The organism is Sphingomonas silueang (assembly GCF_040049155.1).
Lineage (GTDB): Bacteria > Pseudomonadota > Alphaproteobacteria > Sphingomonadales > Sphingomonadaceae > Sphingomonas > Sphingomonas silueang.
This window is the reverse complement of the sequence record NZ_JBDZDK010000002.1, coordinates 225,611-282,912: the sequence shown is the minus strand read 5'-3', so window position 1 is coordinate 282,912 and position 57,302 is coordinate 225,611. Positions and strand designations below refer to the sequence as shown.

Below are 57,302 nucleotides of genomic sequence, written 5' to 3'. Positions count from 1 at the left end.
AGCGGCGAACGGTGCGTCAATGACGGTGACACCGGCCTCCACCACCCATGGCTTGGTGGTGAGGTCGGTGCAGGCCGGCAAGTCGCCGATCAAGCCGAGTTTCGCCAGCAGCAGCGTGCCCGAACATTGCGCGGCGATCAGCTGTCGCGTCGGATAGAGGCGCAGTTGCGCGAGTGTCGCGGGGTCGGCAGCGATCTCGCGTGTGCGATAGCCGCTGCCGATCAGGACAGCGTCCGCCTCCTCGACGAATTCGAGCGGCCGTTGGCGGTGGACGATGACGCCGTTCAGCGACGTCACCGTCTCGGTGGGCGCGGTGATGTGTGCGGTCCAGCCGTGCGACCGGAGCCGGTTGAGGATCGCGGCGGTGACGAAGGAGTCGAGTTCGTTGAAGCCATCGAAGGTGAGGACCGCGACCTGCATCAGCCGTGCACCGAACCGCTGAACAGGGTCCGCGTCGCGCCGGCGACCCAGACCTGTCTGGTGTCGTCCTGCGAGACGTGGATGCGCCCGCTCCGCCCCAGCCGGGTGCCTTGCGCGGCGACGTAGCTGCCGCTCGCGCGGCCGCTGGCGAACAGCCACTGAGCGACCGACGCGTTGAGGCTGCCGGTGACGGGGTCCTCGATCAGCCCGCCATGCGCGTCGGTGAAGAGGGCACGCAGTTCGAACTGCACGTCGCCGCCGGCGGCGTGCGGCCCGACGATGCCGATGTCGATATGCTCGGGGTGATGCCGCGCCGGTTCGACCGCCAGCACCGCCTCGGCCGATTCCAGCAGGACCGCGATCCAGCCGGGGCCATTGTCCGCCCAAGCAGCATCGACGATCGCCGCGCGGTCAATCCGCAGCAACTCCGCGACTTGGGCGATCTCGGCCTCGGTCGGGGTGCCGCCGCGCAGCAGCGGTGGGGCGGCAAAGGCAAGCTGATCGCCATCGCGGCGGATCGTCACCAGTCCGATGCCACACTCCTGCACGATCAGGCCCTCCTGCCTGGGCTGACCACCGGCTTCCAACCACGCATGCGCGCTGCCCAGCGTCGGGTGGCCGGCGAAGGGCAGTTCATGGGCCATGGTGAAGATCCGGACCCGATAGTCGGCCGCCGGGTCGGTCGGCGGCAGCAGGAAGGTCGTCTCCGAAAAGTTCAGCCAGCCTGCGATCGCCTGCATCTCCCGCGACGATAGACCCTCGGCGTCGGCGATGACCGCCAGCGGATTGCCGGTCAGCGGATCGGTGCCGAACACGACGACGAGGCGGAAGGGGCGGGTCACGGTCTCGGTTCTCCTGCGAATGGTGACGCGTGCTACCCTCCGGAGGCTGGTGCGAACAGGCACGGACCGGTACGATCGTGCCGAACTGTATTGGTGAAAATAGCAGCATGATGGGGATACAAGCCGACGAGACCCGCATCGGAATGGTGGTGCGCACGATCCGCGACCGCATGGAGGCGCGGGCGTTGACGCCGGGGGCGCGGCTCCCGTCGGTCCGCGCAATGGCGGAGGCGAGCAACGTCGCGCGTTCGACGGTGGTCGACGCCTATGACCGGCTCGCTGCAGAGGGGGTGATCCGCTCGCGTCCTGGGTCGGGCTTCCATGTCGCCGCGCCGCTCGCGCCGCTGGCGCTCGACCGGCTCGGCGCCACGCAGAAACGCGAGGTCGATCCGTTGTGGACGCTGCGACAGTCGCTGGGCGAGCAACGGTTTGACCTGATGCCGGGATGCGGCTGGCTGCCGGATGACTGGCTGCCGGATGACTGGCTGGCGAGCGACGCGCTGCGCAAGGCGATGCGCGGCGCCGCGCGTGCGAGCGGCGCGGGGGTGCTGGCCGGCTATGCCTCGCCACGCGGCTCGCTGCCGCTTCGCGTGCTGCTAGCGCGACGGATGGCGGATAAGGGATCGAGGCTGGTCCCGACCAGATCCTGCTGACCGACGGCGGCACCCATGCGCTCGATCTCGTTTGTCGCTTCCTGTTGCAACCGGGCGACGCCGTGCTGGTCGACGATCCCTGCTACTTCAACTTTCTCGCTCTGCTGCGGGCACACCGGGCCGAGGTGATCGGCGTGCAGATGACGCCAACGGGGCCCGATGTCGCCGCTTTCGCCGAGGCAGCCGCGGTGCATCGCCCCGCCTGGCGGCGTTCGATGGGCTCGACCGAACGATCCGGATCGGCAGCTTCCCCAAGTCGCTGTCGGCAGCGGTGCGCTGCGGGCACATCGCCGCGCGGCCCGACTGGATCGAGGCGCTCGCCGACCTGCGCATCGCCACCTCGATGATGGGCAGCCCGTTGGCGGCCAGCCTCCTCCATGCGGTGCTGACCGACGGCAGCTATCGCCGCCATGTCGAGGGGACTGTTTACCTTGGCAGCATTATGGATGCTTGTTTCTCGCTGAGGGTTGATGCGAGGGGGATGGGATGCGTTGTCCGGCGTGTGAGGGAAGCGATCTGATCAAGCGGGGCCGCAAGTCTGGACGTCAGCGCTATGTGTGCCGGGCATGCGGTCGATACTGCACCGACAGCCAGCCCCGCTTCAGTGCCGAAACCAGGGCGCTGGCAATCGAGATGTACATGAACAGCATGGGCATCCGGGCGATCGGTCGGGTGCCGGGAGCCTCGCCGGCAGCGGTGCTGAAGCGGATCCGCAAGGAACATGCGGCGCTGCAGGCGAAGCTGGCGCATGCCGCTCCGCTCGACACCGGGGAGACCGACGTCATCGAGATGGACGAGATCTATACCTACGTCCAGAAAAACGGCAGCGGGCGGTAGTCTGGACCGCGTACAGCCGCCGGCATCGGCGCGTCGTCGCCTATCATGTCGGCGATAGCGGCGTCAGAAGCGCGACCGCCATCTACACCTCGGCCAGGGCCGCCGTCGGCCAGATCGGCGCGATCTTCACCGACGCCAACTCCTGTTACCACCTCGCCTTCGAGCGGATCGGCGCGCCCGAACCGCACCGGCAGACGAAGGCGCAGACGCATCTGATCGAATCGTCCAACGCCTCCTTCCGCGACATGCTCGCCCGCTTCAACCGCAGGACCAAATGCGCTTCCAAGACCCGGCAGATGCTCGAAATCACCCTCGACATCTTCCTCGCCAGAAAACACCTGTTGAGTCCAAGGTGAACACTCCCACACGCGGGGGAGCCGTCTTGTATTCACCCGGCCCAAACCGCAGCGTGGGCCCATCCCCGCACAAGCGGGGGAGCCGGATTGTCCATGTAGACGCGCAGGCGCGCGCCGGGTCCATCCCCGCACAAGCGGGGGAGCCGAGGAGACCGCCGATCTGGCCAAGCATGACGGGGGGGCATCCCCGCACAAGCGGGGGAGCCTCCAACGTCAACACCATGCGGCCGTGTGACAACGGTCCATCCCCGCACACGCGGGGGAGCCACGGGTCACGGAAACACCGAAGATAAATCCGGGGGTCCATCCCCGCACACGCGGGGGAGCCAAGTCGTGGCCGCTCGGGTTCACCAACTTTAAGGGTCCATCCCCGCACACGCGGGGGAGCCTCGATCGTCATGCACGGATAGTGGGCGATCGGGGGTCCATCCCCGCACACGCGGGGGAGCCCACCAGCACCGCCAATCGGACCGAGCCGGTCAGGGTCCATCCCCGCACACGCGGGGGAGCCGCAATGTCGAGGCGGTGATCATCGACTTCCGCGGGTCCATCCCCGCACACGCGGGGGAGCCTGACGTTGTGGTGGGGCCAAATCTTCTCGGTGGGGTCCATCCCCGCACACGCGGGGGAGCCGTGCCGGGCAGGCCGTTGGTCGCCAGCACGGCGGGTCCATCCCCGCACACGCGGGGGAGCCCCGGTGATCTCGCCTGCGATCGACCGCACCTCGGGTCCATCCCCGCACACGCGGGGGAGCCTGTCCCGAACCACGTCCTACTGGCATCGGCTATGGTCCATCCCCGCACACGCGGGGGAGCCTTCTGGCGGTCATCGACAGCCCGGGCGGCGCGGGGTCCATCCCCGCACACGCGGGGGAGCCTACTGGCGGCCCATGCGTCGGACAGCGGCCCAAGGTCCATCCCCGCACACGCGGGGGAGCCCCCGACGATCGTACAGGGACATGATTGCTTGCGGGTCCATCCCCGCACACGCGGGGGAGCCGGTACTGGTTTTCACGTTCCTGCGGCATTTCAGGGTCCCTCCCCGCACACGCGGGGGAGCCCCGACCCCGGTCGCGCCCACCTGACCGGCGCGGGGTCCATCCCCGCACACGCGGGGGAGCCGATCGCCGTCAACGCGGCGAACGGTGCGTCCAGGGTCCATCCCCGCACACGCGGGGGAGCCTCCTGTGGATCGGTCGCCGATCAGCTCTCAAAGGGTCCATCCCCGCACACGCGGGGGAGCCGAGCTGCTCGGCCTCACGCGCCTTGCGGCGGCGGGTCCATCCCCGCACACGCGGGGGAGCCACGCGGTCGAGCGGATTGATGAGGCTGCGGAGGGGTCCATCCCCGCACACGCGGGGGAGCCGACGAGTGCGGTTTCGTGGTCGATCGCCGAGCGGGTCCATCCCCGCACACGCGGGGGAGCCTTGCTGTTCCCCAGCCTTCGCCCTTGTTCGCAGGGTCCATCCCCGCACACGCGGGGGAGCCCTCAAGGTCCAGGCTGAGAAGAACCCCGGCCCGGGTCCATCCCCGCACACGCGGGGGAGCCATCCGGGCGATGGCGTCGAAGAACAGCGGGTTGGGTCCATCCCCGCACACGCGGGGGAGCCGTTATCAAGGCACGCGACAAGCTGCGCAAGCGGGGTCCATCCCCGCACACGCGGGGGAGCCCACCGGATTATGTCGTGGGACGAGGCGCTTGGGGGTCCATCCCCGCACACGCGGGGGAGCCCGAAGATCACGCCGCGCGACGCGCTCCAATTGGGGTCCATCCCCGCACACGCGGGGGAGCCGGCTTCTCGACCTTGTTGATCATCGGCATGTACGGTCCATCCCCGCACACGCGGGGGAGCCGCCGATAGACCTCGACGCCGCCGGCGTTGATCGGGTCCATCCCCGCACACGCGGGGGAGCCGCGATCAGAACCCCGATCGCCGCCGCCTCGATGGGTCCATCCCCGCACACGCGGGGGAGCCCGCGACGACGTCGACGCGCCGCGTATCTCGACGGGTCCATCCCCGCACACGCGGGGGAGCCTTGGCGATACGTTTGGCGCACCTCCTGCAAAAGGGTCCATCCCCGCACACGCGGGGGAGCCATCCGCCCGGCCGATCGCGCGTCGATGATCCGGGGTCCATCCCCGCACACGCGGGGGAGCCCGGGTCGCCGCCCGCCGGTTGCGTCACGACGAAGGTCCATCCCCGCACACGCGGGGGAGCCGTTGGCGCTCGACTTCCGCCAGCCGGCAGGGCGGGTCCATCCCCGCACACGCGGGGGAGCCGGAGCGGGGCGTCCCGATCGGATCGGCCGTAGGGGTCCATCCCCGCACACGCGGGGGAGCCCTTGCCGCGCGCCTTTGTGCGCTGATCGATACCGGTCCATCCCCGCACACGCGGGGGAGCCCGCGACGGTCGCACGGGCGAGGAAGCGTCTGGGGGTCCATCCCCGCACACGCGGGGGAGCCCGTAGCGTGACGCACGGCCCGAGCGGGGCGCAGGGTCCATCCCCGCACACGCGGGGGAGCCACCGTGGCCGGACGTGAGGCGATGGGCATGGAGGGTCCATCCCCGCACACGCGGGGGAGCCCGTCGTAATTATCCGAGCCGATAACCTGCCACGGGTCCATCCCCGCACACGCGGGGGAGCCCAGCCCGACTACCGTGGTCATCAGGGCCAGCAGGGTCCATCCCCGCACACGCGGGGGAGCCTTCACCGCATCCCAGATCGCTTTGCGCGCCTGGGGTCCATCCCCGCACACGCGGGGGAGCCGGCGTCCGCCTCGGCTTGGGCCATTGCGAGCCGGGTCCATCCCCGCACACGCGGGGGAGCCCCGAGGTGGGTGCCCGATCGATTACCTGACCGGGGTCCATCCCCGCACACGCGGGGGAGCCGCGGTGCCGCGGAGGTCGTGGAAGTGGAGGCCGGGTCCATCCCCGCACACGCGGGGGAGCCGATTGCAGCGCTTCCTTCTCCGCCGATGTGAGGGGTCCATCCCCGCACACGCGGGGGAGCCAGACCTTGTCAGCCAGCGGCGGGGAGACGTAATGGTCCATCCCCGCACACGCGGGGGAGCCGCCGCGCTCGGACATGCCGACCTCCATCGCGTGGGTCCATCCCCGCACACGCGGGGGAGCCGCCGTCGAGAACGCCCGGCGCGGGCCGGTGGAGGGTCCATCCCCGCACACGCGGGGGAGCCCGGCGATACTCCTGCATCTCGGCCTCGATTCGGGGTCCATCCCCGCACACGCGGGGGAGCCCCCTTCAGGTCCGGCCGGCCGTTCTTGACGACGGGTCCATCCCCGCACACGCGGGGGAGCCTCGCGCAGCACCTCATCGGACCGCCGGTGGTAGGGTCCATCCCCGCACACGCGGGGGAGCCCTCGCCCACCGCTCGCTAAGGATGCCCGGCATGGGTCCATCCCCGCACACGCGGGGGAGCCCGCCGCCGCGCGCGTCGGGTAATCCTCGACCAGGGTCCATCCCCGCACACGCGGGGGAGCCAGCGACGCCGACCGTCGCCACGCGATCAATGAGGGTCCATCCCCGCACACGCGGGGGAGCCTAGAATAGGAGCCATGTCCGTGCCGCTAGGGAGGGTCCATCCCCGCACACGCGGGGGAGCCTCGCCGTGTCCGGATAGGTCATCATGTCGATTGGGTCCATCCCCGCACACGCGGGGGAGCCATGAGCGGCGGCACCGTGCCTTGGTGGCATCTGGGTCCATCCCCGCACACGCGGGGGAGCCTGCGAGCAGCCGCGGATCGCGTGGCTGTTCCAGGGTCCATCCCCGCACACGCGGGGGAGCCTCGAACGCACGGACGGTGTCGGCGGCGGGCAGGGGTCCATCCCCGCACACGCGGGGGAGCCCGGAGGGTGCCTCCGGCGCGCGGGCTTGCAATGGGTCCATCCCCGCACACGCGGGGGAGCCCGTGACCGCTTTTCGCCGTTGCCTTGTGGCAACGGTCCATCCCCGCACACGCGGGGGAGCCTGGGACGACTTGGGGACAGGGAGCGGCGCGCGGGGTCCATCCCCGCACACGCGGGGGAGCCTTGACCTGTGCCTCAATGTCGACGCGGCGCATGGGTCCATCCCCGCACACGCGGGGGAGCCTTCTCGGCCGCCGCGTTGAATTCTGCGGGCGACGGTCCATCCCCGCACACGCGGGGGAGCCCAGCGCGTCGGACAGGTGCCCGCCGAGCACTCGGGTCCATCCCCGCACACGCGGGGGAGCCCCGCCGCGCAGCAGCCGTCGGAGGAATACTGGGGGTCCATCCCCGCACACGCGGGGGAGCCCCGCCGCGCAGCAGCCGTCGGAGGAATACTGGGGGTCCATCCCCGCACACGCGGGGGAGCCGTGCTTGATTGGTGCGAATGTCACCAATCGTTGGGTCCATCCCCGCACACGCGGGGGAGCCAGCGCGATCCACCGTACAGCTTCTAAGGGAAATGGTCCATCCCCGCACACGCGGGGGAGCCCCACGAATGCCGCCGGGGGTGATGCCGGAACTGGGTCCATCCCCGCACACGCGGGGGAGCCGCCGCAGCGGCTGACGCGAAGAACATCGCCCGGGGTCCATCCCCGCACACGCGGGGGAGCCACGTCGCTGACGATGCTGTCGTACACGCGGCAGGGTCCATCCCCGCACACGCGGGGGAGCCTCTCCCATGCAACTATCTGCAACCATTCACGATGTCAAAGACCGTCCCGCAATTCCGCCCGCCGCTATCCCGGCCGGGGCGGTACGTCGCGCCCGGAAAGTGCGCGGCGGACGAGCAGGATGCCGTCGTGCGCCACCACGTCCTTGGGCGGTTCGCCCAGCACGGCGAGGCCCAATCCGCCCGCCGACGCCGGTTCGGCCCAGCACATCACGATGCTGCCGCGGCGCAGGCGGGCGTGCCATTCCTCGACGACGGTCCAGATGCGGCCGCGCACGCCCGCGCTCATGCGCGGCTGGGCATAGACGCCGGGGGCCAGTTCCAGCATCGCCGAGCCGAGGAAGCCGCGATAGCGGTCCTCCACGTCGCGGGTGATGACGACGGTCAGCGGCATCAGGCGGAACCCGCCGCCGCGCCGTCGCCGCCCGCCGCCGTCTCGCCCGGCAGCAGCAGCGTCTTGATCCGCTCGATCATGCCGGGGATGACGCCGCGCTGGCGAAAGAGCAGCGCGGCACGCTTGCGCACCAGCCGCTCGATCGGGGCGGCACCGCGCCCGCGCGCCTCGCGCACCGCACCGAACGCGATGTCGAGCAGCACGTCGTGGCGATAGAGGTCGGCGATGTCGAGCACGAAGCTCTGGCCGGAATCCTCATGCACGAAGCCCAGTTGCGGGATCGCGCCCGTCGCCGCCACCGCGACCGCCGCCGCTGCGGTCATCGCCGATCCGGCGTGGTTGATCGCCTGGTTGGCGAGGTCGCCCGCCTCCGGATTTTCGCGATCGTAGCGGCGGCCGTTCCAGCCGATGCCATGGCGTTCGGCGGCGAGAACGTAGGCGCGCTTGATCCGCGCGCCTTCCTGTCCGCGGAGTACCGCGATGTCGCGGGTACGCACGATCTCGCCGAAGCGCATGGCGTACATCGCGCGGGCGGTCTCCATGCGCAGCTTGGGGTCGGCCCATCGCCGGACCTGCGCGCGGGCCAGCGCCGAACTGTCGGGCATCAGCGGCGGCGCGGTATAGAAGCGCACCGCCCCGTCGCCGATCGCGGCCAGCGCACAGCCGTGGCGGGCGAGCAGGCGCAGCGCGTCGTGGGTGACGCTCGACCCCGGCCCCAGCAGGACGATCGAAATGGCGTGATAGGGGATCTGATAGTCGCCCGCGCCCAGTGCCCCGCCGCCCGCCGTCACGAAGCGCAGGCAGCCGTCCTCCACCTCCAGCCGCCCGCGATCGAGCCAGACCAGCCCCTGCCGGTCGGCATGGGGGATGCGCGCCCGCTCCAGCCCGAGGCGGCCCGACAGCATCTATCCGGCGCGCCCCGGCGGGCCGAGCAGCAGCATGCCGTAGCCGAAGCCGCTGTGTCGCCCGACCCCCTTGGCCAGCAATGCGGCGAAGGCGGCGGGATCGGTGACGGTCAGCGTGCCTGCCAGCACCGCATCGGGGCCTTCGACCCGGTGCGTGCGCCGGGCCTCGCCTTCCTTGCGGTGCGTGCTGCGTCGGGTGCGGCTACGCTGGAACAGCCGCATCCCCGCGCGCTCCAGCGCCGCCGCCGGGGCGAGGCGCTGCCCCAGCCATGCGACATAGACGCTCTCACGGTCGACGTTCCGCCAGTCCTCGCCCGCGGCGACCGCCCGTTCGCAGGCGGCGACATAGGCGTCCATTTCGCCCGCGTCGGGCTGCCATGCTCCGGGGCTGGCCGCGCGCTGTTCGCGGATGCGCCTGCCGAAGCGGACCACGGGACGCACCCGCACCTCGAAGCCGTAGCGCGCGCCTTCGCGCCATGCCTCGGGCATCGCGCGCACGGCGGGCGCGCTGCTGAACACATGCGCGAGCAGGTCGTCGGTGGCGGGCAGGGCGGCGGCATCGGTCAGCGCGGCGGGATCGGCGAGATAGCCGAGCAGGTGCGGCCCGGCGGCATGGTCGGGCAGATAGCGGAACGGGCGCGGCGCGGCATCGCCGAACCGCGCGAGCAGCGCGGCATGCAGCGCATAGCCGCCGTCGTCGTCATCGATCCGCCGTGCGACCGCGAAGGTCGCCAGCGCGCGCGGATCGACGCCGATGCGCAGCAGGTGGAGGCTCACGCCGCCGCCTCCGGCCAGCCGAGCCGTCCGTGCATCACCCGGCGCAATCCGGCATGGACTCCGGCGGGCCAGCGGCGTTCGTCGGTCTGTTCGTCTTCCTGCGGCTGGGCAACGGGCGTCGCGGTGCCGATGCCCTCACCAACGGGCCATTGTGCACGCAGGTCGGGGCGGGCCGGGGGCGGTTGCTTGAGCAGCGCTAGTCCGGCGCCCAGCGCCTCGGGGATCGTTGCCGCCTCGACGAAATCGACGAACAACCGGCGCGACGGTACGAACGGCTTGCGCCCGATGAACAGCGGACGTTCGGGGCGTTCGAGCGCCGCCGCCAGCGCGTCGAGATCGGGAGCTTCGTCGGCGGGGATCAGGCGGCAGGCGATCACCACCCGTGCGTCCGCGTCCATGTCGCGGTAGCGGATGTGGGGGGATTTATAGGTTTCCGCGCCGCCCGCGCGACCCTCCACCCGACCGCGCGTGGTCCAGCCGCGGTCGTTCGCCTCCAGCTTCGCCGTCTGGAACTCGCGCTGGCGCTGCCCCTCGGCAATGCGCGCCGATCCCATGACGAGGCGTTCCTGCAGGGCGGCATGCAGCGCCACGTCGTGCCGCTCCCAGCCCAGCGCATTGGCGAACAGCCCGGCCACCATCGACTTGGCGGGAAAGTCGCGCACCACGCCGTACGCATCGACCAGATCGCCGCCGAAGCTCATCAGCGGCGCGTCGAGATCGAGCAGCAGATGCCTCACGCGGCTGCGTCCCGCACCAGCTTGCCCGCCCATGCCGCGAGTGCGGGCAGGCTGTCGGCATCGACGCTATCGAGCCGCAGGTCGGGCAGGGCGGCGTGGCGGCGCTTCTCTCCGGTGTCGTACATCGCGTCGAGGGCGTCGAGATGGCCGAGCAGCGCCTGCGCGGTCCGGCTGCCGAGCGAGCGGTTCGACTTGGCGTCTTGCGTCGGCACCGCGTCGCGAAAGGCATTGGCGAGCGTGCGCGGCTGGCGGTCGCCCGCTTCCACCAGCACCAGCTCGGCGCGGCTGTAGGGCGCGGTCGACCCCTTCTTCGCGCCGGGGGAGACTTCGGCGATCAGATAGACCAGATGCTCGACGACCTCCGCGGCAAGGTCGCGGTCGTGATCCCCGGCCCAGTCGCTGCGCGCACAGCCGGTCAGGTTGGACACGAGCAGCGGCACGTCGACCACGACATAGCCGTAGTAGAGGCCGGAGGTGAGTTCGGTGTCGAACACGCCCGCCGCACCTGCGTCATCGCCCTGTTCGCGGTCGCGCAGGTCGTCGACGACGGTGAAATAGTCGAGTTCCGCCTGTTCGGCATGGACGGTGAAAGCGTGCGCGACATGGATTGCGGCGTCGCGATTTGCGCGAGGGTCGCTGGTCACCATTCGCCCGAACAGTGCCGCCTCCAGCGAGGACGCGAGGACGCTCTGGTCGCGCAACTGGTTCAGATTGGACTTTTCTTCCTTGATCCATGCCTCGGCAGCGGCCTTGACGGCCTTTGCGTCGGGATTTTCGGACAGGAGTCGTTCCGCCTGCGCGCGCATCCATGCCAGTTCGGGGCGGCCGAACAACAGTGCCTGCCGCTGCTGCTTGTCCTTGGCATTCTTGCCGTAAAATTTGGCGAGGAAGGCCTCCTCGACGGCATCGACCGCCTTTTCGTCGAAGCGGTTGCGCAGCGGGCCGGTTACTTCGCGCTCGATCGCGATCTTGGAACGGACGCCCTCGACGCCCGCCTGCTTGGCGAGATCGTGCAGGCCGTGGCGATCCTCGGTAACGCGCCAGTGGCGCTTGAGGCATTGCGACGACACCCGCGTCCGCGTGGCGTCGCCGAACGGCAGCTGCTTGGCGAGCCCGGCATCGTCCCGGTTGAGCAGCGCGCCCGGCCATGCGGCGAGGAAGTGGATCTGGATGAACTTCGGCACCACGCCGCCGGTCGTGTCAGTCGTCACGCGCATTCCCTTCTTCCGACCGCGCCTCGGCGGCATAAAAATCCTGTGCGATGCGGATGCGCGCGGCATCCGCCTTCCTGGGGTCCGACCCGAGCAGGTGATAGAGCGTCCACAGGTTCACCGGCTTGCGCGTCGTCGCCAGCATCCGGGCGGCGCGGTGCACCTGATCGACCAGCGCATCCCCGCGCGCGGCGAGCAGGCGCAGCAGGCGATTCTCGGCATAGTGGACGTCGGACAGGGCACGCCCGAGCGACCGGCGCTCGTCATGCGCCTGCACCGCGCCGGTGCCCGACAGCGTCGCCGCGACATGCGCGAGCGACCGCCAGCGATCGAAGTCGTGCCGGATACGTTCGTCGGGCAGCTTCGACCGTACGAGGAGCTTGACGACGATGCCGTCCGCCTCGCGGGATCGGGTGAGCGGAATGCGCCGCAGTGCCGCACGGTCGCCGGTCCCGAGGTAGCCGATCTGCCCGGCAACCGATTTTACCCAGTTCTCCTTCGCGGGATCGGCGGTCGCCGCATCCGGTGCGCTCGCCATCGCGGCATCATTCGCCATGTTTCGCGTCCTCCACCCATTTGCGCATCTGCCCGTCGAGCAACCCCCGTGCCCGCGCGCGTGCCCGGACCCGGCGCAACTCGGTACCCGGTGCCGCTTCGGCGGCCGCCTCGAACGTGTCGCTCGCGATCGCGCGCAACCGCATCCGCCACGAGAGACGCGGATTGTCGTCGTCGCGCGCCGCCTCTGCCCAGAAGGGGGCGTCGAAAAACTCGGCATCGACCGTCTGGTCGAACAGGTCGAGCCAACGGTTGGTCTTCTTCTTGGCGGCGTCGTCATCGAGCCGTGCCTGCTCCGGCCCGCCCTGCACCAGCGAAATGAGCGCCCGGCGCAGTCGTCGTCCGGCCTCGCCCGCCTCGTCGGAACGCTTGCGGGCGACCGCGCCGATCCGGTCGATCGGCGAAGTCCCATAGGCTCCGATGCGCTCCATCCTGCTCGCACGGACCGCCCGGCGGTGCAGCCCTTCGGTCTTGCCCTGACCGCGCACCAGCGCGGCGGCGAGGATCGTCAGACCTTCCCGATCATCACCGTCGTGCAACCTGGCCAGCAGCGGGGTGGTGATCTTCGTCTCATCCAGCAGGTTGGCCATCTGGCGATAGCCGAATCCCGCGCCGGTCGGGGTATGGCTGGTCGATCCGTCCGCCTTCATCGGCGCCCATGGGTCCGCCGTCCGGCCCTTCAGTTCCGCCGCGGCGACGCGCGCGCATTTCGACCCCGCCGCCAGCCCCTCGATCGCGCCGTCCGGGGCGCGGCGGAGTCGGACCCGGCGACAGATTTCGACATAGAGTTCGTCGAGCGTGTCGAAGTCGAGCGATAGCGTTCCGTCCCACGGCACGGTCCAGATCAGCCCGATCCCGCCGCGCCGGTCGGGGCGAGCGGTCGCGTCCTGCAACAACCGCCGCAGGTCACGGACGAAACCCCCGGCGGCACCGCCCCGCGGCCGGACGCCCAGACTCATCCGGCTCGCGAACCCCCCGTTCATCCGCGAGATGCCGTAGTTGCCCGCGCCCAGAAACCCCTCGGTCGTCTGCAACGTCACCAGCGCGAACAGCCAGTCCTCGTCGCTCGCCGCGACCATCCGCTCCTGCTTGAGGTCATGATTCTTGGCGGTGACGAGCATGTCGAGCGCGTCGGGGGTGGGCAGGCGGTTCTTGTACGCCGCGCGGTCGGTCGGGGCGACGGTCGGCGGCTGGAGCAGCGCGGGTTTGGACCAGTCGTCCACCACCAGTTCCCATGCCTCGCCATCGGGATAGTCGGGGGTCAGGCCGATCAGCAGGTCGCGCCAGGCCACCTCGTCGGTCGGCGGGGCATCGCGCCCGGCATGGAGCAGCGCCATCGCCGCGACCTGTACCGTGAAGGCGTGCCACGGCTCGCGCTGGTGCGGGCGCAGCGCGGGGAAGCTCCACGCCTCGCCCCGCGCCAGCGCCGCGAACGCCGCGAACAAGCTGCCGCGATGCACCTCGCCCTGTTCGTCCCGCCATCCGATCATGTGCCCCTCCGAACCCCATCGGAGCCTAGCCGATGGACGCGGTCAAGCACCAACGGGGCACCCGATCCGTTTCGGATCGGTCGCTCCCGCATCCCGTTCGCCGAACAACGCCGCCGCCCCGCCCAACACCGTCGGCGCGGTAAGCACCCGGTCGAGGTACAGATTCCGTGCCTCGCAGCTCGTCTCCGCGACCAGCAGGCAACTGTGGCAGGCGGCACCGCTCAGCGCGCGTTCGTCGCCGTGGGCGTCGGGGTCGTGCTCGGCGCAGATCGGGTCGCCCGAGCACAGCGCCAGCCGGTCGAGCGCGCGTTCTGCGATCGCGCCGAGGCGCGGCAGCACTGCGACCAGCCCGCCCAGCGTCCCCTGCGCGCCGGTCGAGGCGGTGTAGAGCAGCAGCCCGAAGCGTTCGCCGTCGTCGTCGACGATCGCGTAGAGCCGTTCCTTGAGCGCGGTCGCCGGATAGCCGCAGTCGAGCGCGATCTCGTTCATCAGCGCGTGGCTGAAGCTGTGCAGCGCGTAATAGGCGAGGCGCGGAAAGCGCAGCGTGTCGCCGAAATGCTGGTTGGCGCGCCACCGCTCCCACCCGTCGTACAGCGCCTCGCCCCGTGCCGCGACCGCCGCGCGCTGCGACCAGTCGCGGATCGCCTGCGGATCGAAGCGCAGGAACAGCCCCTCGCCCAGTTGCTCGACGGCGGGGAGCCAGTCGAGCTCGGCGGCGAGTGCCGCGCCCTCGACCGCGATGTGCAGTTCCTCCAGATCGCCGTCGATCGCGGTCGGCGCCGCCTCGAACCGGGTGAAGCCGTAGAGGCAGGCGACCTCGCGCAGGCGATGCACCGCCACCGCCGCGGCGATCGGGGCGAGGCGCGGGCGGTCGCCGTCCCAGCCGGACCGGGGCAGGGTGCGCGCGTGCAGCCGGGCGTCGGGTGCGTCCGATCCGATCTCGGCAAGGCCCGAGGCGAGCAGGTCGAACTCGGCGACCTTGGGCGTCTTGGCCAGCGTCTGCGTGCCGGTGGTGCGCAGCCGGGCGATGCGGGCGAGGACGTCGGCGTCGCTCCATCCCGCGACGGCTGCGCCGAAGGCGGGATTGGCGCGGCGGGCGATCGCCAGTTCCGCCTCGGTCGTGACCCAGCCGATCGCGTCCAGATGCGCCTCGACCAGCCGGGTCAGCTCGTCCTCGGCGGCGGGCAGCGAAATCACCGTCAGCACCTGCGGGAAATAGGCGTTGGTCGCGGTGCGGGTGAGGAAGCGCAGGTTTTCCTCGCAATCGCCCGGCTCCGGGGCGTTGAGCCAGGGGCGCCGTCCCTGGCACTTGCCGAGCATGCCGCTCGCCTGCGCATCCTTCAGGGACAGCGCCGCGCCGCAATCGCACACGATCCGGGTCGAGGCCGGATCGCCCGACGTGCCGCGCTCCTCCAGCCACAAGGGCTGCGCGCAGCGTTCGGCCTGGCCGACATGCACCTGATAGGTCCAGTCGATGTCCTGGAGATGCCCCTTGCGGCACCCGGCGACGAAGCGGATCGGGGTAACGCCGACGCGCCGCCCGTCGTCGTCGATGAAGTCGCTCCGCCCGCGCGGGTCGAGGTCGCGCCAGCGCACCAGCCGGCGGCGACGCAGGTCGCCCGCCTCCTGCGCCTCGCGCGCGACGAACCATGCCGGAAAGATGCGCGCCTCGATCCCCGGCGGCTCGCCGGCGCCGCCGCGCCCGTCCTCGTGCATCGGCGGGGTGCGCAGGGTCAGCGCCTTGCCCTCCGCCAGCCGCCCGTTGGCGCGCAGCAGCGTCTCCAGCACCGCCACCGCGCGCGGTTCGTGGATCGGGCGCCAGCTGCCCCGCTCGCGCATGTGCCACAGGTCCAGCCCGCCGATCACCACCGAGCGGGTCGGCAGGTCGACCATCGCGCCGGGGCCGAAGCCGAACACCAACTGCGACTGGCGCAGCGTCACCTGCTTGCCGCTCATGCCATGTCCCCCGCGCCGCTCACCTTCTCGCCGTTCGGCCCGCGCGGCTTCACCAGCACGCCGGGTTCGACGTCGCGCATGCTGTAGCCCGCCTGGAACCGCCGCTCCGCCGCGCCGAGATTGGCGAGCGCGGGGTCGAGCGGCGGATGCAGCAGCCGGTGCGGCCGCTCGTCGTAGCTGAAGCGCTCCCCCGTGGCGGTACGTTCGGCGGCGATCGCGGCCCAGTCGTCGAGCAGCCCCTCGATCGTCGCCGCCAGCCCCGCACGGCCGCCCTCGATCCCCGGCGGCGCGCGTTCGACCAGATGCGCGACCACTGCCGCGCGGGTCGCAGGCGCGCTCGCCAGCGCATCCGCCGCGCCGGACGGCGTGAGCGCGGGGTCGAGGTGCCGCGCGATCGCCACCACCACCGCCGCCAGCGCGCGGTCGAGCGCGCGGGGCGACCATGGGGTCACGCTGGTCGCCTCGACCGCGCGGTAGAAAGTGTCGTGGAAATGGCCGAACTGCTCGAAATGCATCCGGTCGCGCGGGCGATGGACGTTGAGCACCGCGACGACGAGGCCGGGGCGCGCCGGATTGCGCCCGACGCGGCTGGTCGCCTGGATATATTCCGCCGCCGTCTTCGGCTGGCCCTGCACCAGCATCAGCCCCAGCCGGTCGATGTCCAGTCCGACCGAGATCATGTTGGTCGCCAGCGCCACGTCCACCGGTGCGTCGTCGCTGTGCGCGTCGAAACGGGTTTCCAGCCGCCGCTTGGCCGCCGCCACCTGATCGGTCGACACGCGCGACGTAAGCTCGACCGGCTCGCCCAGCATCCGGTCGCCGAACGGGCGGTCGGCGGGTTCGACGCGCCGTCGCCGGGCGCCGTAATGCGCGACCCGTGCCGCCACCTCGTCCTCGACGATGCGGCGCGCCCCGCCCAGTTCGCGCAGCGCGTTGAAATAGCACAGCGCCGTGCGATAGGCGTCGGCATCGCCGCCGTCCTCCGCCAGCCCCTGCGCGGCGGCGAGTAGCGTCACCAGCGCCTGCAGGAATACCAGCTTGGGGCCGCGCCCGGCGGCGGCGATGCCGACGTACCAGCGCGCCGGGTCGTCGGCGCTTTCGGGGCGGGTGCGCGCGAAGAAACTGTCGCGCCGGTCGAGGCCGGGCGGCGGGAAGATGCGCGTCGTGTGCCGGTCGAACAGCGCGGCGATCTGGTCCTGCGCGCGGCGCACGGTGGCGGTGGAGGCGACGATCTTGGGCCGCACCCGGTGCCCGCCGACATGGCGGGTGGCGAGGCGGTCGATCGCCGCCTCGTACAGCGCGGCGACGGTGCCGAGCGGGCCTGAGATGAGGTGCAGTTCGTCCTGCACCACCAGGTCGGGCGGATCGAGCCGGTGGCCGCCGTCCAGCGCGCGGCCTTGCCCCGGATCGGCGGCGCCGTAGAAGCCGTCGCCGTCGGCCCGGTCGACATGGCCGAAGAACGCCCCCGCCGCCCCGCTCCACGGCAGCGCGGCGAACTTGTCGACCGTGGCGATCAGGAAGGCGGGGAGGCGGCGATAGATCGCCTCGTCCACCGTCACGATCGGCAGCGCGCGGTCGCCGTTGAACGCGCACGTCAGGCTGGCGCAGCGGATCTCGAGGTTGGTCGGCGCATCGGCGTTGGGCACGCACTGGAAGCTCTTGCGGTCGAACGGCGTCCCGCACCATGGGCAGGCCTTGATCGGGGCAGGGGCGCGACCGTCACGCCCGCCGGCATAGGCGCGCACCCGGCGGACGGCGGTGCCTTCGCTGCGGTCGCCGCGACGACCGAGCCTGTTGGGGCTGGCATCCGATCCGACCCACAGCCCGATCTCGATCGGCCAGTCGCCCAGCCTGCGCCGCCCGGTAGCATCGCGATAGTCCGGCCCGTCGCGCAGCAGTTCGAGCGCGCAGACGAGCCCCGCCGCGCGGCTGAGCTGGTCGAGCGTCAGCAGCCGCAACGTATAGCGCATGACGACCGCCACGCCCGCGCCGAGCAGCCCGTGCCCGCGCAACCGCCGCAGCGCGATGGTGACGGCGGCGAGGCCCAGATACGCCTCCGTCTTGCCGCCGCCGGTGGGGAAGAACAGCAGGTCGGCGGTGTCGCGGTCGGCATGGGTCGGATCGGCCATGCCCGACAGGTTGAGCAGCAGGAAGGCGAGCTGGAACGATCGCCATGCGGGGCGCGCCGCCGCCCCCTGCCGCGCGCGGATCGCATCGGCGACCGCGCGGTTGGCGATGGCGAAGGCGGTGCGCACCGTCGCATCCGTCGCCAGCAGCGCGATCCCTTCGGCGATGCGTGCCCGAGCCTCCGCCTGCGCCGCGACGAGGTGCGCGGCGGTCCCTGCGCGCTGCGATGCCCCGGCGATGTCGTCCGCCCGCGCCGCGACCTGCTGGCCTTCGATCCATGCGGCATAGGCGGCGACCAGCGGGTGCAGCGCGGTGCCCAGCGCCGCGCCGTCGCCCTGCGCCAGCTCGGCCAGCGCATCCATGCCGAGCGTCATCGCGCCGTCGCTGTCGGCGACGGTCCGCTCGACGGCGGCGCGGGGCAGGTGGGTGGTCCACACCCGCCGGACCGTGCCGTCCGGGTCGGCGTCATGGCCCGCGGCGCAGCCGAGCCCCGCGGCATAGGCGGCGGCATCGCGGTAGTGCAGGTCGGCGAGCCGGTCGTCCCAGTCGTCGCGCGCGATCCGCGACAGGTCGTGCTGCGCCACGAACCCGGCACCGCATGCCAGCGTCAGGCGGAGCTGATAGGCATAGGCGAGGTCGCGATAGTGCGACGCGGGCTCGCTGCGCTTGTTGACGAGGAACACCGTCACCACGCGCACCGCGCGCGGCCCCCCGATCGCCGGTTGCAGCGTGAACGGGCGCGCGCGGACCGCGAGTTCCAGCGCGCCGCCGGGCCGCGCGGTGGCGGCGGTGCCGGGCAGGGGGAGGTGGACGACGCCGCGCGCCTCGTCCGGCAGCGGCACGGTAACGCTCGTCCGGCGCGGCACCCGTCGCCATCCCACCGGCTGGCCGCGCCTGCCGTCGCCGCTCTCCAGCATTTCGGGCGGCAGCGGCGGTTCGGGGACGTAGTCGCCCCATTCGACCAGTACCTCCAGCGTCGCCACCTCCGGCGCGACCATCGCCGACAGCCCGATGGCGCTCGGCAGGAAGCGGCGGCGCGCGGGCGGCGCGTCGGGCGTGTCGTGGTCGCCCGCTGCCCCCGCCGCCAGATAGCCGTCGAAGTCGGGCAGGTGGACGTCGGCCTCCTCCGCCTCGGCATCGGGGCCGATCGGCGGATCGACGGTCAGTTCGCCGGACGGCGCGATGAAGCCCGACAGATACCAGCGCGACGGGCTTTCCCCCTCGGGCAGGCGTTCGGTGGCGAGGTCGGCATCCTCCGGCTCGCTCGGGCCGATCAGGTTGCGCCTCAGCCGCCGCACCATTTCCGCGCGTACCCCGGTCGCGTTCATCGCATCGCCTCCTGTCGTGCGCGTTCCTGATTCAGGCGCAGCAGGCGCGCGAGCACCGCGTCGCGGAACGGCGCGGGCCAGAACAACCGGCCCTGATAGCGGTGGTCGTCCTCGCTATCGGCATCGAGGAACACCGGCGCGGCGGCCTCCGCGAGGTCGTCCCAGCCGTACGCCGCCAGCACCGCGCGATCCATCGCGGCATGCCGTTCGCGCAGGCCCGTCATGTCGGCGGCGACCTCGGCCTTGCGGTGAAAGCGGTTGTAGGTCGGCGTCATCCCCTCGTCCCGCGCGATCATCAGCGTGGCGCGGTGATCGTGATAGTCCTGCCCTGCCGCCTCCAGCGCGGGCGCGTCGGCATGACCGGGGGGCAGGGGAAAGGTCTCGAAACAGTCGGAGGGGGTGTAGCGGAGGTCATCCTTCATCGAGGAGGCGAAGAAGCGGGTCCAGACTTCGTGGACGCGCGACTGAAGGACGGCGAAGGAGGCCAGGCCGGGGAGGGCGAAGACGGCGGTGGTATGAGAGAATACCAATCCGTTCGGAAGCGTCGCGAAGGCCACGTGGGGCGTGGCGCCGCAGTTGACTGCAAGGACGAACGGCAGGCCGTCGATCGCCGAATACAGGCCGGGGCGCTTCTCGGCATATTGCCACCACCTCTCGCGCAGAGCCGGACGAGTTTGTTCGTCGCGATCCGGTTTGACGCGGCACCGGACGATGTCGAGAAGCTCCGCCCAATCGGTAGCAACCTTACCCGGATAGTCGGAGGCAACGATTCCTGTCCGCAGTTGAACCTGCCGCTCGTTGGCGTCGAGCGATGCCCATGACGGACCCTCTGTCTTTCGGTGAAGCGGCAGGTCGAAGAAGTCGATGGCGAACCGATGATGCGCGTGGGTCGGCGCATTGTTGATTTCCTCGCCACCGAGATAGGGCTTGATGACTTCCGCGTTGCGGGGATCGGCCTCGATCAGTCGTCGCATGTCCGCCAGCGGCGATGCCTTGCCGCGGGCGGCGTTCACGTCGTCGAAGGTGAATCCCATGCCGAGCAGGAACGACCCGATGAACGCCTTGCCCGCATTCTCCCGCAACGCCTGCGGCGACCCGTCCAGATCGCCGTCCATCAGATAGGCCGAGATGCGCCTGACCGGCCGCCCGTCCAGCACCGGCTGCACCCCGTCCGCCAGCTTGCCCTTCAGCACGAACACCTGCGCCACGACCACCGCCGCCTCGCCCTCCCATTGGTGGCGGCTGACCGCACGGTAGATCGTGCCGCGCTCGCCCAGGATGCGGGTCAGCCCCGTGTCGCGCGTATCGCCCTGGCGGATGGTGTTGGTGGCGATCAGCCCGAACGCGCCGCCCCGGCGCAGCAGGCCGAAGGCGCGGCGGAAGAAGTGCGCCGACAGGTCGGCATTGCCGTGCGCCCCCTCGTGCAGTGTTTTCAGCCAGTCGGGATAGGCGAGCGCATGGCCCGAGGCGATGGTGTTCTTGCCCGCGAACGGCGGGTTGCCGACGATCGCGTCGAACCCGGCATTCTCGCGGTTGAACACGTCCTCGAACTCCAGCTCCCAGTGGAAGCTGGTGATCCCGATCGGCGACGCGCGCAGCCGGTCGCGCAGCGGCTGGAGCTTATCGACCCAGTCCGCCGCATCGCTGCCACCGACGATCTGTTCGACCTCGGCCAGCGCGATCTTGCGGTCGCGGGCGGTCCTGCCGGAGAAGAAGGCGGCAAGGATCGCGTCGGCCACCAGCTTGACCGGTTCCAGTTCGGCGAGAAGTTCCGCCTGCCGTTCTTCCTGTCGCGCGTGGCTGGCGTGTTCGGCATCACGGCGGATGGCCTCGGCGATGTCTGCCGCGCGTTGCATCGACGGACGGACCAGCGGCTCCAGCGTGCTGTGCTGCGCGATCGTCTTGCCCCATGCCACCGACAGGATACGGTCGTTGGGCAGGCCGACCAGACTGTCGCCACAGCGCAGCACCCCGTCGAGGAACGTGAATTCATGATCGCGCGCCAGCGTTTCCAGCCACAGCGACAGCTTGGCCAGATCGATGGCCAGCGGGTTGCGGTCGACGCCGCGCAGGCAGTGCTGCGCGACCAGCCGCTTGGCATGGAGCAGGTCGTCCTCGTCCGGCGGGATCGTCGGCTTGAGCATCGGCCAGCGGTTCCACGCCGCGACCAGTCGTTCGCCCAGTTGGCGGCACGCCTCGACCAGGAACGCGCCCGATCCGGCGGCGGGATCGCAAACACGCAATGCAAGGACGCTGGCGGGCGTCGCCTCCGTCCCGATCCGCGCGAACGCCGGGGCCAGCGCATGCGCGACGATCGGGCGGGTCAGTGACGCCGGGGTATAATGGCTGCCGGTGCGGCGGCGTTCGTCGGTCGGTTGCAGGATCGGCACGCCCGCCGCCACCGGGCTGCCGCGTGGACAGGCGCGCGGGTCGGCGATCGGGGCCAGCGCCGCCGCCAGCGCGTCGATCCCCTCCGCCATGCGCAGCGCACGCGACACCTCCGCGCCATAGGTCGCACGGCCGGTCCGTTCCTTCAGCAGCTTCTCGCGATCGCCGCCCTTCGCCGCCGCCAGTTCGGTCAGATCGACCCACACCGGCACCTTGTTGCCCTTGCCCGCGCGGATCGCCAGCATCGGCCCCGCAGCGCGCTCGACGGTGAAGCCCATCACCGTTTCATAGACCGATCCGATCTGCTCGACGCTGAGGTTGCGGTAATGGACCCGCTCGCCGTCCAGCATCAGCAGCCCGTCGAGCACGCGCAACACGCAGCCGTCGCCCACCGGCAGCACCCGTTCGGATGCGTCCGCTCCCTCCCGCCCGAGCAGGAAGGGGAAACGGTCGCTTGCGAACAGCTTGCCGCCGCGCGCCTGGAGAAAGCCCGACGGATCGCCGCGCTCGATCAGGCGGAACAGCGCGAGCAACCGGCCCCAGCCGCCGCGCCGCTCGTCCATCGTGTCGGGATGCAGCGCGGCATCGTCGCGCAGCCGCAGGTGCAGCGCGCCCAGCGCATAGCCCTGTTCATACAGCGCCGCCGCCGCCGCGCCGGGGGCGGAGGGAAGCATGCCGCGATCCTCGGCATAGAGGATGAAGATCAGCCGCAGCAGCACGGTCAGCACGCCTTCGTAGAGCTGCTGCGGATCGTCGGCGGCCAGCGCGCGGATCGTGCCGGGATCGGCGGCGTCCAGCCCGCGCAGCAGTTCGTGCAGGCTGGCCAGCACCTGTCCCGCCAGCCGCGACGACACATCGGCCTGCGCCGCCCGGCTTTCGGCGAGCAGCGCGGGCAGGCGGTGCGACGGCGGCCCTGTGAACAGCGCATGGGCGTCGAGCAGCAGCTTCAGCCCGGCAAGCATCCCGCGGCCCGAGACCGCCGCCAGCGCGTCGAGCGGCCAGCCCATATGCCCCGACACTTCGCCGCGCGGCGCGACCACCAGTCGCAGCACCGGCTCGGTCTTCGGGCCGTCGATCCGCCCGGTCTCGCGCGCGCCGATCAGTACGCCCGCACCCACCCCGGTTTCGCGCAGCAGCCGCTCGAAGCGTTGCTGCGCGGTCGGCTCCCACCCGTCCAGCGTACCGCGCCGGTCGAGCATCAGCCCGGCGGCCTCGATCCGCACCAGCAGCTGCACGCTGCCGTCCGGCGCCAGCACCGCCCAATGGGGTTCGAGCAGCGTATCCTGTTCGCGAAAGGCGAAGCGCAGGTCGGTGCCCAGCGGCGGCCCGCCCGGCGCGCCCGCGACCCGCGCTGGCGTCCAGCCGAGCACGTCCCGGAAGAACGGCCACGGATCGGCGTCGAACGTGGCGAGCGCTTCCGCCACCGCCTCGCCGTCGGGGCCACGCTGCGGTGCGGGCCATGCCCCGATCCGGGCGAGCGCGGCCGGGGCGACGACCAGTCCCGTCGGCTGGAGATAGCCGATCCAGTCGTGCAGCCCCTCGCGATCGCCGCGGCTCATCGCGCCGGCCACAGATAGAGCAGGCCGATCGGTTCGATCCGGGTCGCGCGGACCTCGGCGGCATCGCGCAGCCGTTGCGGCTCGCGGATCAGTTCGTCGTCGAGCCGGGTGGCGGCGCGCTCCCACGAACGCCGGTCGGCGGCGCGTTGTCTCGCCTCGGCCGGGTCGAGCAGCAGCGAGAATTGCGCGTCGTCCTCGCCGCGCTCGCGCCGGATGCGGGCGATGCGCTGTTCGAGCAGCCGTTCCAGCCCGCGTGCCTCGGCTGCCGCGCGCTTCATCAGATCGCCGCCGACCCGTTCGGCGCGGGCGGCGGCGCGGGCTTCGAGCACCGGGCGCAGGTCGGCCACGTCCGCCGCGCTGTCGGCGGTCATGCGCGCAGCGGTGGCGGGGTCGGCATCCTGCGCATCCCGCAGCGCGGCGATCAGTTCGTCGAGCACCCGCGCCTCCGCCTCGCGCCCCTCGGCCAGCGGGCGCAGCGGGGCGGCGTCGCGGGCACGGTCGCGCCAGTCGGCGGCGACGCTCAGCACCTCCTCGTGCAGCCGTGCCGCCTTCGCCCCATAGAGCGCGAGCCGCCCGATCAGCAGGACGCGGGGCACCGCCGTCGCGGGCGTGCGGATGACGCAGGCGCGCGCCAGTCCCTGGCGGAACCCCGCCGACAGGAAATGGCCGAGCAGCCGCCGCACCAGCCGGTGTTCGAGGTGCAGCTGCACCACATCGCCCGCATCGCGCCCGTCGGGGAGGATCGCGGGCGCGAAGCTGATCGCGCGGACGCCCGCGTCGTCGCTGGCGCGCCATTCGCCGGGGCGCTCGCCGGGCTTGGGCGGGCGGGCGCGCAGTTCGTCGAGCAGCGGTTGCCAACTGGGATCGGCGGCGATGCCGGGCGCTGCCGGGTCGAGCGCGAATACCGGCGTGGCGCCCACCGCGCCCTGCGCGTGCCATCCGCCGCCCGCGCGGGCGAGCGCGAGGCCGACGACCGACTGCAACTCGCCCGGATCGACTCCGACCCGCGCCCGCGCCTTCTCCAGCGTCGCCGCCAGATCGGTCTGTTCGCGCTTCAGCCGGGCGAGGCGCCGGTCCGGGGCATCGCCCAGTTCCTCCACCGCCGCGCGGACCCGCGCGTCGGCCTCGGCATCGCGGATGCGCGCGGCCATCGCCTGCACGCCCGCGCGGTCGATCCCGCCGTCGCCCAGCCGGTCGGCAATGCGCGCGCCCAGCACCTCACCCGCCGAGCCCAGTTGGCGGCGGATCAGCTCGGTCTTGCGCACCAGCGCGTCGAGCACGACGTCCTCGGGCCGCTGCGCATAGACGAAGTAGCGGCAGGTGACGGTGGGGCTCGGTTGCAGCTTGCGGTCGATCCGCCCGTTGCGCTGTTCCAGCCGCGACGGGTTCCATGGCAGGTCGACATGGATCAGGTCGTGGCACTGCGCCTGCAGATTGATGCCTTCGCGCGCGGCATCGGTGCACAGCAGGATGCGCAGCGGGTCGGCGGGGTCGTTGAACGCGCGCTTGATCGCCTCGCGCCGTTCGGTCGAGGTGATGCCGGTGAAGCTGTCGATCCGCCGCGCCTCGTTCGCGTCGGCGGGGTCGAGCAGCACCGCCAGCTGTCGTTGCAGCCACAGGCGGGTATGTTCGTATTCGGTGAACAGGATCAGCCGCCGCTTGCCCCAGCGGCCCTGCGCATCGAGCAGGTTGGCGTGTGCCCAGGCGAGGATCCAGCGGACCCGTGCATCGGGCAGGCCGCGCGCCGCCTCCGCGACCGCCAGCATCGCAGCGGCATGGGTACGTTCCGCCGCCAGTTGCGCCGACGCCGATCCGGCGGCTCCGGCGATCGCCGCTGCCTGCGCACCGGCTGCGTCCTGCGCGTCGAGCAGGTCGAGCGCCGCCGCCTCCTCCGCCGCACGTTCGGGAACCGGAATCTCGCCCGTCTCGGCACCCGCCGCCTGTTCCCCGGCGATCGCCCGATCGAGGCCCGCCAGATGCACCTTCAGCGTGCGCGCGAAGGCGGGGATCGAGGACAGCAGCCGCTGCTGCAACCCGACGAACGCCAGCCGTGCCCGCGCCGCCTGCGTACCGGACAGCGCCCCGATCCGCCGTTCGCGGATCGTGCGATAGTCGGCCAGCATCGCCGCCAGCACCAGTTCGGGCGCATCGGCGGGGAGATCGCGCAGCACCACCGGTTCGACCACCCGCTCGGGAAACGCCTCGCCCAGCGCGCGCAGGTCGCTCTTCAGCCGCCGGACCATCACCGGTTCCAGATCGGCGGGACGCACCGCCACGCCGCGGGTGAAGCGCTGCGGATCGAGCAGTTCGAGCAGGGTCGCGAAGCTGTTGGGATGGCCGTTGTGCGGGGTCGCCGACAGGAACAGCCGATGCTCGAACCGGTCCGACAGGTCGCGCAGCGCCCGGGTGAACTGGCTCTCGATCGCATAGCGCCCGCCGCCCGCCGGGGCGGCATGATGCGCCTCGTCGAGGATCAGCAGCGAGCGGGCGCGGAAATCCTCCAGCATGTCGCGCAGCCCCGCGACATAGGCCTCCTCACCCAGCAGCCGGTGCGACAGGATGAAGCGCGATCCCGCCGCCCACGGGTTCGCGCCATAGCCGCGACGTCGGCGCAGCGATTCGAGATGCGCGGCATCGACGATCTCGAACGCGAGGCCGAACTTGGACTGCAATTCGTCGCGCCATTGCAGCGTCATCGCCGCCGGGGCCAGCACGACCATGTAATCCACCCGGCGGCGCAGCAGCAGCTCGCGCAGTACGAGGCCCGCCTCCACCGTCTTGCCCAGCCCCACGTCGTCGGCGATCAGCAGGTTGACGCGCGGCAGGCGCAACGCCTTGCGCAGGGGCAGCAGCTGATAGGGATCTAGGCGGATGCCTGCGCGGAACGGTGCCTGGAAGAGGTCGCGTTCGGCGGCGGTCGCGGTGCGCCAGCGGACCGTGCGCAGATAGGCGGAAAAGGTCGCGGCATCGCCGCCGCCGGTGCCGAGCGATGCCCATGCCTCTGCGTCGTGCAGCCGCGCGTCGATCTCGGCGCTCCACAGGATGCGCGCTTCCTCGCCGCTGGCGTCGTCGTCGATACAGGCGATGCGATGCCCGTCGAGCGGCCCTTCGGGCTCCCCCTCGACCATCCACAGCCGCCCGCGCAGCGACACGAACTGCCCGACCGTGGGCGCGGGGCGGCGGCGTTCGTCGCGACCGGTCGTCGTATGTGCCATCGTCCGCCCCCTTCCGCCCGCCACGCTGGGGGTGGGGAGGGGGGAGGTCAGTAGCCGATCGATCCATTTTGCTTTGTTAACAACATGTTATGGTCGAGTCGAAAACTTGCCTTGCCCAAGGTGGAACGCCGGAAACATGATCCGGTATGGATCAGAAAGGTACGACTTGCCCGGCACAGGTCGGCAAGGTGCCTGCGAATCCGGAGAGGACGTGATGACGGTCAGCATGCAGACGCCCTGGGCGAAGCTCGTACGCGACGAGGACGGGCGAGTCGTCGCCGCGCTACCGCTGGTCGATCATTGCCTCGACGTGGGCGTAGCGGGGGAGCGGGTGCTTGCGGCGTGGCGAGCGTCGCTGGAGGCGGTCGCCGGGCGGACGCTGACCGCGCAGGACATGGCCCGGCTGGCCGCGCTGATGGCGTTGCACGACCTCGGCAAGGCCAATCGCGGGTTTCAGGCGCGGATCGATCCCAAGCGGGAGAAGATCGGCCATACCGCGCAGGTGTCCGCACTGCTGTTCCAGTCGAAACTCCGCAACGGCGAAGCGGCCCGCGCGCTCGCCGGGCTGATCGAGGACTGGGGCGCATGGCAGTGCTTCGCGGCGGCGATGGCGCATCACGGCAGGCCGATCGACGTGCTGCGGACACCGGAGGATTCGACCAGGTGGACGGGACACACCGACTGTTGGTGGCCCAAGCACGACGGCGATCCTGCCGCCGCGCTGCTGCCGTTGCTGGCCGCGGTGCGCGCACGCTGGCCGCTGGCGTTCGAGGATGGGCCGCCGCTGCCCGATGCGCCGGGCTTTGCCGCGCTGTTCGCCGGGCTGGTGACGCTGGCCGACTGGCTCGGGTCCGACACGCGGCGCTTTCCGGTCGAGGGACCGTATGACGACGACCGGGTGGCAATGCGCGAGACGGCGGCGCGGGAGGCTGCCGCCGCGCGCGGCTTCGTGCCGCTACCCACGCCGGACGCGGACTTCGCCGCCGCGCTGGCCTTTCCGCCCTACCCCTTCCAGTCCGACGCCGCTGCCGCCGATCTGGGGCAGGTGGCGCTGATCGAGGCCGAAACCGGATCGGGCAAGACCGAGGCGGCACTGTGGCGCTGGCTGGAACTGCGGCGGCGGGGGGCGGTGGACTCGCTCTATTTCGCGTTGCCGACGCGCTCGGCGGCGGTGCAGTTGCACGCCCGCGTGAATGCCATGCTGCGGAGGGTGTGGGGCGACCACGCGCCCGAGGCGGTGCTGGCGGTGCCCGGCTATCTCCGGTCGGGCGATGCGAATGGGCAGGCGCTGCCCGATTACGCGGTCCGCTGGGACAGCGAGAAGGGAGACGACGCCGGCGACAGTCGCTGGGCGGCGGAGCGGGCCAACCGCTTCCTCGCCGCGCGCGTCGCGGTCGGCACGATCGACCAGGCGCTGCTCGGCGTCCTGCCGGTCAGGCACGCGCTGTTCCGCGCCGGCGTGCTCTCGCGCAGCCTGCTGGTGGTGGACGAGGTGCATGCGTCGGATGCCTATATGACCGGGCTGCTCGAGCGGCTGCTCGACCATCATGTCGCGGCGGGCGGCCATGCGCTGCTGCTGTCGGCGACGCTGGGGGCCGAGGCGCGGGCACGGTTGCTCAAGACGCCGCTGGCGCCGGTCGCGGCAGCGGAGACGCTGCCCTATCCCGCATTGTCGGGCCGTGGCGTGTCGCTGCGCCCCGCCGCCGGGGCGGAGCGTGCGCAGAAGCGGGTGACGGTCGACACCGCCGGGCTGCTGGGCGAGCCCGATGCGGTCGCCGCTCGCGCGGTCGCGGCGGCGCGCGCGGGCGCGGCGGTGCTGGTGGTGCGCAACAGCGTCGGCGGTGCGATCGCGGTGGCGCAGGCGGTGGTGCAACAGGCCCCCGACCTCGCGTTCCGGGTGGAGGGCGTGCCTACGCTCCACCACGGTCGCTTCGCGCGCGACGATCGCGAACTGCTCGACACGGCGGTCGGACGCCTGTTCGGCAAGGGCCGGAGCGGCGGCGGACGGGTGCTGGTCGGCACGCAGACGCTGGAACAATCGCTCGACATCGATGCCGATTTCCTCATCACCGATCTTGCGCCGATGGACGTGCTGCTCCAGCGGATCGGGCGGCTGCATCGCCACGCGCGTGACGATCGAGGCGCGTTCGCGCAGGCGAGGGTGCTGGTGCTGCGGCCCGAGGAGCGCGATCTCGGCAAACTGCTCGTAACCCGACGGCCGCCGCACGGGCTCGGCAGCGTCTATCCCGATATCGTCCAGCTCGAGGCGACGCTCGCATTGCTCGAAGCCGGGGCGGATATCGTCATCCCGCGCGACAACCGGCGGCTGGTCGAACGGGCGCTGCATCCGGACGTGCTGTCGGCCATCGCCGCGGCGCGCGGCACGCCGTGGATCAACCACCGCGCCGAGCACAGCGGGAAGAACGTCGCCGAGCGTCAGACGGCGGGGACCGTGGCGCTCGACCTGACGAAGCCGTTCACCGACCTAGTGTTCCCGGCCGATGGCGAGGTGCTGGCGACCCGGCTGGGCGCGCGTGACCTGCTGCTCGATCTGGCGGAGCCGCTCACCGGGCCGTTCGGTCAGGCGATCTCGCGGATCAGCGTGCCGGAGTGGATGCTGCGGGGGGTGTCCGCGAACCCGGCGGTAGAGCGGATCGACGATCGCAGCTTCGCGGTCGGCGGAAAGGCGTTCCGCTACGACAACTGGGGTTTGCAGCCGCTCACCTGAGGTCCGGGGGCTGATCCAGCAATGCTGGATCAGCGCGGTACCGGCCCGCTCCCCCACCCGGCCACCCATACAGTACGCTCGATGGGTGGCCGGGTGGGGGAGCGGGCCGGTACCGCCTCCACGCAAGTGGATCAGCCTCAGGCGCGGTGCAGCCCCGTCACCCCGCGCAGGCCTGCGGACTTCGGGAACAGCACCCGCGCCGCCTGCGCCGGGTCGAGGCCATATGCTCCCGCTACCGCGCCCGCAATCAGGGCGTCGAGCTGCATCGTCGGGCGCAGGTCGCGGTTCTCGTAGAGTTGCGCCGCCGCCAGCCCCGGCCAGTCGGTCAGCATCCGCCCGCCCTTGACCGCGCCGCCCAGCAGCATCGCCGCCGCACCGGTGCCATGGTCGGTCCCGCCGGTGCCGTTGACCGCTACCGTTCGCCCGAACTCCGTCGCGACCAGCACCGTGGTGTCGGCCCATGCCGCCCCCAGCCCGTCGCGCAGCGCGCCGAGCATCGCGTCCAGCCCCTTCAGGTTCGCCGCCAGCCGCCCGCGCTGCTGGCTGTGCGTGTCCCAGCCGCCGGTCTCGATCATCGCGATCCGCGCACCTTCGGCGGGGCCGAGCAGCCGCGCCGCCAGCGTGCCCGTAGCCGCCGCATTGCGTCCGTCGTTGCCCGACAGGTCGCCGGTCAGCTGCCGCGTCGCCAGCGCCTCGCTCCACAGGCCGTGGAGCTGGCTGTCGCCCTCGTACAGCATCGTCACGCGCGCCAGCAGGTCGTCCGACGCCTCGGGCAGCGCGGAGGGGGCATAGCTCGCCACCTCATGGGCGCCACGCAGCGCCATCGGCACCGTCGCCGCGACCGCGATCGCCCGCGCCTGTCCCGACGGGATCAGCCCCAGCATCCGGTTGAGCCAGCCGTCCTTCAGCTGATACGCGCCGCGCCCGCCGGTCTCGAGCACGTTCTGCCCGTCGAAATGCGACCGGTCGCGATAGGGGGAGGCGACGGCATGCGCGAACAGCGCCTGTCCCTGTCCGTACAGCGCATGGGTGCGCACCAGCGCCGGGTGCAGCGCGAACATCGCGTCCAGCTTCGGCGCGGCGGCGAAATCCTCTGCCAGCGCACCCCGCTGTCCCGCGAATGCCGGGTCGCCGATCGGCGCGATCGTGCCCAGCCCGTCCGCCGCGCCGCGCTGGATGATGAAGACGAAGCGCCGGTCGGTTTCGGCACGGGCAAAGGCCATGCGTGGGGCAAGCCCCATCGCGAGCGAGGTGAGGCCCGAGCGGACCAGCAGGGTACGACGGTCGATCATCGGATCATCTCCGGAGCATTTCGGGGGCGACCAGCAGCAGTGCGGTCGCCTGTGCCGGGCTTTCGGCGCGGGCGATCGCCTGGGTCGTGGCAGGCGACAGCGCGGCGGGGAAGAGTTCGCTGCCGAGCGCACGGGCATCGACCCCGGCGGCGCGCGTGGCGAAACGCTCCGCCGCCTCGACCCGGCGCATCACCGCATCCGGCCCGGCCCAGCTCGCCGCGATATCGTCATAGCCGACCGGCTGGCCCGGCTTCCATGTCGGTTGCCCGAGCTGGTTGAGCAGGCCGACGATGGCGCCGGGCTGCACTTGGCGGACGCCCAGCGCGCGATAGGCGGCGATCGTCCATTCCCACGGCGTCAGGAACTTCACCGGCTGCTCGACCCATGCCTCGCTCGAGGCGACGATCGCGCGGTACACGCTCGGCAGGTCGCCGTCGGAATCGAGATAAGCCTTTTCCAGCCGGGCGATCATCGCCGGGGGCGGGGTGTCGCCCGCGAAGTGGCGGGCGAGCTTGGTCGCGAGGTGGCGCGCGGTCGCGGGATGGCGGGCGAGATCGGCCAGCACCGCCTGCGCCTGCGTCTCGCCCGCCTCCGCATAGGACTTGCCGAGGATCGTGCGCGCGCCCGGTTCGTGCAGCGCGGGTGCGAAGACGAACCGTCCCGGCGGTCCCTGCACCCCCTGCGTTCCCGGCCCCCGCGCCAGCGGCACCGTCCAGCCGGTCAGCGCGCGCGCCAGTTCGGTCACGTCCCCCTGGGTATAGCCGGTGCGCACCCCCAGCGTATGCAGCTCCAGTATCTCGCGCGCCAGATTTTCGTTGAGCCCCACCTTGCGCCGCCCGCGCGCGGCGACGCGCTGGCCGACGGTGCTGGCGGGGCCGACCGACACCGCCTGATCGAGGTAGAGCAGCATCGCCGGGTGCCGCTCGACCGCCGACAGCATGTCGGCGAAGCGGCCCAGCACATGCGGGCGGATCGCCTCGAACTCGAAGCTGCCCGACAGCGCGACCAGTTCCAGCTTGTCGGCGGATACCGCGAAGTGATTGGCCCAGAAATGCACCAGCCGCTCGACGAACGGCGCGTCGCTGAGCAGCGCGGCGTTGGCGCGCGCGGCGACGCTGGCGGCATAGATGGCGCGCGCATCGCGCCCCGCCGCCCGCCGCGCCAGTTGGCGGGGATCGGCGGGCATGGCGGCGTCGGGCATGGCGGGAGCGCCGGGCGTCGTCGGCGGCGGCACCGGCATCGCCGCCCGGCGTGGGCCGTATTGCTCGCGGATCGCGCGCTGTTCGTCGTAGAAGGCGGCCAGCCGCTCCGCCGCGGACGTGCTGCCGGGGGCGGCGGCGATCGGCGGCGCGGCGGGGGCGAAGCGGGCGAACTGGTCGGTCAGCCAGCGGCGGGGGTCGGCGTCCGGGCGATCGCCCGGCCTCGGCCCCAGTCCGAAACGATGCGTGGCGATGCGGTACGCGGTCACGGCCGATTCTCCTCGATCAGCAGCCCCGTCTAACCACCAAGTGTCGCAGAATTATCCCAGGGACCGGGAATGGACTTGCGCGGCGGGGCTGATAGCCATGACGCCTGCAATCAGGGGGTGTGACGATGATTCGGTACTTGCTGACGGGTGCGGCGATGATCGGGGTGGCGGCGGGCGCGCAGGAGCCGCCGCGCGCGGCCAAGCGCCCGCATGCCGTCGTCTCCCCCAACGGCACGCGCACCGACGAATATTACTGGCTGCGCGACGACACCCGCAAGAATCCGGAGATGCTCGCCTATCTGAATGCCGAGAACGCCTATGCCGATGCGCGGCTGGCGGCGCTCAAGCCGCTGAAGGACCGGCTCTATGCCGAGACGGTGTCGCACATCCAGCAGGACGACAGCAGCGTGCCCTACCGCGAGAACGGCTGGTGGTATCAGTCGCGCTTCGTGACCGGCGCCGACTATCCGCTGATCGAGCGGCGGCGGACCCCCGAAGCGCCCGCCGAACTGTTGTTCGACCAGAGCGCGATGGCCAGGGGGCATGGCTATTTCGCGCTGTCCGACTGGGCGGTCAGCCCCGATAACAGGCTGGTCGCATGGGCCGAGGATGTCGTCGGGCGGCGGCAATATGCGCTGAAGGTCAAGGATATCGCGACCGGACGCATCGTCGATACCGGCATCACGAACATCGAACCGAACATCGTCTGGGCGGGGGACAACCGCACCGTGCTGTATGTCGCCAAGGATCCGGTGACGCTGCGCGGCTACCGCGTGATGGCGCATGTGCTGGGCACGCCCGCCGGTGCCGACCGGCTGGTGTATGAGGAAAAGGACGATACCTATCAGATGGGCATCGGCCGCACCGCCGACAGCCGCTTCGTCTGCATCACGCTCGGCAGCACGGTCAGCGACGAACAGCGCTGCGCCCCCGTCGGCGATATCGCGCGCTTCGCGGTGATCGCGCCGCGCGCGCGCGAATTCCGGTACGGCGCGGATCACGCCGGGGGACGCTGGGTCATCCGCACCAACCGTGGGGCGAAGAACTACAAGCTCGTCACCATGGCCGACGCCGATCTGGGCAAGGGCAGCGGCGGCTGGCGCGACCTGACGCCCGCCGATGACAAGGTCTTCATCGAGAATTTCCAGCCGTTCGACCGCTTCGTCGCGATCGACCAGCGCATGGGCGGCAACCGCATGGTCCGCCTGCTGAAGGCCGACGGCAGTTCCAGCGTCGTGCCCGCCGACGAGCCCGCGTACCGCATGGGCCTCGCCACCAATCGCGAGGCGGATGCGCAGGTGGTGCGCTACACCTATGGCTCGCTGCGCACGCCGACGACGACCTATGAGATCGACGTGACCACCGGGCAGCGCCGGGTGCTGAAGGTGGCACCGGTGCCGGGCTATGATCCCGCCGATTACGTCACCGAACGGCTGTGGGCTCCGGCGCGCGACGGCACGCCGATCCCGGTGTCGATCGTCTATCGCAAGGGTTTCAGACGCGACGGCACCGCGCCGCTGTTCCAGTACGGGTACGGCAGCTACGGCTATTCGACCGATCCCGCCGTCGATCCGGCGCGGATCGCGATGCTCGACCGCGGCGTCGTGTTCGCCATCGCGCATATCCGCGGCGGGCAGGAAATGGGGCGCGGCTGGTATGACGACGGCCATCTCCTCAACAAGAAGAACAGCTTCACCGACTTCATCGACGTGACCCGCTATCTCGTCGCGCAGAAATATGCCGCGAAGGACCGGGTAGCGGCGATGGGCGGCAGCGCGGGCGGGCTGTTGATGGGCGCGGTCGTCAACATGGCCCCCGCCGATTACAAGGCGATCGTGGCGCAGGTGCCGTTCGTCGACGTGGTGACGACGATGCTCGATGCATCGATTCCGCTGACCACCTTTGAATATGACGAATGGGGCAATCCGGCGCAGAAGCGCTATTATGATTACATGTTGAGCTATTCGCCCTACGACAATGTCGGCGCGATCGCCTATCCGGCGATGTATGTCGGCACCGGGCTGTGGGACAGCCAGGTGCAATATTACGAGCCCGCCAAATGGGTCGCCCGCCTGCGCGACCGCAAGACCGGCAGTGCGCCGCTGGTGTTCCGCACCAACATGGAAGCGGGCCATGGCGGCAAGTCCGGCCGGTTCGAGCGGTACCGCGAAGGGGCGGAGTGGCAGGCGTTCCTGCTCGACCAGCTCGGCGCGATCGGGGAGTAGGCGGCGCTATAGCCTGATCCACTTGCGTGGAAACGGTACCGGCCCGCTCCCCCACGGGTCCCAGCAAAGTAATACTTTGCTGGGCTACCCGCACCCGGCCACCCATCAGGATACTGGCGTGGGTGGCCGGGTGGGGGAGCGGGCCGGTACCGCACTGATCCCGCGTTGCTGGATCAGACTCTACGGCAGGCGGGTGCCCATGCCGGCCTGCAACACCGCATACCATTCCGCGCGGGTCCATTCGACGCGATAGGCGTCGGTAGCCGCGGCGATGCGCCCGGGGTTCTGCGATCCAACGATCGGGATCACCCGCGCCGGATGGACCATCGCCCAGGACAGCGCCGCCGCCGTCGCATCCACGCCGAAGCGCGCGCCCTGTCCGGCGAGCAGCGCGGCGGCGGGATGGGCGGGATCGGCCAGCCGCCCGCCGCCCAGCGGCGACCATGCCAGCACCGCCATGTCGCGCGCCATCGCCTGATCGAGCGTCCCGTCGAACAGCGGCGCGGCGTGCAGCGGCGAGAACTCCGGCTGGGTGCTGAGCAACGGCAGGTCGAGGAAGGTCGCGAGCGCCTCGACCTCCGCCGGGCTGTGGTTCGACACGCCGATTCCGCGCACCTTGCCGCTGTCGACCATCACGGTCAGCGCCCGCGCCACCTCCTGCGGATGGGTCAGCAGGTCGCGGCGGTGGATCTGGTACAGGTCGATCCGTTCCACCCCCAGCCGGGCGAGCGACGCATCCAGCGCCTGCGCCAGCGCGTCGGCACCGCTGTCATACGGCACGCCCGGTCGGATGCCGCCCTTGGTCGCCAGCACCATCCGTCCACGCAGCTGCGGCGCGTCGGCCAGCACCTGCCCCAGCAGCGCCTCGGCCGATCCGAACCCATCGGGTGTGTCGGCGCCATAGATGTCGGCGGTGTCGAACAGGGTGATCCCGGCACCCAGCGCCGCCTCCACCAGCGCCTGCGCCTCCGCCACCGGGCGCGCGGCGAAGCGCCACATGCCCCAGGCGAGGGGCGAGACGAGGATGTCGCTGCGCCCCAGCGGGCGGGCGTCGGCGGTGGCGCGGAGCATGGTCATGAGGAGGGTCCATGGCACGGACCGGGCGGTCAGGCTACCGGCGTCAGCGCCTTGCCCTGCTCGAACCACGCGACCAGATTGTCGACCACCAGCTGCCCCATCGCCGCGCGTGTCGCCTGCGACGCCGATCCGATGTGCGGCAGCAGCACGCAATTGTCGGCGGCGATCAGCGCGTCGGGCACCTGCGGCTCGTCGGCATAGACGTCCAGCCCGGCGGCGAGGATCGTGCGCTGCGTGACCGCGCGGACCAGCGCGTCCTGATCCACCACGCTGCCGCGCGCGACGTTGACGAAGATGCCGTCGCTGCCCAGCGCCGCCAGCACCCCGGCATCCACCAGATGCTTCGTGCCCGCACCACCCGGCACGACCGCGATCAGCACGTCGCAGGCATGCGCGAGGGCGACCGGATCGGGATGATAGGCATAGGCGACCCCCGCCTGCCGGTGTCGCCCGTGATAGGCGATCTCGACACCGAACCCCTCCAGCCGCCGCGCGATCGCCTTGCCGATCGCGCCGAGGCCGAGGATGCCGATCCGCCGTCCGCGCAACGTGGGCGACAGGGGAAAGGGGCCGTCCGGCCAGTGCCGCGCGCGCACGAACGCATCGGCCTGCGGCAGGCGACGGATGGTGGCGAGCAGCAGCGCGACGGCGAGATCGGCGACCTCGTCATCCAGCACGCCCGGCGTGTTCGTCACCACCACGCCGCGCGCCGTCGCTGCCGGCACGTCGATATTGTCGTAGCCGACGCCGAAATTGGCGACGATCTCCAGCGCGGGCAGCCAGTCGAACAGTGCCGCGTCGATCCGCCCGGCCAGCGTGTTCGCCGCCAGCCCGCGGATTTCCGGCCCGATCTTCGCAAGATAGGCGTCCGCATCATCCTGTTCCCACATTCGGTGGAGGTCGAACCGGGCGTCGAGCGCGGCGACGACCGGATCGGGCATCGGCGCGGGCATCAGGATCGCAGGTCTGGTCATGGCGGCCTCCATCATCGCTCAGCGGGAACGGATCGCCGCGATCGTGGTGCCATGGGTGATGACCTCGATATCGGTCTTCAGGTGCAGCAGCCGCACGCCCTTGCGGCCCAGCGCGCGGTCGAGCGCGGGGGCGAAGGCATGGGTCGTCTCCACCGTTTCCGCCCAGCCGCCATAGGCGCGGGCGAGCGCTGCAAAATCGGGGTTGTTCAGCGTCGTGCCGCTGAGGCGCGCGGGATATTCGCGTTCCTGGTGCATGCGGATCGTGCCGTAGCCGCCGTTGTCGACGAGGATGACGAGCAGGTCCGCGCCATGCTGGACCGCGGTCGCAAGTTCCTGTCCGTTCATCAGGAAATCGCCGTCCCCCGCGACCGCGACCGCCGTCTTGCCCGGTTCACGCAGCGCGGCGGCGACGGCGGCGGGGACGCCGTATCCCATCGCGCCGCAGGTCGGGGCGAGCTGCGTGCCCGACCAGCCATAATGCCAGTAGCGGTGCCACCAGCCCGAGAAATTGCCCGCGCCGTTGCAGATGATCGTGTCCTGCCCCGACAGCCGGTCGCGCATCGCAGCGACGCAGGCGCCGAGGTCGAGCGTCACGTCGCGGGGGGCGGGGGTGGACCATGCCAGCCACTCGGCATGTGCTTCCTTGCCGGCGGGATGCGGCTGCGCGGGCGGTTCGGCGCGGGCGAGCATGTCGGCGAAGGCGGCGGGGGTCGCCGCCACCGCCATGTCGGCGCGGTACACCCGGTCGAGTTCGCCGGGGTCGGGGTGGACGTGGATCAGCACCTGCCCCGGATGGTCGGGGGTGACGAGGGTATAGCCGTCGGTCGTCGCCTCGCCGATGCGGGGGCCGACGACCAGCAGCAGGTCCGCCGCCCTGATCCGGGCGACCAGCCGGGGGGAGGGGCCGTAGCCGAGGTTGCCCGCCCATGCCGGGCGGTCGTTGGCGATCGCGTCCTGGCGGCGGAAGGCTCCGGCGACGGGGATGCCCCAGCGTTCCGCAAAGGTTGCGAAGTTTGCGCCGGTAGCGGCATCCCAGCCCGCCCCGCCGACGATCGCCACAGGGGAATGGGCGGTTTGCAACTGGGCGAACAGCGTCCCGAAGTCGGCAGGGTCGAGGGTGGAAGGTTGCACCGCCAGCGCTGGCCGGTCGGTCGTTGCCGCTTCCTCGACCAGCATGTCCTCCGGCAGCGCGATGACGACCGGGCCGGGCCGACCGGAGGTGGCGGTGCGCCACGCACGCGCGACATATTCGGGGATGCGCGCCGGATCGTCGATGCGCAGCACCAGCTTGGCGAGCGGCGCGAACATCGCGCCGAAATCGACCTCCTGAAACCCCTCGCGGTCGCGCATGCCGCGATCGACGTCGCCGATGAACAGCAGCAGCGGAATCGAGTCCTGCATCGCGACATGCACGCCGATCGAGGCATTGGTCGCACCCGGCCCGCGCGTGACGAAGGCGACGCCGGGACGTCCGGTCAGCACCGCATCGGCGCAGGCCATGAAGCCGACCCCGCCCTCCTGCCGACATGTCACCAGATCGATGTCGGGCGTGTCGTGCAGCGCGTCGAGCACCGCGAGGAAACTCTCGCCCGGAACGTGGAAGATGCGGTCGCAGCCATGGATGCGAAGGGCGTCGACGAGGATGCGGCCGCCGGGTCGTGCGATTGTCATCCCGCCACGCTACCGCGCCGACCGGGCGAGCGCCAGCGGCGTGGCCAAGTTGAAAGCCGGTTCAACTTCTTGACGGCAACCGCCCGCCATGCGTAATCGGGCCGGACAGACGAGGAGAGCGCGCGTGAAGAAGCTGTATCCCGATGCCGCGGCGGCACTGGAAGGATTGCTCCACGACGGGATGACGATCTGCGCGGGCGGGTTCGGCCTGTGCGGCATCCCCGAGCGGCTGATCGACGCGATCCAGGCTTCGGGCGTAACCGGCCTGACCATCGCCAGCAACAATGCGGGCATCGACGGGCAGGGCTTAGGCAAGCTGCTGCGCACGCGCCAGGTCAGGAAGATGATCTCGAGCTATGTCGGCGAGAACAAGGAGTTCGAGCGGCAATATCTGTCGGGCGAGCTGGAGGTCGAGTTCTGCCCGCAGGGGACTCTGGCCGAGCGGTGCCGCGCAGGGGGAGCGGGCATCCCCGGCTTCTATACCAAGACCGGCGTCGGCACGCTGGTGGCCGAGGGCAAGGAAGTGAAGCAGTTCGACGGCGAGGACTATATCCTCGAACGCGGCATCCGCGCCGACCTGAGCATCATCAAGGGGTGGAAGGCCGACGAGAGCGGCAACCTGATCTTCCGCAAGACCGCGCGCAACTTCAACCAGCCGATGGCGACCGCCGCCAACATCTGCGTCGCGGAGGTCGAGGAGGTGGTGCCGGTCGGGTCGCTGGACCCCGATGCCATCCATTTGCCGGGCATCTATGTGAAGCGGATGATCGTGGGCGCGCCGTACGACAAGCAGATCGAGTTCCGCACCGTGCGGGAACGGGCGTGATGGGTTCGCGCGCTTCCGGTATCCCTGCGCAGGCGGGGAACCAGGGTTGTCTAGCGCCAGTGTCCGTGGCTCTGGATCCCCGCCTGCGCGGGGATACGGCTGAGGCGGGAGGCGCGTTCGCCCTGCCCACCGCGTACCCCGGCGGAGGCCGGGGTCCAGCCGGGGGACGCCGGGGTATCATCGCAACGGTTGCCCGACTGGGCCCCGGCCTTCGCCGGGGTACAGGCTTGCCTGCGGCGATGCGCGTGCTGACCCTCGGCACCGCCGCCCTTGCGCTGTCGGGCTGCGTCGTCGCGGTCGGCAACCAGTCGGCGGCCCCGGTCGCGCCCGCGACGGTCGCGGGGGTGCCCGCGGGGATGCAGTATCTCTATGGGTCGGGCGAGGCCGCTGCCGCCAGTCGGCAGGCCTATGCGGGCCTCGTGCGCTATGCCCAGCAGTATCAGCGCGACCGCACGACGCTGCGCCGGATGCCGATGCAGGCGGTGCTGGCACCCACGGCGACGCTGGCGCAGCCGACGCCGCTGCCGTGCACCGGCCCGAGCGCGGTCGTGTTCGACGTGGACGAGACGGTGCTGCTCAACACCGGATACGAATATTCCGACGCGCGCGGGGGCCTCGCCTATGACGCGGCGCGCTGGGAACGGTGGGAGCGATCCGACGGGCGCGCGACGCAGGCGGTGCCCGGCGCGGTCGAGGGGCTGGCGGCGCTGCGCGCGGCGGGCGTCACCGTCGTGTTCAATTCCAACCGCAATGCCGCGACGGCCCAATACACCGAAGCGGTGCTGAACCGCGCCGGGCTGGGTCCGGCGAAGCATGGGAGCACGCTGTTCCTGAAGGGCGATGCGCCCGGCGGATCGGCGAAGGACGCGCGGCGCGCGCTGATCGCGAAGCGATACTGCGTGCTGGCACTCGTCGGCGACCAGCTGGGCGACTTCAGCGACCTGTTCAATGCCGGGCTGAAGCCTGCCGAGCGCCGTGCCGCCGCCAACGCCCCGGCGATCGCGTCGCTATGGGGCAACGGCTGGTTCGTGCTGCCCAACCCGGTCTACGGCACCGCGCTGGCGGGCGATTTCGACGACGTGTTTCCCAATGATCTGCGCTGGAGCGATCCCGGCGTTCCCAAGGAGTAGGCGCATGGCCTGGACCCGTGACGAAATGGCGGCCCGCGCCGCGCGCGAGCTGAAGGACGGTTTCTACGTCAACCTCGGCATCGGCATCCCGACGCTGGTGGCCAACCATATCCCCGAGGGGGTGACGGTGACGCTGCAATCGGAGAACGGGATGCTGGGCATCGGCCCGTTCCCCTATGCCGGGGAGGAGGACCCCGACCTCATCAATGCGGGCAAGCAGACGATCAGCGAGCTGCCGCAGTCGGCCTATTTCTCGTCCGCCGACAGCTTCGCGATGATCCGCGGCGGGCATATCGACCTGACCGTGCTGGGCGCGATGGAAGTGGCCGAGAACGGCGACATCGCCAACTGGATGATCCCCGGCAAGATGGTGAAGGGCATGGGCGGGGCGATGGACCTCGTCGCCGGGGTCAAGAAGATCATCGTGGTGATGGAGCATGTGTCCAAGAACGGCGATGCGAAGTTCATCCCGGCGTGCACGCTGCCGCTGACCGGGCGGAACGTGGTGGACATGATCGTCACCGACCTCGCGGTGTTCCAGCGGCCCGACCACGACAGCCCGTTCCGGCTGATCGAATGCGCGCCGGGGGTGACGCGGGAAGAGGTCCGCGCGAAGACTACGGCGGATTACGTCGAGTAGTTTGGTTCACGCGAAGGCGCGAGGACGCGAAGAAGGAAGAAGGTTGGTTCGCGCGGAGACGCGGAGGCGCGGAGGGGGTGCCTGCGCGGCGGCTGCGGGTTGTCGGGCGAAGCCTTTTGATCCGTTGGACCCGGTTATCGAGTGCCGCTGGCGCGGCTGGAGAACCCTTCTCTGCGTCTCTGCGTCTCTGCGCGAAAACGATCTTCTTCTTTCTACTCCGCGGCTTCGCGCCTTCGCGTGAACCCGATCAACGCGCCGTCTCCGGCATCTTCCACCACAGCAGGCCCAGCGCCAGCGCCGCAATCCCTGCCAGCAGCAGGAACGCCGCGTCATATCCGCCGCGCACGATCATCACGCCCGCGAGGGTGGTGCTGAGTGCGCCGCCCAGCCCCTGCACCGTCGCCACCGCTCCCTGCGCGGCGTTGAACCGCCCGCTGCCGCGCATGATCGCGGCGATCACCACCGGCAGCAGCGCACCGAAGATGCCCGCGCCGATCCCGTCGAGCAGCTGCACGAACAGCAGCCACGCCGGGGCATCCGCGAAGGTATAGAGAACGCCCCGCAGCACCAGCACGGCGGTGCCGACCAGCAGGATCGGGCGATGCCCCCAGCGATCGGCGTTGCGCCCGACGACGATCGCGACCGGCACCATCACCAGCTGCGCGCCGACGATGCACGCCGCGACCAGCGAGGTGGCCTGCGCCGCGCCGACCTCGCGCCCCAGCAACTGCCCGACCGAGGGCAGCATCGCCGCATTGGCGAGATGGAACAGGAAGGCGACGGCGGCGACGATGGCGAGCGCGGGGGTGCCGGTCAGCGTGCGCCACAGCGACGGCGCGGGGGCGCAGGATTCGTCCGGGTCGTCCTCCCGCCCCTCGCAGCCGCGCGCGACGTCGTGATCGATCGCATCGCCGTCCACCATCAGGATCGCGCCGACGCTGCACACGGCAAGGCCCGCCATCAGGTAGAAGACGACCTGCGGCCCGAATTTCCACGCCAGCACCCCCGCCAGCGCCGCCGCGACGGCATTGCCCGCGTGGTTGAACGCCTCGTTCCGGCCGACCCGCCGGGTGAAGGCGCGCGGGCCGACGATGCCGAGCGTGATCGCGGCGATGCCCGGCGCGAACACCGCCCCCGCCACCGCCGCCAGCGACTGGGTGATCGCGACCATGGTGAACCCCGACACGATCGGCAGCGAGATCGAGGCGAGGGTGACGACCAGCGCCGCAACGACGAGGATCGCGCGCTTCGCCCGCACCCGGTCGACCAGCGCGCCCGCGGGCGTCGTCGCCAGCAGCCCGGCGATCCCGGCGATGGTCATCACCATCCCCGCCGTCGCCTCGGTCCAGCCGTGCGACGGGCCGCGCACCGACACCAGATAGATGGCGAGATACGGCCCGAGCCCGTCGCGCACATCGGCGAGAAAGGCATTCATCGCATCCAGCGCCCGCCCGTTGCGACGATCGGGGCGGGGCCGGGGAGGATGCAGCGCGAGCGTGGCCATGGCATATCCGTATACGAAGGGTGCGCGCGGCCAACGGGCATGCCGGACGAAGGGTCCGCCAAGCCGGGCTTTTCGTAACGAAATATTGCTGCGCCTTTCGGTCGGCGCAGTTTTCGGATAACGGCACGCGCATGAGCAGCCGTCCGCAAACCCTGTATGAGAAAATCTGGGCCGATCATGTCGTGGAGCGCCGCGACGACGGCACCTGCCTGATCTATATCGACCGGCACCTCGTCCACGAAGTGACCAGTCCGCAGGCGTTCGCGGGCCTTCGCGCCGCCGGGCGGGGGGTACGCCGTCCCGACCTGACGCTGGCGGTGCCCGACCACAACCTGCCGACGACGCGGCGGGTGGATGCGCGGGGCAACCGCCTGCCGATCGCCGACCCGGCCAGCGCCCAGCAGCTGGCGGCGCTGGAGAAGAACGCGCCCGATTTCGGCATCCGCTATATCGATGCGACGGCGGCGGAGCAGGGGATCGTCCATGTCGTCGGGCCGGAACAGGGCTTCACCCTGCCGGGCACGACCCTGGTGTGCGGCGACAGCCATACCAGCGCGCACGGGGCGCTCGGCGCGTTGGCGTTCGGGATCGGCACCAGCGAGGTCGAGCATGTGCTCGCCACCCAGACGCTGCTGCTGCAACAGTCGAAGACGATGGAGATCCGCGTCGACGGGACGCTGGGCTATGGCGTATCGGCCAAGGACGTGGTGCTGGCGATCATCGGCAGGACGGGGGCGGCGGGCGGCACCGGCTATGTCGTCGAATATACCGGCGAGGTGATCCGCGGCCTGTCGATCGAGGGGCGGTTGACGGTCAGCAACATGTCGATCGAGGGCGGCGCGCGCTCCGGCCTGATCGCGCCGGACGAGACGACCTTCGCCTATCTGAAGGGGCGTCCGATGGCGCCCACGGGCGCGGACTGGGACCGGGCGGTCGCATATTGGCGGACGCTGCCGACCGATGCGGGCGCGCGCTACGACCGGGTGGTGCAGTTGCACGCGACCGACATCGCCCCGTCGCTCACCTGGGGAACCAGCCCGGAGGACGTGGTGCCGATCACCGGCGTCGTGCCCTCGCCCGACAGCTTCGCCGATCCGAGCAAGCGCGTCGCGGCGCAGAAGTCGCTGGAGTATATGGGGCTGACCCCGGGCACGCGGATGCAGGACGTGCCCGTCAGCTACATCTTCATCGGCAGCTGCACCAACAGCCGCATCGAGGACCTGCGCGCCGCGGCGTCGGTGGTGAAGGGGCGCCATGTCGCCGACGGGGTGAAGCAGGCGCTGGTGGTCCCCGGCTCCGGCCTCGTCAAGCGGCAGGCGGAGGCCGAGGGGCTGGACCGCATCTTCACCGAGGCGGGGTTCGAGTGGCGGGAGCCGGGCTGTTCGATGTGCCTCGCGATGAACCCGGACAAGGTGCCGCCGGGCGAACGCTGCGCTTCCACCAGCAACCGCAATTTCGTAGGGCGGCAGGGACCGGGCGCCCGCACCCATCTGCTCAGCCCCGCCATGGCGGCGGCGGCGGCGGTGACGGGGCGGCTGGCCGATGTGCGTGAACTGGTGACGGAGTAACGGGGCATGAAGAAGGTACTGATGATGCTGATCGCGGGTGCCGTGCTGAGCGGCGTCGCGGCGGCCTATGCCTCCGCCCCGCGTGGGCTGACGAAGCCGGTGACGAGCCGGCCGGGCACGCCCGCATGATCGCGCGCATCGCCGCCGCCGCCGCGCTGCTGCTGACCATGGGGCAGGCGCCGAAGCCCGCCGCACCCGCCGCCGACGTGGAGCTGTGGCGGCTCGACTGCGGCGGGGTGCAGGTCAACGACCTCAACGCCTTTTCGGACACGCTGGCCTATACCGGGCAGCGCAAGCGGCTGGTCGCCAGCTGCTATCTGATCCGCCACGGCGGCGACTATCTGCTGTGGGACACCGGCCTGCCCGAGGCGGTGCTGGGCAAGGCCCCGAACAGCACCGACGCGATGTCGCCGATCCTGACCACCACGATCAAGGCGCAGCTGGCGAAGATCGGCGTCCGCCCCGAACAGATCGGTCGCGTCGGCATCAGCCACTATCATTTCGACCATATCGGACAGGCGGCGGGCTTTCCGCAGGCAACGCTGCTGATCGGTCAGGGCGATGCCGACGCGCTGAAGGCGGGGAAACCCGGCACCAGCGCCGAACCGCTGAAACCCTGGTTCGGCGGCAATGCGAAGGTGGAGCCCGTGGACGGCGACAAGGACGTGTTCGGCGACGGCAGCGTCACCATGCTGAACCTGCCGGGGCATACGCCGGGGCATCATGCGCTGCTGGTGCTGCTCAAGGACAAGGGGCCGGTGCTGCTGTCGGGCGACCTCGCCCATTTCCGCGAGAATTACGATACGAACGGCGTGCCGCCGTTCAACACCGATCGCGCCCAGTCGCTTGCCTCGCTCGACCGGTTCAAGAAGCTGGCGGGCAACACCAGGGCGACCGTGATCCTGCAACACGAGGCGAACGACGTGGCCAAGCTGCCCGCATTTCCGGGATCGGCGCGCTGATGGAACCGGTCGTCCATGTCGAGGGGCGCGCCTATCCGTGGGGCGCCAAGAACATCGATACCGACATCATCATCCCGGCGCACTGGCTGAAGACCACGACGCGCGAAGGGCTGGGCAAGGGCGCGTTCGAGAGCGTGCGGGCGGAAGACGGCAATATCTTCGACGATCCGCGCTATGCCGGCGCGCCGATCCTGATCGCGGGCGAGAATTTCGGCTGCGGCTCCAGCCGCGAACATGCCGCCTGGGCGCTGGGCGACATGGGGGTGAAGGCGGTGATCGCGCCGAGCTTCTCCGACATCTTTTCCGGCAACGCGATCAAGAACGGGATCGTGACGGTCGTGCTGCCGCAGGACGCGATCGACCGGCTGGTCGAGGTGGCGCGCGAGCATCCGGTCGCGATCGATCTGGAGACGATGACCGTCACCACCCCCTATCAGGACCGCTTCGCGTTCGCGCTGGACCCGTTCCGGCGCAAGTGCCTGATCGAGGGGCTGGACGAGATCGGCATGACGCTGGCGCAGGACGGGGCGATCGCCGACTATGAATCGCGCGTCGCGGCGGCGCGGCCATGGGTCGGTGCCGCCGCCTGAGGCCGTTGCGCGGGCGCATCGTCCGCCCTATCTCGGAGGGCGACGACCACAGGGGACCAGCATGACCACCTTCGACGACCGCGAACGCGCATTCGAGGCCAAATTCGCCCATGACGGCGAAATGGCGTTCCGTGTGACCGCGCGGCGCAACCGGCTGCTCGGCCATTGGGCGGCGCGCAAGCTGGCGCTGACCCCGGCGGAGACCGAGGCCTATGCCACCGCCGTCGTGCAGGCCGATTTCGAGGAGGTCGGCGACGAGGACGTGATCCGCAAGCTGGTGTCCGACCTGACCGCCGCCAATGTGACGTTCGACGAGGCGGAAGTCCGCCAGGCGATGGCCGATGCCGAGGTCGAGGCGCGCCGCCAGCTGCTGGGGAGCCTGTAACGTGCCGATGGCAGCCGAAGAGATCGTGGGCCTGATCGTCGCGGCGATCCCCGATGCGACGGTCGAGATCACCGATCTGGCGGGCGACGGCGACCATTATGCTGCGCGCGTCACTTCCGAGAGTTTCCGGGGCAAGCCCCGCGTGGCGCAGCAGCGTGCCGTCTATGCCGCGCTCGGCGGACGGATGGGCGGGGTGCTCCACGCGCTGCAACTGACCACCGCCGTTCCGGCGGCCTGAAGGATTTGACACGATGACCGACGATACCAGTGCCCGCATCGATGCGGTGGTGAAGAACAACCCCGTCGTGCTGTTCATGAAGGGCAGCCCGCTGTTCCCGCAGTGCGGCTTCTCGAGCCGCGCGGTCGCGATCCTCAACCATCTGGGCGCCGAGTTCGAGAGCGTCGACGTGTTGCAGGACCAGGCGATCCGGCAGGGGATCAAGAGCTATTCGGACTGGCCGACCATTCCGCAGCTGTATGTCGGCGGCGAGTTCGTCGGCGGATCGGACATCATGATGGAGATGTACGAGAGCGGCGAGCTGGCCGAACTGCTGGGCGGCGACAAGGCGGCCTGAACGCCTGACGACCGATGGATGCGAGGCCCGGCGGCACGATGGTGCCCTCGGGCCTTTTGCTTGGGCGCGACGGCGGGGCCGGGTTGGGCGGACCGGCGACTGGAGAGAACCGATCCGCCCGTCGAAGCGCGAACGCATCGAGGCATATTCTACTTTGCAGTTCGCGTGCCAGTTCGGGAAAGGCGTGGAACGGGGCGGGGTATGATCGTTAACCGCGCCTGGTCGCCTCGCCATATTGTAAGGCAAACCGACAGTTATCTCCCGGATCCGTCATTCCCGCGTAGGCGGGAAGCCATATTCGCTGCCGGATGTGATCTGTCGCAAGCGCTGGCGCATATGGATCCCCGCCTTCGCGGGGATGACGAACGTTGCCGGGTCGGCACGCCGCCAGCAGGCGTTGAGCGGATGCAGCAAGAAAAACGCTGGGTTCGCGCGGAAGCGCGGAGGCGCGGAGGAAGAAGGATTGGTCGCGCGGAGGACGCAGGGGACGCAGAGAGGGGCCTCTCCGGTCGCGCGAACGGCGTTCGCACCTTGGGTCCGGCCATTCAACAGGCTTCGCCGGGCACGCGGCAGCCGTTCCGCCCGCACCCCGTCTGTGGCCTCCGCGCCTCTGCGCGAAATTTGCCTTTCTCTTTTCCCTCCGCGTCTCCGCGTGAACCCCCTTTCTCCCACGAAATAAGCAGCGCTGGCTTCCGCCGAAGCGAAAGCTGCTTGCGTCCGCGCCCGCAGCCGATAGGCGGACGGCCATGTCCAGTCCCAACCCGATGCGCGCGCATCGCCGCATCCTGATCGCCAGCCTGATCGGCACCTCGGTCGAATTCTACGACTTCTATATCTACGCCACCGCCGCGACCCTGGTGTTCGGGCCGCTGTTCTTTCCGTCGGAAAGCGTGTCGGCGCAGTTGATGGCGAGCTATCTGTCGATCGGCCTCGCCTTCGTCGCGCGGCCGCTGGGCGCGGTGGTGTTCGGGCATTTCGGCGACCGGCTGGGGCGTAAGTCGACGCTGGTCGCCTCGCTGATGCTGATGGGCGGATCGACGCTGCTGATCGCGTTCCTGCCGACCTATGCCATGGTCGGCTGGGTCGCGCCGCTGCTGCTGTGCACGCTGCGGTTCGCGCAGGGGCTGGGGCTGGGCGGCGAATGGGGCGGCGCGGCGCTGCTCGCGGTCGAGAATGCGCCGCCGGGGTGGCGCGGGCGCTTCGGCATGGTGCCGCAACTGGGGGCGCCGGTCGGGTTCATCGCCGCCAACGGGCTGTTCCTGATCCTCGGCCTCGCGCTGTCGGAGGCGGATTTCGTGGCGTGGGGCTGGCGGCTGCCGTTCCTGTTCAGCGTCGCGCTGGTCGGGCTGGGCCTCTGGGTGCGCCTGAAGCTGACCGAGACGCCCGCCTTCCGTGCCGCGCTGGAGAAGGAAGCCCCCGCCGGCGTACCGATCGCCGAACTGGCGGGCGGGCATCTGCGCGCGACGCTGGCGGGGACGTTCGGGGTCGTCGCCTGTTTCGCGCTCTATTACATCGCGACGACGTTCGTGCTGGGGTACGGCACCACCGCGCTCGCCTTCCCGCGCAGCGCGTTTCTCCAGACGCAGCTGGTGGCGATCCTGTTCATGGGGCTGGGCATCGCGTGGGCGGGATGGTGGTCCGACCGGGCGACGCCGGGGCGGGTGCTGGCGGGCGGATGCGGCGGGGTGGTCGCGGCGGGCCTGCTGCTGGCGCCGATGCTGGGCACGGGATCGCTGTTCGTGATCGGCGTCTGGCTATCGTTCGCGCTGCTGATGATGGGGTTCGTCTATGGTCCGCTCGGCGCATGGCTGCCCGCGCTGTTCCCGGCACGGGTGCGTTATACGGGGGCGTCGATGGCGTTCAACGTCGGCGGGGTGATCGGCGGCGGGCTGACCCCCAGCATCGCGCAGGCGCTGTCGGCGGGGCAGGGGTTGTGGGCCGTGGGGCTGGTGCTCGGCGCGGCGGGGGTGGCGAGCCTGGTCGGGCTGGCGCTGGTGCCGCGCCGCTGAGGCTTCAGCGCGGGTGGCGATCGATCGCGACGAGGGTCGGGCGCTGCCGGTCGCCCTCGGTCGGGGCCGGGGCGGGCGAGATGCGGTTGCGCCCGCTGCGCTTGGCGACATAGCTTTCCTTGTCGGCGCGCTCGATCATCGAAGCGAGCGTATCGCCCGCCTGCAACTCGGCCAGTCCGCCGCTGACCGTCACCATCGGCAGGTGCGCGCCCATCGCGGGCACCGCGCCGCGCACCGCCTGCGCGGTCAGCCACGCGCCGCGCGCGGTCGTGCGGTCGAGCAGCATCAGGAATTCCTCGCCGCCCAGCCGCGCGACGATCGCACCGGGCGGGGCATGGGCGCGCAGCACCTGGGCAAAGGCGCGCAGCACGGCATCGCCGGTCGCATGGCCGTAGTTGTCGTTGACCTGCTTGAAATGATCGAGGTCGAACAGGATCGCGCCGAGCGGCTCCCCCCCGGCCTGGGCCGACGCCAGCATCGCCGCGCCCCGCCGGTCGAGCGCGCGCCGGTTCGCCAGCCCGGTCAGCGGATCGGTTTCCGATTGCGCCAGGCGATATCCGGTGGCGTTGCGCATGACCAGCAGCAGCACCAGCAGCCCGGCGGTGACGATCAACATGCCGCCCGTCGCCTGCGAGAACAGGGCATAGGCGCTGCCCGCATAGTCCCGCGCGTTCTGCCCCGATCCGAAGGCGACCGCGAAGAACGGCTTGGCGACGAAATACAGGCTGAGGACCGCCAGCACGCCGCTCAGCGCCCACCAGATCCGTCCGCCCACGTCGCGCGCGACGCGGAACGACACGACCGCCGACAGTGCGGTCCCGGCCACGAACGGCGCCTGGAACGTCAGTTCGTACCACAGCACGTTGCGCGGCCCGCCCCAGATCAGCGCGCGGATCACCAGGCCCACGACCAATATGCCGAGCGCCGCCGCCGTCGGACGCGACCGCCCCGCGACCGCCGCCAGCGCGAGCGGCATGATCGTCAGGCACAGCAGGAACGAAGCGTAGCTCAACGCCACGAAGGGACCCGTCCACGGCGTGAGTCGCACCCCCAGTTCGCTCAGGGGGGTCAGCATGCCGATGGCATAGACCGCGGCGAACCACAGGACATAGCGCTGGTCGGGGTAGGACAGGCGAATCGACGCGAACGCCACGGCGAACAGCGCCGCAACGACCGTGTTGCCGATCAGAGCGTAGAGTGCGCCGTCCACCCGATCCTGCCCCCTTTGACCGCGCGCTTCATATCATGGAACGATCGATCCCGAGCGCGGCGATTGCCGTTATGTACGTATTGTTCAACTGCGCCGCAGCAGCGTGATCTGCGCCTTGCCGTGCACCCGCTGCACATCGACGGTGAAGTCGGGCAGGTCGATCGCCTCCCCCTTCGCCGTTTCGATGCTGACCCAGGTGGCGGGGCCGATCCAGCCGAGCCGGGCGAGCTTGTCCGCCGCCACCGCGCCCGCGCCGCTGGCATAGGGCGGGTCCATCATCACGAGGTCGAGCGGGCGGGGTGCTACCCCCAGCGACAGGACCGAGGTCGCGCGCACGTCCGCGCCCCCTGCGTTCAGTTTCGCGATGTTGGCGCGCAGCGCGTCGAGCGCGGCCTTGTCCTGCTCGACGAACAGGCAGGTGGCGGCCCCGCGCGACAGCGCCTCCAGCCCCAGTGCGCCCGATCCGGCGAACAGGTCGGCGACCGCCAGTTCGTCGAAGCTGCCGATCCTGCTGGCGAGCATCGAGAACAGCGCCTCGCGCGTGCGGTCGGCGGTGGGGCGGGTGGCATCCCCCTTGGGCGCGACGAGCGGGCGGCCGCGCCATTCCCCGGCGATGATCCGCATCAGCGCTTCCCCCCGCCGGGACCGCCGCGCTTCGGCTTGGTGCCGGGCGGCTTGCCCTTGGGCGGGCGGTTCGACGGCGCGGCCTTCGCCCAGCCTGCGGGCTTGCGCCTGGGCCGGTCGACGAAGCTCGCCCGGTCGGCGTCCGCCGCCTCCGCCTGGGTCATGCGGCGGTCGACGGGACCGCGCGCGGCGCGCGGCTTCGCTTCGTCATAGGCCGGGCGCTCGGCGAAGGCGGCGGCGCGGCGCGCGCGCGGGTTGGGCGCGTCGGCGCGGGGCTGCGGCGCGGGGGTCACACCGCGCGCGGGTGCCTTGCCATAGGCGCGCCGATCGCCGAGGCCGGGCTGGCGGCGCTCCGCCGGGGTCTGACCGGCGGCGGCGAGCGGGTCGAACCCGGCGCGCGGTTCGACGGGACGTTCGGTCGCATGGCTGCGGAAGCCGGTCGGGCGCTTGGTCGCCGGTGCCGCGCGGGCGGACACGGGCGCGGCGCGATCGGGCCGGTCGGGGCGGCGCCCGCCGAAGCCCGAGCGCTGGGCATCCTGCTCGGTGCGCGGGCGCACGGGTTCGGGCCGGGGCAGCGGCGACGCGCGCTTCCACGCCTTCAGCGCCGCCGGATCGGCCCCCTCGGGCGCAGCCTTGCGGGTCGGCTTGTGCTCCAGCGTCTTGCGGAAGGCGACCAGTTCGTGCTGCCTGATCTCGTCCACCGCGCCCTCGGGCAGGTCTTCGAGGAAGAACGGGCCGTAGCGGGTGCGGATCAGCCGCGAGACCTTCAGCCCCAGATGTTCGAGCACGCGCCGCACCTCGCGGTTCTTGCCCTCGGTCAGCGTCATCTCGATCCAGGTGTTGGTGCCGGTGCGGCGTTCGAGATTGGCATTGATCGGGCCATAGCGCACGCCGTCGATCTCGATGCCGAGCATCAGCTCCTCAAGTTGCTGCTGGCTGATCTCACCATAGGCGCGGGCGCGGTACGTCCGCTCGACGCCGGTCGCGGGCAGTTCCAGACGGCGCTTGAACTCGCCGTCGGTGGTCATCAGCAACAGCCCCTCGGTATTCAGGTCGAGCCGCCCGACCGGAATGAGCCGGGGCAGCCCCGCAGGCAGCCGGTCGTAGATCGTCGCGCGCCCGCTGTGGTCGCGTTCGGCGGTCAGCGTGCCCGCGGGCTTGTGGAAGCGGAACAGCCGCGTCGGCTCGGGCGCGGCGACGGGCGCGCCGTCGACGGTCACGCCCTTCAGATTGGGCAGGATCGTGGCGGGGGTTTCCACCACCGCGCCGTCGATCGCGACGCGCCCGGCGGCGATCATGCGTTCGATGTCGCGCCGCGACGCCACGCCCGCGCGGGCGAGCAGCTTGGCGATGCGCTGGCCTTCGCGCTTGGGTTCGGCGGGGGAATCAACAGGGGGTGCGATGGTCGGGGTTCCAGCTTGCAACAGGGTGACGAAAGTTTCGCATCGGCGCGGTTCCTTCGTCGCATTCGTGAGTTTGTCGAAATCGTATAGGATGAATGCCATCCGGTTGAAAGCGAGCGGGCGATGTTGTTCGGGCGAAAGAAACGGCAGATCACGCGCATCCTGGTCGTCGAGGACGAGCCGCTGGTGGCGTTCGACACCGAATATTTCCTGTCGGCCAGCGGCTTCGAGATCGCGGCGACGGTCGATTCGGTGGCCGATGCGCTGCGACTCGTCGAGAGCGACGAGACGCTGGAACTGGTGCTGGCCGATGTGAACCTGGCCGACGGCAGCGGGGTGGATGTGGCGCGCACCGCGCATGGGCGGGGCATCCCCGTGCTGCTCGTCACCGGTGCGTGCCCCGAGGATGCGCGGGTGTTCGCCGCAGGGTGCCTCGCCAAGCCCTATGCGCAGAAGGACCTGCTCGGTGCGATCGATGCGATCGACGCGGTGATCGGCGGCAACCAGCCGCCGCGCCGCCTGCCCAGCGGATTTTCGCTGTTCCGCCCAGCGGCCTGACCGGCGACAGTCTTATTATCCGATTATAAGACAATTGTGCCGATCGCGCGCAATTGTCGGCTCGTCGCATCCGCTCGACGGCCAGTCCAAACGTACGTTTAACGTGTTTGACGAACCCCGACCGATAGAATAGACGCTGTTTAACAGGTTGAACAACGCGCCGGAGGACGTCGGGGTCGTCGGCGCCGATTCGGACAGGGGAGTAGTGCAGCATGGCGAACGTCACGCCGGAACATGGCCTGGACGCGATGGGGATCGAGACCGGGGCCGACGTGCACTGGAATCTGGTGACGCCGCAACTGGTCGAGCAGGCGGTCGCGCGCGGCGAGGGGCGGCTGGCCAAGGACGGCCCGCTGGTCGTCACCACCGGGCGTCACACCGGCCGCAGCCCGCAGGACAAGTTCATGGTCCGCGATGCGACCACCGAGGACACGATCTGGTGGGGCAAGACCAATCGCCCGATGCAGCCGGAACATTTCGCTGCGCTGAAGGCCGATTTCCTCGCCGAAGTCGCCAACGAACCGACGCTGTTCGTGCAGGACCTGTTCGGCGGATCGCAGCCCGAACACCGGGTGAAGGTGCGCGTCATCAACACGCTGGCGTGGCACAACCTGTTCATCCGCACGATGCTGGTGCGCCCCGAGGCGGGCGAACTGGCGGGGTTCGTACCCGACTATACCATCATCGACCTGCCGAACTTCCGCGCCGACCCCGCTCGGCACGGCTGCCGTACCGAGACGGTGATCGCGGTCAGCCTGACCGACAGGCTGATCCTGATCGGCGGCACGCAATATGCCGGTGAGATGAAGAAGTCGGTGTTCGGCCTGCTCAACTATCTGCTGCCCGAAACCGGCACGATGCCGATGCACTGTTCGGCCAACATCGGCAGGGACGGCGACACCGCGGTGTTCTTCGGCCTGTCGGGCACCGGCAAGACGACGCTCAGCGCCGATGCCAGCCGCACGCTGATCGGCGACGACGAGCATGGCTGGTCGGACACGGCGGTCTTCAACTTCGAGGGCGGCTGCTACGCCAAGATGATCCGCCTGTCGGCCGAGGCCGAGCCGGAGATCTTCGCGACCACCAAGCGCTTCGGCACGGTGCTGGAGAATGTGGTGATGGACGCGGAGACGCGCACCCTCGACCTCGACGATCCGAGCATCGCCGAGAATTCGCGCGCGGCCTATCCGATCGACTATATCCCCAATGCGTCCGCCGACAATATGGGGCCGACCCCGCGCAACGTGGTGATGCTGACCGCCGATGCCTTCGGCGTGCTGCCCCCGATCGCCCGGCTGACGCCGGACCAGGCGATGTACCATTTCCTGTCGGGCTATACCTCGAAGGTCGCGGGCACCGAGATCGGCGTGACCGAGCCGGAGCCGGTGTTCTCCACCTGCTTCGGCGCGCCGTTCATGCCGCGCCACCCCTCGGTCTACGGCAATCTGCTGAAGGACCGGATCGCGAAGGGCAATGTCGATTGCTGGCTGGTCAACACCGGCTGGACCGGCGGCCAGTACGGCACCGGGCGGCGCATGCCGATCAAGGCGACGCGCGCACTGCTGAACGCCGCGCTCGACGGGTCGCTGAACGAGGGCCGCTTCCGCACCGATCCGAACTTCGGGTTCGAGGTGCCGGTGGCGGTGCCCGGCGTCGACAGCGCGATCCTCGATCCGCGTTCGACCTGGGCCGACAAGGATGCCTATGACCGGACGGCGGCCCGGCTGGTCGACCTGTTCGTCGAGAATTTCGCGCAATTCGTCGATGCGGTGGACGACGGCGTACGCGCCGCCGCACCGAAGGTCGGCGAAGCGGCATGAGGTAGGAGAGGGAGCGCCCCCGCCACGATAGCGGGGGCGCCATTCTCGCTGATCCTGATCAAGTTGCTGTATTTACTTTGATTTAGCCCGGAACTTCCCCGGTGGGGCTTCCGTTGCCTTCCCTCTGTTCGACAGGAGGGAACGGCCATGGCCTATAAAAAGCTGGCATTCGGCCTCGGCGTATTTTCGATCGCGCTCGGGCTGGGCGAGTTGCTGGCAGCGAAGCGCATCGCCGGAACGCTCGATGCCGAGGGGGCCGAGGGGCTCATCAAGGGGTTCGGCGCGCGCGAACTGCTGGCGGGCGCGAACCTGCTCGCCGCACCGGCGGTCGCCACCAACAGCTGGAACCGCGTGGCGGGCGACGCGATGGACCTGACCGCACTGGCGTTTGCCGCGAAGGGCAGTCCGCGCAACCGGGCGATCTGGGGATCGATCGCCTTCGTGATCGGGGTGACGCTGCTCGACATCGTGACCGCGCAGGGGCTGGACCGCACGACCGGCAAGACGCTGCCGCTGCGCGCCGCCTGAACGGGGAGCCATCGGGCGGGTAGCCGCGTTCCCATGCATATGGTCGATCATGGCACCCCCGTACCCCATGGCCCGCATCGCGCGGAGGTCAGCCTGCGCATCGGCAGGCGGGCGCGGCTCGACCTGCGTGTCGCGATCGGCAGCGACGGGCTGCTCGCGATCGGCGCGCTGGTGTCGGCGATCCTGTTGTCGAGCGCGGCGATCGTGGTCGCGGCGAAGCGCCCGCGCTGAACCGTTGCACGGCTGCGCCGCGCCGCCGTGACCCGGGCGGCGGTTCGCGCGTTGCAGGCGGCATGTTCTTCGATTCCAACGCATGGCCGCCGCCGCCCGACGGCTATCGACCCCCGCGCCAGCCCCGGCTGACCCGGCGACAGGAACGCACGATGCTGACGACCGTCGGCATGTTCCTGCTGGTCATGTTCGTCGGACCGCTGACGGGATCGTCGGTCATCGCCGCGGTGATCGCGCTGCTGCGGGCCTAACCGCGCACGAACGTCCAGCGATCGCCCTCCGCCCCGGCGAAGCGATAGCCGTCGCTGTCGAACCCCTGCATCGCCGCCGCGTCGGTGACGTGGTGCTCGCACATCCAGCGCGCCATCATGCCGCGCGCCCGCTTGGCATGGAAGCTGACGAAGCGCGGACCGTCGGGGCCGTTCTCGCGGAAGTCGACGTCGATCACGCGGATGTCGTTCGGCAGCCGCCCGGCGACCGCGGCCCAATATTCCTGGCTGGCGAGGTTCAGCACCACCGCCGATCCGCTCGCCGCCACGTCGTCGGCCAGCAGCGCGGCGATGCGATCGCCCCAGTATCCGTAGAGATCCTTGTGCCGCCCCGGCGCCCAGCGCGTCCCCATTTCCAGCCGATAGGGCCGGATCGCGTCGAGCGGCCGGAGCAGCCCGTACAGTCCCGACAGGATGCGGACATGCTCCTGCGCGAAGGCGACGCCCGGTTCGTCGAGCGACTTTGCGTCGAAACCGGTATAGACGTCCCCGGCAAAGGCGCGCAGCGCCGGGCGTTCGGGCGCATCGGCGAAGGTGCGGTAGCGCGCGGCGTTCAGGTCGGCGAGCTTCGGCGATATCTTCATCAGGCTGCCAAGCCTCTTCGCGCCCAGCCGCGCCGCGCCGCGCGCGATCGTCGCCGCGTCCCCGGCCAGCCGGGGCGTGGTCGCCGCGAGCGGGGGCAGGGGCGAGGTGAAGTCGAGCGTCTTGGCAGGGGAGAGAATCGCGATCATCGCCGCCGCTTATCCGCCGCCCGGCGGGCGCGTCAAACGGGCGTGGAGCCGAAACGTTCAACGTGCGTTCACGCGCCATCGGATACCCGCCGCAGCGTGTGTGCGCTTGTGCGGATGCGGGCCGCGACCTAGAGGTGGCGCGCCTGCCGGGCGCGTCCGGCAACCAGTTTCGGGAGAGTTCACGGCATGACGTTCGTTTCCAAGGCTGCCCTCGCCGCCTTCCTCGGCCTGGGTGCAACCCTGGCGATCACGCCCTCCGCCGATGCCCAGCGCAAGAAGAAGGACGAGGCCGCCGCCGCCCCGCAGATCCAGGTCAGCGAGGCGTTCCGCACCGCCGCACTGGCCGCCGATGCGGCGATCAAGGCCAAGGACTTCGCGACCGCCGACCAGCAGATCGCCGCCGCGCAGGCCGCGACCACGGCGGGCAACGCCGACGAGGAATTCTTTCTCGCCAACCTCAAGATGAACCTCGCGCAGGCGAAGAACGATCGCCCGGCACTGGCGGCCGCGATCGATCAGGTGCTCGCCAGCCCGAAGATCAAGCCCGCCGATCGCGGCGGGCTGTACTACAACCGCGGCATCCTCGCGCTCGATGCCAAGCAGACCGACGTCGCGGTCCAGAATTTCGAGCGTGCGCGCGAGGCGGGGTATAACGACCCCGAACTCGAACTGCGCCTCGCCCAGATCAGCATCCAGCAGGGCAAGATCGACGCGGGCCTCGCGTCGATGGAGAAGGTGATCGCCGCGCGCAAGGCGTCGGGGCAGCCGGTGCCGCCCGCATGGTACAGCTACACCATCTCGACGCTGTACAAGGCGAACCGGTCGGCGGAGGCGAGCCAGTGGGCCCGCCGCCAGCTGACCGAATATCCGACCCAGGCCAATTGGCGGCAGGTGCTGCTGCTGTTCCGCGACCGTGCCGACAACAAGGGTGCGACGATCGGCAACCAGGCGCGCGTCGACGTGTTCCGCCTGATGCGCGACACCAAGTCGCTGGCCGACCAGAACGACTATCGCGAATATGTGCAGACGACGCAGGACATCGGCCTGCCCTATGAAACCGTCGCGGTGATCGACGAGGGCCGCGCGAACGGCAAGATCCCGGCATCGGCGACGATGTTCACCGCGCTCAAGACGACCGCACAGGGCCAGATGCGCATCGACGGTCCGGTGGCGGGCCTCGAAACCCGCGCCCGGTCGGCCGCGAACGGCAAACCTGCGGCGGCGGCGGGCAACGTCTATCTGGCGAGCGGCAACAACGCCAAGGCGATCGAGCTGTACCAGCTGGCGCTGCAGAAGGGCGGCGTCGATGCGGACGAGCTGAACACCCGCATCGGCATCGCCCATGCCCGCGCGGGCCAGGCGGCGGAAGCCAAGGCATCGTTTGCCAAGGTGACGACCGGCCCGCGCGGCGAGATCGCGACCTTCTGGACGCTGTACGTCGATCAGCCGCGCATCGTCGCCTCGACCCCGGTGGTCGGCAACAACTGATCGGCGGTCGTTCCGGCGACGTGACGGCGGCCCGGACTCGACGAGTCCGGGCCGCCTTGCGTTTCGGCGGGGAGGGGCCGGGCGATCCCCGGCCCGGCAGCCGGGTCAGAAGCTGCTCCAGTCCTCCTCCAGCTTCATCGCGGTATTGCCGTGCGTTGCGATGGATCGTCCCCGGCGCGGCCCGGCGGCGGGGCGTTCGTCGCGCAGCGGCACGATGCGGCCAGTATCGGCCCCGTCGTCGACGCGGAAGCGGTTGACCTGCTGTTCCAGCGTGCCCGTCTCGTCGCCCAGCGCGCCGACGGCGGCGTTGATCTCCTCGATCATCGCGGCGTTCGACTGGGTGACGCTGTCCATCTCGCCGATCGCGGTATTGATCTGCTGGATGGTCGCGGCCTGTTCGGCGGCGCTTC

General features: G+C 70.6%; 47 protein-coding genes, 1 pseudogene and 1 CRISPR repeat array (2 of these 49 running past the window's edge). Of the genes and pseudogenes, 24 read left to right on the top strand and 24 right to left on the bottom strand.

From position 1 onward, the window contains the following. Positions 1-420, bottom strand: the 5' portion of a protein-coding gene (locus tag ABLE43_RS03300; protein WP_348977052.1) for a DJ-1/PfpI family protein. It extends 177 nt beyond the left edge of the window; 420 of the gene's 597 nt are visible here — the first part of the coding sequence; its start codon is at positions 418-420; its stop codon lies off the left edge, out of view. Continuing rightward, entirely contained in the window at positions 420-1,262 is an 843-nt protein-coding gene (locus ABLE43_RS03295) for a PhzF family phenazine biosynthesis protein (RefSeq protein WP_348977051.1), read from the bottom strand. The genes ABLE43_RS03300 and ABLE43_RS03295 overlap by 1 nt, the downstream gene beginning before the upstream one ends. 107 nt (positions 1,263-1,369) lie before the next feature. On the opposite strand from ABLE43_RS03295, the gene ABLE43_RS03290 reads away from it, so the two are divergent. The 5 genes and pseudogenes from ABLE43_RS03290 to ABLE43_RS23165 all read left to right on the top strand — a co-directional run. Further along, entirely contained in the window at positions 1,370-1,915 is a 546-nt protein-coding gene (locus tag ABLE43_RS03290; protein ID WP_348977050.1) for a GntR family transcriptional regulator, read from the top strand. After that, on the top strand, positions 1,885-2,262 hold the full coding sequence (locus ABLE43_RS03285; RefSeq protein WP_348977138.1) for an aminotransferase class I/II-fold pyridoxal phosphate-dependent enzyme: 378 nt from the start codon (positions 1,885-1,887) through the stop codon (positions 2,260-2,262). Before ABLE43_RS03290 ends, ABLE43_RS03285 begins: the two co-directional genes overlap by 31 nt. Beyond that, on the top strand, positions 2,187-2,435 hold the full coding sequence (locus ABLE43_RS03280) for a hypothetical protein (RefSeq protein ID WP_348977049.1): 249 nt from the start codon (positions 2,187-2,189) through the stop codon (positions 2,433-2,435). The genes ABLE43_RS03285 and ABLE43_RS03280 overlap by 76 nt, the downstream gene beginning before the upstream one ends. Positions 2,436-2,554: 119 nt before the next feature. Next, positions 2,555-2,752 (top strand): hypothetical protein, encoded by a 198-nt coding sequence (locus tag ABLE43_RS03275; RefSeq protein WP_348977048.1) that lies wholly within the window; start codon positions 2,555-2,557, stop codon positions 2,750-2,752. A gap of 38 nt (positions 2,753-2,790) precedes the next feature. Further along, positions 2,791-3,108: pseudogene (locus tag ABLE43_RS23165) on the top strand (hypothetical protein); the annotation flags it as partial. 55 nt (positions 3,109-3,163) lie between these two features. Beyond that, positions 3,164-7,767: a CRISPR direct-repeat array (repeat unit 29 nt; unit sequence GGGTCCATCCCCGCACACGCGGGGGAGCC). Positions 7,768-7,831: 64 nt separating this feature from the next. On the opposite strand, the gene cas2e reads toward ABLE43_RS23165, so the two are convergent. The 11 genes from cas2e to drmD are packed head-to-tail and all read right to left on the bottom strand — an operon-like array spanning position 7,832 to position 26,406. Further along, positions 7,832-8,158: a type I-E CRISPR-associated endoribonuclease Cas2e gene (gene cas2e / locus ABLE43_RS03265; protein WP_348977046.1), complete on the bottom strand. Its 327-nt coding sequence runs from the start codon at positions 8,156-8,158 to the stop codon at positions 7,832-7,834. Then, entirely contained in the window at positions 8,158-9,063 is a 906-nt protein-coding gene (gene cas1e / locus ABLE43_RS03260) for a type I-E CRISPR-associated endonuclease Cas1e (RefSeq protein WP_348977045.1), read from the bottom strand. The genes cas2e and cas1e overlap by 1 nt, the downstream gene beginning before the upstream one ends. Beyond that, positions 9,064-9,840, bottom strand: coding sequence for a type I-E CRISPR-associated protein Cas6/Cse3/CasE (locus ABLE43_RS03255; protein WP_348977044.1), 777 nt, complete (start codon positions 9,838-9,840; stop codon positions 9,064-9,066). After that, positions 9,837-10,577 carry a type I-E CRISPR-associated protein Cas5/CasD gene (gene cas5e, locus ABLE43_RS03250; protein WP_348977043.1) on the bottom strand — a complete coding sequence of 247 codons (741 nt, stop codon included), beginning with the start codon at positions 10,575-10,577 and terminating at the stop codon, positions 9,837-9,839. Before cas5e ends, ABLE43_RS03255 begins: the two co-directional genes overlap by 4 nt. Next, a complete protein-coding gene (gene cas7e / locus ABLE43_RS03245) occupies positions 10,574-11,788 on the bottom strand; it encodes a type I-E CRISPR-associated protein Cas7/Cse4/CasC (RefSeq protein ID WP_348977042.1) in 1,215 nt (404 codons plus the stop codon). Before cas7e ends, cas5e begins: the two co-directional genes overlap by 4 nt. Beyond that, positions 11,778-12,344, bottom strand: a complete 567-nt coding sequence (gene casB / locus ABLE43_RS03240; protein WP_348977041.1) for a type I-E CRISPR-associated protein Cse2/CasB — start codon at positions 12,342-12,344, stop codon at positions 11,778-11,780. Before casB ends, cas7e begins: the two co-directional genes overlap by 11 nt. Beyond that, positions 12,334-13,833 carry a hypothetical protein gene (locus ABLE43_RS03235; RefSeq protein ID WP_348977040.1) on the bottom strand — a complete coding sequence of 500 codons (1,500 nt, stop codon included), beginning with the start codon at positions 13,831-13,833 and terminating at the stop codon, positions 12,334-12,336. The genes casB and ABLE43_RS03235 overlap by 11 nt, the downstream gene beginning before the upstream one ends. 42 nt (positions 13,834-13,875) lie before the next feature. After that, positions 13,876-15,789: a DrmB family protein gene (drmB, locus tag ABLE43_RS03230; protein WP_348977039.1), complete on the bottom strand. Its 1,914-nt coding sequence runs from the start codon at positions 15,787-15,789 to the stop codon at positions 13,876-13,878. Further along, on the bottom strand, positions 15,786-19,244 hold the full coding sequence (gene drmA, locus ABLE43_RS03225; protein WP_348977038.1) for a DISARM system helicase DrmA: 3,459 nt from the start codon (positions 19,242-19,244) through the stop codon (positions 15,786-15,788). The genes drmB and drmA overlap by 4 nt, the downstream gene beginning before the upstream one ends. Then, the gene (locus ABLE43_RS03220; protein ID WP_348977037.1) at positions 19,241-23,191 is read right to left on the bottom strand and encodes an Eco57I restriction-modification methylase domain-containing protein; all 3,951 of its coding nucleotides are present in this window, start codon (positions 23,189-23,191) and stop codon (positions 19,241-19,243) included. Before ABLE43_RS03220 ends, drmA begins: the two co-directional genes overlap by 4 nt. Then, on the bottom strand, positions 23,188-26,406 hold the full coding sequence (gene drmD, locus ABLE43_RS03215; protein WP_348977036.1) for a DISARM system SNF2-like helicase DrmD: 3,219 nt from the start codon (positions 26,404-26,406) through the stop codon (positions 23,188-23,190). The genes ABLE43_RS03220 and drmD overlap by 4 nt, the downstream gene beginning before the upstream one ends. A gap of 214 nt (positions 26,407-26,620) precedes the next feature. On the opposite strand from drmD, the gene cas3 reads away from it, so the two are divergent. After that, positions 26,621-29,134 (top strand): CRISPR-associated helicase Cas3', encoded by a 2,514-nt coding sequence (gene cas3, locus ABLE43_RS03210; RefSeq protein WP_348977035.1) that lies wholly within the window; start codon positions 26,621-26,623, stop codon positions 29,132-29,134. 137 nt (positions 29,135-29,271) lie between these two features. On the opposite strand, the gene ABLE43_RS03205 is transcribed toward cas3, so the two are convergent. Beyond that, positions 29,272-30,426 (bottom strand): DUF1501 domain-containing protein, encoded by a 1,155-nt coding sequence (locus ABLE43_RS03205; protein ID WP_348977034.1) that lies wholly within the window; start codon positions 30,424-30,426, stop codon positions 29,272-29,274. 4 nt (positions 30,427-30,430) lie between these two features. Further along, the gene (locus ABLE43_RS03200) at positions 30,431-31,894 is read right to left on the bottom strand and encodes a DUF1800 domain-containing protein (protein WP_348977033.1); all 1,464 of its coding nucleotides are present in this window, start codon (positions 31,892-31,894) and stop codon (positions 30,431-30,433) included. Positions 31,895-32,019: 125 nt separating this feature from the next. Here ABLE43_RS03200 and ABLE43_RS03195 point away from each other — a divergent pair, with 125 nt between their 5' ends. Next, a complete protein-coding gene (locus ABLE43_RS03195) occupies positions 32,020-34,119 on the top strand; it encodes a S9 family peptidase (protein WP_348977032.1) in 2,100 nt (699 codons plus the stop codon). Between the two features lie 180 nt (positions 34,120-34,299). Here ABLE43_RS03195 and ABLE43_RS03190 read toward each other — a convergent pair whose 3' ends face one another. From ABLE43_RS03190 to ABLE43_RS03180, 3 genes are read right to left on the bottom strand one after another with little or no spacing between them, the layout of a single operon-like run. Continuing rightward, a complete protein-coding gene (locus ABLE43_RS03190; RefSeq protein WP_348977031.1) occupies positions 34,300-35,196 on the bottom strand; it encodes an aldo/keto reductase in 897 nt (298 codons plus the stop codon). Between the two features lie 29 nt (positions 35,197-35,225). After that, positions 35,226-36,170, bottom strand: a complete 945-nt coding sequence (locus ABLE43_RS03185) for a 2-hydroxyacid dehydrogenase (protein ID WP_348977030.1) — start codon at positions 36,168-36,170, stop codon at positions 35,226-35,228. Positions 36,171-36,188: 18 nt separating this feature from the next. Next, the gene (locus tag ABLE43_RS03180) at positions 36,189-37,841 is read right to left on the bottom strand and encodes a thiamine pyrophosphate-binding protein (protein WP_348977029.1); all 1,653 of its coding nucleotides are present in this window, start codon (positions 37,839-37,841) and stop codon (positions 36,189-36,191) included. An 88-nt stretch (positions 37,842-37,929) separates the two neighbouring features. Here ABLE43_RS03180 and ABLE43_RS03175 point away from each other — a divergent pair, with 88 nt between their 5' ends. The 3 genes from ABLE43_RS03175 to ABLE43_RS03165 all read left to right on the top strand — a co-directional run bounded on the left by ABLE43_RS03175 (position 37,930) and on the right by ABLE43_RS03165 (position 40,437). Continuing rightward, positions 37,930-38,667 (top strand): CoA transferase subunit A, encoded by a 738-nt coding sequence (locus ABLE43_RS03175; protein WP_425475225.1) that lies wholly within the window; start codon positions 37,930-37,932, stop codon positions 38,665-38,667. A gap of 239 nt (positions 38,668-38,906) precedes the next feature. Further along, positions 38,907-39,797: a 5'-nucleotidase, lipoprotein e(P4) family gene (locus ABLE43_RS03170; RefSeq protein WP_348977027.1), complete on the top strand. Its 891-nt coding sequence runs from the start codon at positions 38,907-38,909 to the stop codon at positions 39,795-39,797. Between the two features lie 4 nt (positions 39,798-39,801). Beyond that, positions 39,802-40,437, top strand: a complete 636-nt coding sequence (locus ABLE43_RS03165; protein ID WP_348977026.1) for a CoA transferase subunit B — start codon at positions 39,802-39,804, stop codon at positions 40,435-40,437. A gap of 247 nt (positions 40,438-40,684) precedes the next feature. On the opposite strand, the gene ABLE43_RS03160 is transcribed toward ABLE43_RS03165, so the two are convergent. Next, on the bottom strand, positions 40,685-41,941 hold the full coding sequence (locus tag ABLE43_RS03160) for an MFS transporter (RefSeq protein WP_348977025.1): 1,257 nt from the start codon (positions 41,939-41,941) through the stop codon (positions 40,685-40,687). A gap of 131 nt (positions 41,942-42,072) precedes the next feature. Between ABLE43_RS03160 and leuC the strand changes: the two genes are divergently transcribed. From leuC to ABLE43_RS03120, 8 genes are all read left to right on the top strand, one after another. Next, positions 42,073-43,509 (top strand): 3-isopropylmalate dehydratase large subunit, encoded by a 1,437-nt coding sequence (gene leuC, locus ABLE43_RS03155; RefSeq protein ID WP_348977024.1) that lies wholly within the window; start codon positions 42,073-42,075, stop codon positions 43,507-43,509. A gap of 6 nt (positions 43,510-43,515) precedes the next feature. Continuing rightward, positions 43,516-43,638, top strand: coding sequence for a hypothetical protein (locus ABLE43_RS03150; protein ID WP_348977023.1), 123 nt, complete (start codon positions 43,516-43,518; stop codon positions 43,636-43,638). Continuing rightward, a complete protein-coding gene (locus tag ABLE43_RS03145; protein ID WP_348977022.1) occupies positions 43,635-44,471 on the top strand; it encodes an N-acyl homoserine lactonase family protein in 837 nt (278 codons plus the stop codon). The genes ABLE43_RS03150 and ABLE43_RS03145 overlap by 4 nt, the downstream gene beginning before the upstream one ends. Further along, on the top strand, positions 44,471-45,061 hold the full coding sequence (gene leuD, locus ABLE43_RS03140) for a 3-isopropylmalate dehydratase small subunit (RefSeq protein WP_348977021.1): 591 nt from the start codon (positions 44,471-44,473) through the stop codon (positions 45,059-45,061). The genes ABLE43_RS03145 and leuD overlap by 1 nt, the downstream gene beginning before the upstream one ends. Positions 45,062-45,122: 61 nt before the next feature. Beyond that, entirely contained in the window at positions 45,123-45,446 is a 324-nt protein-coding gene (locus ABLE43_RS03135) for a DUF1476 domain-containing protein (protein ID WP_348977020.1), read from the top strand. Position 45,447: 1 nt separating this feature from the next. Beyond that, positions 45,448-45,684: a BolA/IbaG family iron-sulfur metabolism protein gene (locus tag ABLE43_RS03130; protein ID WP_348977019.1), complete on the top strand. Its 237-nt coding sequence runs from the start codon at positions 45,448-45,450 to the stop codon at positions 45,682-45,684. A 13-nt stretch (positions 45,685-45,697) separates the two neighbouring features. Beyond that, complete coding sequence (gene grxD / locus ABLE43_RS03125) at positions 45,698-46,021, top strand: Grx4 family monothiol glutaredoxin (RefSeq protein ID WP_348977018.1); 324 nt, start codon at positions 45,698-45,700, stop codon at positions 46,019-46,021. Positions 46,022-46,767: 746 nt separating this feature from the next. Beyond that, positions 46,768-48,030: an MFS transporter gene (locus ABLE43_RS03120; RefSeq protein ID WP_348977017.1), complete on the top strand. Its 1,263-nt coding sequence runs from the start codon at positions 46,768-46,770 to the stop codon at positions 48,028-48,030. Positions 48,031-48,034: 4 nt separating this feature from the next. Here the strand turns inward: ABLE43_RS03120 and ABLE43_RS03115 are convergent, their stop codons facing one another. The 3 genes from ABLE43_RS03115 to ABLE43_RS03105 form a co-directional block, all read right to left on the bottom strand. Further along, entirely contained in the window at positions 48,035-49,240 is a 1,206-nt protein-coding gene (locus tag ABLE43_RS03115; RefSeq protein WP_348977016.1) for a GGDEF domain-containing protein, read from the bottom strand. Positions 49,241-49,324: 84 nt separating this feature from the next. Then, positions 49,325-49,864 (bottom strand): 16S rRNA (guanine(966)-N(2))-methyltransferase RsmD, encoded by a 540-nt coding sequence (rsmD, locus tag ABLE43_RS03110; protein ID WP_348977015.1) that lies wholly within the window; start codon positions 49,862-49,864, stop codon positions 49,325-49,327. Then, a complete protein-coding gene (locus ABLE43_RS03105; protein ID WP_348977014.1) occupies positions 49,864-51,288 on the bottom strand; it encodes a pseudouridine synthase in 1,425 nt (474 codons plus the stop codon). Before ABLE43_RS03105 ends, rsmD begins: the two co-directional genes overlap by 1 nt. A gap of 102 nt (positions 51,289-51,390) precedes the next feature. Between ABLE43_RS03105 and ABLE43_RS03100 the strand changes: the two genes are divergently transcribed. The 5 genes from ABLE43_RS03100 to ABLE43_RS03080 all read left to right on the top strand — a co-directional run bounded on the left by ABLE43_RS03100 (position 51,391) and on the right by ABLE43_RS03080 (position 54,655). Then, a complete protein-coding gene (locus ABLE43_RS03100) occupies positions 51,391-51,825 on the top strand; it encodes a response regulator (protein ID WP_348977013.1) in 435 nt (144 codons plus the stop codon). A gap of 212 nt (positions 51,826-52,037) precedes the next feature. Continuing rightward, positions 52,038-53,645: a phosphoenolpyruvate carboxykinase gene (locus ABLE43_RS03095; RefSeq protein ID WP_348977012.1), complete on the top strand. Its 1,608-nt coding sequence runs from the start codon at positions 52,038-52,040 to the stop codon at positions 53,643-53,645. Between the two features lie 147 nt (positions 53,646-53,792). After that, positions 53,793-54,173 (top strand): hypothetical protein, encoded by a 381-nt coding sequence (locus tag ABLE43_RS03090; RefSeq protein WP_348977011.1) that lies wholly within the window; start codon positions 53,793-53,795, stop codon positions 54,171-54,173. Positions 54,174-54,206: 33 nt separating this feature from the next. Beyond that, a complete protein-coding gene (locus ABLE43_RS03085; RefSeq protein ID WP_348977010.1) occupies positions 54,207-54,404 on the top strand; it encodes a hypothetical protein in 198 nt (65 codons plus the stop codon). Positions 54,405-54,466: 62 nt separating this feature from the next. After that, entirely contained in the window at positions 54,467-54,655 is a 189-nt protein-coding gene (locus ABLE43_RS03080; protein ID WP_348977009.1) for a hypothetical protein, read from the top strand. Here the strand turns inward: ABLE43_RS03080 and ABLE43_RS03075 are convergent. Then, on the bottom strand, positions 54,652-55,404 hold the full coding sequence (locus ABLE43_RS03075) for a YaaA family protein (RefSeq protein ID WP_348977008.1): 753 nt from the start codon (positions 55,402-55,404) through the stop codon (positions 54,652-54,654). The two genes, ABLE43_RS03080 and ABLE43_RS03075, sit on opposite strands and share 4 nt — an antisense overlap. Before the next feature lie 186 nt (positions 55,405-55,590). Here ABLE43_RS03075 and ABLE43_RS03070 point away from each other — a divergent pair, with 186 nt between their 5' ends. Next, entirely contained in the window at positions 55,591-56,892 is a 1,302-nt protein-coding gene (locus ABLE43_RS03070) for a tetratricopeptide repeat protein (protein WP_348977007.1), read from the top strand. Positions 56,893-56,997: 105 nt separating this feature from the next. Here the strand turns inward: ABLE43_RS03070 and ABLE43_RS03065 are convergent, their stop codons facing one another. Beyond that, positions 56,998-57,302 carry the end of a methyl-accepting chemotaxis protein gene (locus ABLE43_RS03065; protein ID WP_348977006.1) on the bottom strand. The gene runs 1,576 nt beyond the window's last position, so 305 of the gene's 1,881 nt are visible here — the last part of the coding sequence; its start codon lies off the right edge, out of view — the gene reads right to left on this strand; its stop codon occupies positions 56,998-57,000.

What these genes read in the sequence shown, in the direction of transcription:
- ABLE43_RS03290 (WP_348977050.1), top strand. Translation starts at nt 1,370, where the DNA reads ATGATGGGGATACAAGCCGACGAGACCCGCATCGGAATGGTGGTGCGC.
- ABLE43_RS03275 (WP_348977048.1), top strand. Translation starts at nt 2,555, where the DNA reads ATGAACAGCATGGGCATCCGGGCGATCGGTCGGGTGCCGGGAGCCTCG.
- cas2e (WP_348977046.1), bottom strand. Translation starts at nt 8,158, where the DNA reads ATGCCGCTGACCGTCGTCATCACCCGCGACGTGGAGGACCGCTATCGC.
- cas1e (WP_348977045.1), bottom strand. Translation starts at nt 9,063, where the DNA reads ATGCTGTCGGGCCGCCTCGGGCTGGAGCGGGCGCGCATCCCCCATGCC.
- casB (WP_348977041.1), bottom strand. Translation starts at nt 12,344, where the DNA reads ATGGCGAATGATGCCGCGATGGCGAGCGCACCGGATGCGGCGACCGCC.
- ABLE43_RS03235 (WP_348977040.1), bottom strand. Translation starts at nt 13,833, where the DNA reads ATGATCGGATGGCGGGACGAACAGGGCGAGGTGCATCGCGGCAGCTTG.
- drmB (WP_348977039.1), bottom strand. Translation starts at nt 15,789, where the DNA reads ATGAGCGGCAAGCAGGTGACGCTGCGCCAGTCGCAGTTGGTGTTCGGC.
- drmA (WP_348977038.1), bottom strand. Translation starts at nt 19,244, where the DNA reads ATGAACGCGACCGGGGTACGCGCGGAAATGGTGCGGCGGCTGAGGCGC.
- ABLE43_RS03220 (WP_348977037.1), bottom strand. Translation starts at nt 23,191, where the DNA reads ATGAGCCGCGGCGATCGCGAGGGGCTGCACGACTGGATCGGCTATCTC.
- drmD (WP_348977036.1), bottom strand. Translation starts at nt 26,406, where the DNA reads ATGGCACATACGACGACCGGTCGCGACGAACGCCGCCGCCCCGCGCCC.
- cas3 (WP_348977035.1), top strand. Translation starts at nt 26,621, where the DNA reads ATGACGGTCAGCATGCAGACGCCCTGGGCGAAGCTCGTACGCGACGAG.
- ABLE43_RS03205 (WP_348977034.1), bottom strand. Translation starts at nt 30,426, where the DNA reads ATGATCGACCGTCGTACCCTGCTGGTCCGCTCGGGCCTCACCTCGCTC.
- ABLE43_RS03195 (WP_348977032.1), top strand. Translation starts at nt 32,020, where the DNA reads ATGATTCGGTACTTGCTGACGGGTGCGGCGATGATCGGGGTGGCGGCG.
- ABLE43_RS03190 (WP_348977031.1), bottom strand. Translation starts at nt 35,196, where the DNA reads ATGACCATGCTCCGCGCCACCGCCGACGCCCGCCCGCTGGGGCGCAGC.
- ABLE43_RS03185 (WP_348977030.1), bottom strand. Translation starts at nt 36,170, where the DNA reads ATGACCAGACCTGCGATCCTGATGCCCGCGCCGATGCCCGATCCGGTC.
- ABLE43_RS03180 (WP_348977029.1), bottom strand. Translation starts at nt 37,841, where the DNA reads ATGACAATCGCACGACCCGGCGGCCGCATCCTCGTCGACGCCCTTCGC.
- ABLE43_RS03175 (WP_425475225.1), top strand. Translation starts at nt 37,930, where the DNA reads ATGCGTAATCGGGCCGGACAGACGAGGAGAGCGCGCGTGAAGAAGCTG.
- ABLE43_RS03170 (WP_348977027.1), top strand. Translation starts at nt 38,907, where the DNA reads ATGCGCGTGCTGACCCTCGGCACCGCCGCCCTTGCGCTGTCGGGCTGC.
- ABLE43_RS03165 (WP_348977026.1), top strand. Translation starts at nt 39,802, where the DNA reads ATGGCCTGGACCCGTGACGAAATGGCGGCCCGCGCCGCGCGCGAGCTG.
- ABLE43_RS03160 (WP_348977025.1), bottom strand. Translation starts at nt 41,941, where the DNA reads ATGGCCACGCTCGCGCTGCATCCTCCCCGGCCCCGCCCCGATCGTCGC.
- leuC (WP_348977024.1), top strand. Translation starts at nt 42,073, where the DNA reads ATGAGCAGCCGTCCGCAAACCCTGTATGAGAAAATCTGGGCCGATCAT.
- ABLE43_RS03150 (WP_348977023.1), top strand. Translation starts at nt 43,516, where the DNA reads ATGAAGAAGGTACTGATGATGCTGATCGCGGGTGCCGTGCTGAGCGGC.
- ABLE43_RS03145 (WP_348977022.1), top strand. Translation starts at nt 43,635, where the DNA reads ATGATCGCGCGCATCGCCGCCGCCGCCGCGCTGCTGCTGACCATGGGG.
- leuD (WP_348977021.1), top strand. Translation starts at nt 44,471, where the DNA reads ATGGAACCGGTCGTCCATGTCGAGGGGCGCGCCTATCCGTGGGGCGCC.
- ABLE43_RS03135 (WP_348977020.1), top strand. Translation starts at nt 45,123, where the DNA reads ATGACCACCTTCGACGACCGCGAACGCGCATTCGAGGCCAAATTCGCC.
- grxD (WP_348977018.1), top strand. Translation starts at nt 45,698, where the DNA reads ATGACCGACGATACCAGTGCCCGCATCGATGCGGTGGTGAAGAACAAC.
- ABLE43_RS03120 (WP_348977017.1), top strand. Translation starts at nt 46,768, where the DNA reads ATGTCCAGTCCCAACCCGATGCGCGCGCATCGCCGCATCCTGATCGCC.
- rsmD (WP_348977015.1), bottom strand. Translation starts at nt 49,864, where the DNA reads ATGCGGATCATCGCCGGGGAATGGCGCGGCCGCCCGCTCGTCGCGCCC.
- ABLE43_RS03100 (WP_348977013.1), top strand. Translation starts at nt 51,391, where the DNA reads ATGTTGTTCGGGCGAAAGAAACGGCAGATCACGCGCATCCTGGTCGTC.
- ABLE43_RS03095 (WP_348977012.1), top strand. Translation starts at nt 52,038, where the DNA reads ATGGCGAACGTCACGCCGGAACATGGCCTGGACGCGATGGGGATCGAG.
- ABLE43_RS03090 (WP_348977011.1), top strand. Translation starts at nt 53,793, where the DNA reads ATGGCCTATAAAAAGCTGGCATTCGGCCTCGGCGTATTTTCGATCGCG.
- ABLE43_RS03085 (WP_348977010.1), top strand. Translation starts at nt 54,207, where the DNA reads ATGCATATGGTCGATCATGGCACCCCCGTACCCCATGGCCCGCATCGC.
- ABLE43_RS03080 (WP_348977009.1), top strand. Translation starts at nt 54,467, where the DNA reads ATGTTCTTCGATTCCAACGCATGGCCGCCGCCGCCCGACGGCTATCGA.
- ABLE43_RS03075 (WP_348977008.1), bottom strand. Translation starts at nt 55,404, where the DNA reads ATGATCGCGATTCTCTCCCCTGCCAAGACGCTCGACTTCACCTCGCCC.
- ABLE43_RS03070 (WP_348977007.1), top strand. Translation starts at nt 55,591, where the DNA reads ATGACGTTCGTTTCCAAGGCTGCCCTCGCCGCCTTCCTCGGCCTGGGT.